46 protein-coding genes and 2 pseudogenes (1 of these 48 cut by a window edge) are annotated in these 57,080 nt (G+C 74.5%); 19 read left to right on the top strand and 29 right to left on the bottom strand.

The genetic code is table 11. From position 1 onward, the window contains the following. Positions 1-19: 19 nt before the first annotated feature. The 3 genes from SYYSPA8_RS15630 (at position 20) to SYYSPA8_RS15620 (ending at position 3,168) form a co-directional block, all read left to right on the top strand. The gene (locus tag SYYSPA8_RS15630; protein WP_323447763.1) at positions 20-1,597 is read left to right on the top strand and encodes an ABC transporter substrate-binding protein; all 1,578 of its coding nucleotides are present in this window, start codon (positions 20-22) and stop codon (positions 1,595-1,597) included. 110 nt (positions 1,598-1,707) lie between these two features. Beyond that, positions 1,708-2,403, top strand: a complete 696-nt coding sequence (locus SYYSPA8_RS15625) for a uracil-DNA glycosylase (RefSeq protein WP_323447762.1) — start codon at positions 1,708-1,710, stop codon at positions 2,401-2,403. Between the two features lie 273 nt (positions 2,404-2,676). Beyond that, a complete protein-coding gene (locus SYYSPA8_RS15620; protein WP_323447761.1) occupies positions 2,677-3,168 on the top strand; it encodes a hypothetical protein in 492 nt (163 codons plus the stop codon). A 54-nt stretch (positions 3,169-3,222) separates the two neighbouring features. Here SYYSPA8_RS15620 and SYYSPA8_RS15615 read toward each other — a convergent pair whose 3' ends face one another. Beyond that, positions 3,223-3,717: a hypothetical protein gene (locus SYYSPA8_RS15615; protein ID WP_323447760.1), complete on the bottom strand. Its 495-nt coding sequence runs from the start codon at positions 3,715-3,717 to the stop codon at positions 3,223-3,225. A 324-nt stretch (positions 3,718-4,041) separates the two neighbouring features. Between SYYSPA8_RS15615 and SYYSPA8_RS15610 the strand changes: the two genes are divergently transcribed. Next, positions 4,042-4,953, top strand: coding sequence for a Gfo/Idh/MocA family protein (locus SYYSPA8_RS15610; RefSeq protein ID WP_323447759.1), 912 nt, complete (start codon positions 4,042-4,044; stop codon positions 4,951-4,953). On the opposite strand, the gene lnt is transcribed toward SYYSPA8_RS15610, so the two are convergent. From lnt to SYYSPA8_RS15580, 6 genes are all read right to left on the bottom strand, one after another. Then, entirely contained in the window at positions 4,892-6,463 is a 1,572-nt protein-coding gene (lnt, locus tag SYYSPA8_RS15605) for an apolipoprotein N-acyltransferase (protein WP_323447758.1), read from the bottom strand. The genes SYYSPA8_RS15610 and lnt overlap by 62 nt on opposite strands. Before the next feature lie 317 nt (positions 6,464-6,780). Next, positions 6,781-7,221, bottom strand: a complete 441-nt coding sequence (locus SYYSPA8_RS15600; RefSeq protein ID WP_323447757.1) for a nuclear transport factor 2 family protein — start codon at positions 7,219-7,221, stop codon at positions 6,781-6,783. 70 nt (positions 7,222-7,291) lie between these two features. Continuing rightward, positions 7,292-8,497, bottom strand: a complete 1,206-nt coding sequence (locus SYYSPA8_RS15595; protein ID WP_323447756.1) for a methyltransferase — start codon at positions 8,495-8,497, stop codon at positions 7,292-7,294. Positions 8,498-8,652: 155 nt separating this feature from the next. Beyond that, on the bottom strand, positions 8,653-8,802 hold the full coding sequence (locus tag SYYSPA8_RS15590) for a hypothetical protein (RefSeq protein ID WP_407706009.1): 150 nt from the start codon (positions 8,800-8,802) through the stop codon (positions 8,653-8,655). A 383-nt stretch (positions 8,803-9,185) separates the two neighbouring features. Beyond that, positions 9,186-10,076 carry an undecaprenyl-diphosphate phosphatase gene (locus SYYSPA8_RS15585; RefSeq protein WP_323447815.1) on the bottom strand — a complete coding sequence of 297 codons (891 nt, stop codon included), beginning with the start codon at positions 10,074-10,076 and terminating at the stop codon, positions 9,186-9,188. A gap of 283 nt (positions 10,077-10,359) precedes the next feature. Beyond that, complete coding sequence (locus tag SYYSPA8_RS15580) at positions 10,360-11,067, bottom strand: TVP38/TMEM64 family protein (protein WP_323447754.1); 708 nt, start codon at positions 11,065-11,067, stop codon at positions 10,360-10,362. A 426-nt stretch (positions 11,068-11,493) separates the two neighbouring features. On the opposite strand from SYYSPA8_RS15580, the gene SYYSPA8_RS15575 reads away from it, so the two are divergent. Together SYYSPA8_RS15575 and SYYSPA8_RS15570 are read left to right on the top strand one after the other, a co-directional pair. Then, entirely contained in the window at positions 11,494-12,753 is a 1,260-nt protein-coding gene (locus tag SYYSPA8_RS15575) for an elongation factor Tu (protein ID WP_323447753.1), read from the top strand. A gap of 125 nt (positions 12,754-12,878) precedes the next feature. After that, a complete protein-coding gene (locus SYYSPA8_RS15570; RefSeq protein ID WP_323447752.1) occupies positions 12,879-13,724 on the top strand; it encodes a spermidine synthase in 846 nt (281 codons plus the stop codon). A 36-nt stretch (positions 13,725-13,760) separates the two neighbouring features. Here SYYSPA8_RS15570 and SYYSPA8_RS15565 read toward each other — a convergent pair whose 3' ends face one another. Further along, positions 13,761-14,891 (bottom strand): hypothetical protein, encoded by a 1,131-nt coding sequence (locus SYYSPA8_RS15565; RefSeq protein WP_323447751.1) that lies wholly within the window; start codon positions 14,889-14,891, stop codon positions 13,761-13,763. Between the two features lie 176 nt (positions 14,892-15,067). Here SYYSPA8_RS15565 and SYYSPA8_RS15560 point away from each other — a divergent pair, with 176 nt between their 5' ends. The 3 genes from SYYSPA8_RS15560 to SYYSPA8_RS15550 all read left to right on the top strand — a co-directional run bounded on the left by SYYSPA8_RS15560 (position 15,068) and on the right by SYYSPA8_RS15550 (position 17,585). Beyond that, on the top strand, positions 15,068-15,520 hold the full coding sequence (locus SYYSPA8_RS15560; RefSeq protein WP_323447750.1) for a DUF4442 domain-containing protein: 453 nt from the start codon (positions 15,068-15,070) through the stop codon (positions 15,518-15,520). A gap of 60 nt (positions 15,521-15,580) precedes the next feature. After that, entirely contained in the window at positions 15,581-16,114 is a 534-nt protein-coding gene (locus tag SYYSPA8_RS15555) for a gamma carbonic anhydrase family protein (RefSeq protein WP_323447749.1), read from the top strand. 244 nt (positions 16,115-16,358) lie between these two features. Continuing rightward, positions 16,359-17,585, top strand: coding sequence for a cytochrome P450 (locus SYYSPA8_RS15550; RefSeq protein ID WP_323447748.1), 1,227 nt, complete (start codon positions 16,359-16,361; stop codon positions 17,583-17,585). Positions 17,586-17,622: 37 nt separating this feature from the next. Here SYYSPA8_RS15550 and SYYSPA8_RS15545 read toward each other — a convergent pair whose 3' ends face one another. The 5 genes from SYYSPA8_RS15545 to SYYSPA8_RS15525 form a co-directional block, all read right to left on the bottom strand. Continuing rightward, positions 17,623-18,939: a cytochrome P450 gene (locus SYYSPA8_RS15545; protein WP_323447747.1), complete on the bottom strand. Its 1,317-nt coding sequence runs from the start codon at positions 18,937-18,939 to the stop codon at positions 17,623-17,625. Then, complete coding sequence (locus SYYSPA8_RS15540; protein ID WP_323447746.1) at positions 18,924-19,679, bottom strand: GTP-binding protein; 756 nt, start codon at positions 19,677-19,679, stop codon at positions 18,924-18,926. Before SYYSPA8_RS15540 ends, SYYSPA8_RS15545 begins: the two co-directional genes overlap by 16 nt. Further along, positions 19,660-20,019: a DUF742 domain-containing protein gene (locus SYYSPA8_RS15535; protein WP_323447745.1), complete on the bottom strand. Its 360-nt coding sequence runs from the start codon at positions 20,017-20,019 to the stop codon at positions 19,660-19,662. The genes SYYSPA8_RS15540 and SYYSPA8_RS15535 overlap by 20 nt, the downstream gene beginning before the upstream one ends. After that, positions 20,019-20,435 (bottom strand): roadblock/LC7 domain-containing protein, encoded by a 417-nt coding sequence (locus SYYSPA8_RS15530; protein ID WP_323447744.1) that lies wholly within the window; start codon positions 20,433-20,435, stop codon positions 20,019-20,021. The genes SYYSPA8_RS15535 and SYYSPA8_RS15530 overlap by 1 nt, the downstream gene beginning before the upstream one ends. 146 nt (positions 20,436-20,581) lie before the next feature. After that, positions 20,582-22,522 carry a sensor histidine kinase gene (locus SYYSPA8_RS15525; protein ID WP_323447743.1) on the bottom strand — a complete coding sequence of 647 codons (1,941 nt, stop codon included), beginning with the start codon at positions 22,520-22,522 and terminating at the stop codon, positions 20,582-20,584. 493 nt (positions 22,523-23,015) lie between these two features. Between SYYSPA8_RS15525 and SYYSPA8_RS15520 the strand changes: the two genes are divergently transcribed. Continuing rightward, positions 23,016-23,786, top strand: coding sequence for an acyltransferase (locus SYYSPA8_RS15520; protein ID WP_323447742.1), 771 nt, complete (start codon positions 23,016-23,018; stop codon positions 23,784-23,786). A gap of 89 nt (positions 23,787-23,875) precedes the next feature. Here SYYSPA8_RS15520 and SYYSPA8_RS15515 read toward each other — a convergent pair whose 3' ends face one another. Then, positions 23,876-24,787, bottom strand: coding sequence for an EamA family transporter (locus tag SYYSPA8_RS15515; protein ID WP_323447741.1), 912 nt, complete (start codon positions 24,785-24,787; stop codon positions 23,876-23,878). Between the two features lie 88 nt (positions 24,788-24,875). On the opposite strand from SYYSPA8_RS15515, the gene SYYSPA8_RS15510 reads away from it, so the two are divergent. Both SYYSPA8_RS15510 and SYYSPA8_RS15505 read left to right on the top strand, forming a co-directional pair. After that, complete coding sequence (locus SYYSPA8_RS15510; RefSeq protein WP_323447740.1) at positions 24,876-25,451, top strand: helix-turn-helix domain-containing protein; 576 nt, start codon at positions 24,876-24,878, stop codon at positions 25,449-25,451. Positions 25,452-25,581: 130 nt separating this feature from the next. Then, the gene (locus SYYSPA8_RS15505) at positions 25,582-26,136 is read left to right on the top strand and encodes a YbaK/EbsC family protein (protein ID WP_323447739.1); all 555 of its coding nucleotides are present in this window, start codon (positions 25,582-25,584) and stop codon (positions 26,134-26,136) included. A gap of 43 nt (positions 26,137-26,179) precedes the next feature. On the opposite strand, the gene SYYSPA8_RS15500 is transcribed toward SYYSPA8_RS15505, so the two are convergent. Continuing rightward, positions 26,180-26,686, bottom strand: a complete 507-nt coding sequence (locus tag SYYSPA8_RS15500) for a CoA-binding protein (RefSeq protein WP_323447738.1) — start codon at positions 26,684-26,686, stop codon at positions 26,180-26,182. Between the two features lie 62 nt (positions 26,687-26,748). Here SYYSPA8_RS15500 and SYYSPA8_RS15495 point away from each other — a divergent pair, with 62 nt between their 5' ends. Then, positions 26,749-27,375 carry a YigZ family protein gene (locus SYYSPA8_RS15495; RefSeq protein WP_323447737.1) on the top strand — a complete coding sequence of 209 codons (627 nt, stop codon included), beginning with the start codon at positions 26,749-26,751 and terminating at the stop codon, positions 27,373-27,375. A 48-nt stretch (positions 27,376-27,423) separates the two neighbouring features. Here SYYSPA8_RS15495 and SYYSPA8_RS15490 read toward each other — a convergent pair whose 3' ends face one another. Both SYYSPA8_RS15490 and SYYSPA8_RS15485 read right to left on the bottom strand, forming a co-directional pair. After that, the gene (locus SYYSPA8_RS15490) at positions 27,424-28,593 is read right to left on the bottom strand and encodes a YncE family protein (RefSeq protein WP_323447736.1); all 1,170 of its coding nucleotides are present in this window, start codon (positions 28,591-28,593) and stop codon (positions 27,424-27,426) included. Then, entirely contained in the window at positions 28,590-29,195 is a 606-nt protein-coding gene (locus SYYSPA8_RS15485) for an ankyrin repeat domain-containing protein (RefSeq protein WP_323447735.1), read from the bottom strand. The genes SYYSPA8_RS15490 and SYYSPA8_RS15485 overlap by 4 nt, the downstream gene beginning before the upstream one ends. Positions 29,196-29,848: 653 nt before the next feature. Between SYYSPA8_RS15485 and SYYSPA8_RS15480 the strand changes: the two genes are divergently transcribed. Together SYYSPA8_RS15480 and SYYSPA8_RS15475 are read left to right on the top strand one after the other, a co-directional pair. Next, a complete protein-coding gene (locus SYYSPA8_RS15480; RefSeq protein ID WP_323447734.1) occupies positions 29,849-31,024 on the top strand; it encodes an exonuclease SbcCD subunit D in 1,176 nt (391 codons plus the stop codon). A 99-nt stretch (positions 31,025-31,123) separates the two neighbouring features. Then, entirely contained in the window at positions 31,124-35,245 is a 4,122-nt protein-coding gene (locus tag SYYSPA8_RS15475; protein ID WP_323447733.1) for an AAA family ATPase, read from the top strand. Between the two features lie 200 nt (positions 35,246-35,445). Here the strand turns inward: SYYSPA8_RS15475 and SYYSPA8_RS15470 are convergent, their stop codons facing one another. Then, the gene (locus tag SYYSPA8_RS15470) at positions 35,446-36,270 is read right to left on the bottom strand and encodes an alpha/beta fold hydrolase (protein ID WP_323447732.1); all 825 of its coding nucleotides are present in this window, start codon (positions 36,268-36,270) and stop codon (positions 35,446-35,448) included. 70 nt (positions 36,271-36,340) lie between these two features. Next, positions 36,341-36,787 carry an Lrp/AsnC family transcriptional regulator gene (locus SYYSPA8_RS15465; RefSeq protein ID WP_323447731.1) on the bottom strand — a complete coding sequence of 149 codons (447 nt, stop codon included), beginning with the start codon at positions 36,785-36,787 and terminating at the stop codon, positions 36,341-36,343. 178 nt (positions 36,788-36,965) lie between these two features. Here SYYSPA8_RS15465 and SYYSPA8_RS15460 point away from each other — a divergent pair, with 178 nt between their 5' ends. Together SYYSPA8_RS15460 and SYYSPA8_RS15455 are read left to right on the top strand one after the other, a co-directional pair. Further along, positions 36,966-37,412 carry a rhodanese-like domain-containing protein gene (locus SYYSPA8_RS15460; RefSeq protein ID WP_323447814.1) on the top strand — a complete coding sequence of 149 codons (447 nt, stop codon included), beginning with the start codon at positions 36,966-36,968 and terminating at the stop codon, positions 37,410-37,412. Between the two features lie 170 nt (positions 37,413-37,582). Further along, complete coding sequence (locus SYYSPA8_RS15455) at positions 37,583-38,434, top strand: SDR family oxidoreductase (RefSeq protein WP_323447730.1); 852 nt, start codon at positions 37,583-37,585, stop codon at positions 38,432-38,434. 126 nt (positions 38,435-38,560) lie between these two features. Here the strand turns inward: SYYSPA8_RS15455 and SYYSPA8_RS15450 are convergent, their stop codons facing one another. The 6 genes from SYYSPA8_RS15450 to pdxR all read right to left on the bottom strand — a co-directional run bounded on the left by SYYSPA8_RS15450 (position 38,561) and on the right by pdxR (position 49,959). Further along, a complete protein-coding gene (locus SYYSPA8_RS15450) occupies positions 38,561-40,243 on the bottom strand; it encodes a DUF885 domain-containing protein (RefSeq protein ID WP_323447729.1) in 1,683 nt (560 codons plus the stop codon). Positions 40,244-40,495: 252 nt separating this feature from the next. Beyond that, the gene (locus tag SYYSPA8_RS15445) at positions 40,496-42,022 is read right to left on the bottom strand and encodes a GNAT family N-acetyltransferase (protein WP_323447728.1); all 1,527 of its coding nucleotides are present in this window, start codon (positions 42,020-42,022) and stop codon (positions 40,496-40,498) included. Between the two features lie 76 nt (positions 42,023-42,098). Continuing rightward, on the bottom strand, positions 42,099-45,017 hold the full coding sequence (locus tag SYYSPA8_RS15440; RefSeq protein WP_323447727.1) for a DUF7824 domain-containing protein: 2,919 nt from the start codon (positions 45,015-45,017) through the stop codon (positions 42,099-42,101). Further along, a complete protein-coding gene (locus SYYSPA8_RS15435; RefSeq protein ID WP_323447726.1) occupies positions 45,014-46,480 on the bottom strand; it encodes an SWIM zinc finger domain-containing protein in 1,467 nt (488 codons plus the stop codon). The genes SYYSPA8_RS15440 and SYYSPA8_RS15435 overlap by 4 nt, the downstream gene beginning before the upstream one ends. A 227-nt stretch (positions 46,481-46,707) precedes the next feature. Next, positions 46,708-48,306, bottom strand: a complete 1,599-nt coding sequence (locus SYYSPA8_RS15430; protein WP_323447725.1) for an alkaline phosphatase D family protein — start codon at positions 48,304-48,306, stop codon at positions 46,708-46,710. 171 nt (positions 48,307-48,477) lie between these two features. Next, positions 48,478-49,959 carry a MocR-like pyridoxine biosynthesis transcription factor PdxR gene (gene pdxR / locus SYYSPA8_RS15425; RefSeq protein WP_323447724.1) on the bottom strand — a complete coding sequence of 494 codons (1,482 nt, stop codon included), beginning with the start codon at positions 49,957-49,959 and terminating at the stop codon, positions 48,478-48,480. A gap of 47 nt (positions 49,960-50,006) precedes the next feature. On the opposite strand from pdxR, the gene SYYSPA8_RS15420 reads away from it, so the two are divergent. Beyond that, a complete protein-coding gene (locus tag SYYSPA8_RS15420; protein ID WP_323447723.1) occupies positions 50,007-51,116 on the top strand; it encodes a DMT family transporter in 1,110 nt (369 codons plus the stop codon). On the opposite strand, the pseudogene SYYSPA8_RS38385 reads toward SYYSPA8_RS15420, so the two are convergent. Continuing rightward, positions 51,006-51,884, bottom strand: a pseudogene (locus SYYSPA8_RS38385) (alpha/beta fold hydrolase); the annotation flags it as partial. The gene SYYSPA8_RS15420 and the pseudogene SYYSPA8_RS38385 overlap by 111 nt on opposite strands. A gap of 930 nt (positions 51,885-52,814) precedes the next feature. On the opposite strand from SYYSPA8_RS38385, the gene SYYSPA8_RS15410 reads away from it, so the two are divergent. Next, positions 52,815-53,579, top strand: coding sequence for a GntR family transcriptional regulator (locus SYYSPA8_RS15410; protein WP_323447721.1), 765 nt, complete (start codon positions 52,815-52,817; stop codon positions 53,577-53,579). A gap of 189 nt (positions 53,580-53,768) precedes the next feature. On the opposite strand, the gene SYYSPA8_RS15405 is transcribed toward SYYSPA8_RS15410, so the two are convergent. The 3 genes and pseudogenes from SYYSPA8_RS15405 to purB all read right to left on the bottom strand — a co-directional run. Next, complete coding sequence (locus SYYSPA8_RS15405) at positions 53,769-54,926, bottom strand: ROK family transcriptional regulator (protein WP_323447813.1); 1,158 nt, start codon at positions 54,924-54,926, stop codon at positions 53,769-53,771. Positions 54,927-55,279: 353 nt separating this feature from the next. Beyond that, positions 55,280-55,819, bottom strand: a pseudogene (gene mug, locus SYYSPA8_RS15400) (G/U mismatch-specific DNA glycosylase); the annotation flags it as partial. After that, positions 55,816-57,080, bottom strand: partial view of an adenylosuccinate lyase gene (purB, locus tag SYYSPA8_RS15395; RefSeq protein WP_323447720.1) — the 3' portion only. 178 nt of this gene lie beyond the right edge of the window; 1,265 of the gene's 1,443 nt are visible here — the last part of the coding sequence; the start codon falls outside the window, past its right edge; it ends in the stop codon at positions 55,816-55,818. The gene purB and the pseudogene mug, both read right to left, overlap by 4 nt.

Genomic DNA, 57,080 nt, shown 5'->3' with positions numbered 1-57,080 from the left:
CTGAACGAGGAGCGTGCACGTGTTCTACCGGACCTGTCTCCAGACCTCTGCCGCCCTGGCGTCCATATCCCTGCTGGCGGGGTGCGGACTGCTCTCCGATGACGCGTCGGGCGGGAAGAAGAAGATCGTTGTCGGCACCACGAGCGAGCCCACCACGCTCGACCCCGCCGCGGCCTGGGACGGTTCCTGGGAGCTGTACCGGAATGTCTTCCAGACGTTGCTGAGCTTCCCCACCGGGAGCACGACCCCCGAACCCGACGCGGCGAAGAGCTGCCGTTTCACCGACGCCGGGAACCGGGTCTACCAGTGCGAGCTGCGCGAGGGGCTGAAGTTCTCGAACGGGGAGAAACTGGACGCCGTCGCCGTCAAGCACTCCCTGGACCGCATCATCGCGATCAACGACCGGGGCGGCCCCCGGGGCCTGCTGAACTCCCTCCACCGGATCGAGGCCGACGGCGAGCGCACGGTCCGCTTCCTGCTGCGCTCCGCCGACGCGACCTTCCCGTTCGTCCTCGCCACCCCGGCCATGTCGCTCGTACCGCCCAAGAAGTACCCCGCCGACAAGCTGCGCACCGACGGCGGGCTGACCGGCTCCGGGCCGTACGTGCTCGACTCGTACACCAAGGGCCGGAAGGCCGAGCTGAAGAAGAACGGGACCTACCGGGGCTTCGCCGAGCGCAGGAACGACGCCGTCACCATTCGCTACTTCCCGGACTCCGGCTCCATGGTGAAGGCGCTCCACGACAAGCAGCTGGACGTCACCTACCGGGGTCTCGGCGCGGCGGACGTGGTGGAGCTGCGGCAGGGCACCCGGAACGACGGGCTGCGGCTGGTGGAGACCGTCGGCGCGGACATCCGCTACCTCGTCTTCAACTCCAAGGACCCGCAGGCGCGCAAGCCCGCCGTGCGACGGGCGATCGCCCAGCTCGTGGACCGGGGCAAGCTGGTCACCGCCGTCTACCGCAGCACGGCGGAGCCCCTGTACTCGATGATCCCCAAGGGCATCGCCGGGCACAGCACCGAGTTCTTCGACGTCTACGGCGAGCCGAGCGTCACCAAGGCGCGCAGGATCCTCCGGGACGCGGGCATCGACGAGCGGGTGGACCTGGACCTCTGGTACACGACCGACCGGTACGGTTCGGCGACCAAGGCGGAGTTCGCCGAGCTGGAGCGGCAGCTGGAGGCGTCCGGGCTGTTCGACGTCGTCGTGCGGGGCAAGCCGGAGCGGGAGTTCCAGCGCGGATTCCGGTCCGGCAGCTACCCCGTCTTCGGGCGGGGCTGGTTCCCCGACTTCCCGGACCCGGACAACTTCATCGCGCCCTTCGTCGGCGAGAACAATGTGATCGCCACCCCCTACGAAAGCCCGGAGATCACCGAGGAGCTGCTGCCCGCTTCCCGGCGGGAGAGCGACCGTGGGGCCGTGACCAGGGACTTCGAGCGGGCCCAGGAGATCATCGCGAAGGATGTGCGGCTGCTGCCGCTCTGGCAGGGCAAACTGTATCTCGCGGTGAAGGAGGAGATCGGCGGCGGCGAGCGGGCCCTCGATCCGCAGACGGTCATGCAGCTGTGGGAGCTGTACCGCAAGGCGAGCTGGTAGCCCACCGCGCCGCTCGGCGCCGGTCCACGGGACGGGCGGCGGGGGCCGTTGTCAGTGGCTCCGGGTAGGTTCTGTGATCAGTAACTGAACGCGTTCCGGAGGTTCTTGACGTGACCGACACCGACCTGCTGCCCGAGTCCTGGCGTGGCGTCCTCGGCGACGAGCTGGCGAAGCCCTATTTCAAGGAGCTGACCGAATTCGTCGAGGAGGAGCGGACCCGGGGGCCGGTCTACCCGCCGCGCGACGAGGTCTTCGCCGCCCTGGATGCCACGCCGTACGACCAGGTCAAGGTGCTCATCCTGGGCCAGGACCCCTATCACGGCGAGGGCCAGGGGCATGGTCTGTGCTTCTCGGTGCGGCCCGGCGTGAAGACCCCTCCGTCCCTGCGGAACATCTACAAGGAGATGCAGGCCGAGCTGGGCCACCCCGTCCCGGACAACGGCTATCTGCTCCCCTGGGCCCGCCAGGGCGTCCTGCTGCTGAACGCGGTGCTGACGGTCCGGGCCGGTGAGGCCAATTCCCACAAGGGCAAGGGCTGGGAGAAGGTGACCGACGCCGTGATCCGGGCGGTGGCCGAGCGGCCCGACCCGGCGGTCTTCGTCCTCTGGGGCAACTACGCGCAGAAGAAGCTGCCGCTGATCGACGAGAGCCGCCACGTCGTGGTGAAGGGGGCGCACCCCTCGCCGCTGTCCGCGAAGAAGTTCTTCGGCTCGAAGCCCTTCACGCAGATCAACGAGGCGGTCGCGGCCCAGGGCCACGAGCCCATCGACTGGCGCATCCCCGACCTGGGGGCGTCCGCCTCCTGACGCGGACCCCTCCCTTCGTTACCGAGGACCCGATCCCCTCGGCGCCGGGGACCCGGCCGGTCGCCACCGGGACCCGCCGCCCGGTCCGTCCGGCCCGGGGAGCCGGTCGGCCGTGGGGGCCGGCGTCCGGGCGCGTCCGGGGCGGGGAGCACGGGCCGGGGCCGGCCGCCCGCGCCCGTGCCGTTCGTCCCCGCTGCGGCCGGGGCCTGCTGCGGTTAGCGTCGTCTCGGGTGGATCGTCGTCGCCGTTCGCCGCAGGGACGTGGGAGGCCGCATGAGGGAGCAGGAGGCGTCGGACGACGCCGTGCCGACCCGGATCGGGCAGGCGGTCATGCTGTTGCACGGGGGCGACCGGGAGGAGGCACGGAACCGGTTCGGCGCGCTCTGGTCGGAGCTGGCGGCGTCGGGGGACGCCTTCCACCGCTGCACCCTGGCCCACTATCTGGCCGACACCCAGGACGATCCCGGCGACGAGCTGGCCTGGGACCTGCGCGCGCTCGCGGCGGCGGACCGGCTCAGCGCCGACCGGACCGGCGCGGACCAGGCCGGCGCGGACCGGGCCCCGGTCCGGCAGGCGGTCCTCGCCTTCTACCCGGCGCTCCACCTCAGCCTCGCCGCCGACTATGTGAAGCTCCAGCGGCCCACGTCGGCGCGGATCCATCTCGACCGGGCGCGGGAGGCGATGGCGGCCCTGGGGGACGGCGGCTGCGGCCCCGATCTCCATACCGCCACCGAACGGCTGGAACGGCTGCTCGGGGACGGCTGAGCCGGGCCGGCCCGGGGGCCCCGGGCCGGCCCCGGGGCACGGCTGCCGGTGGCGTCAGCGGCCGGTGATCCTTCCGTAGACCCGGCGGCAGATCTGGCTCTGGGTGCTCTCCGGCCGCCAGCCCCCGTAGACCTCGCTCAGCCCGCAGACGTCCGGCGGTACGCCGACACGCGGCGGCGTGGGTGCCCGGCGCGGCCGGGGCGCCGGCAGGGACGCCGTCGCGGGCGCGGGGGCGTCGGTGGTGACGGGTGCGGCGGGCCGGATCCGTTCGGCGGCGGCCGTCAGCGGCGGGCCCGGGGGCGGCGGCGGCCCGCCGGGGGGCGGGGGAGCGGGGGACGGCGTCCCGCCGCTCTCGTCCGGCGCCGCCCGCAGCGCCTCCCGCGCGGGGCCCTGCACGATCAGGGAGTCGGCGGTCGGCTCCGGACGGCTGCCGCCGGCCGGCGGCGCGGGCGGCGGCTCGACGGTGACGCAGCCGGACGCGGCGAGCCCGGCCAGAGCCCAGACGGTCAGGGAGAGCACGGCCCTCGCGGTGCTAGTCGTACGGTCCACAGCCGCCACTCTGGCCCCTCGGAGGCCCCGGGGGTGGCGTATGGGCGCACAAGGGCCCGCACGGGTGACCCCCGGTCAGCCGTGTGCGTCACCGGGCAGCCCTGCCGACGGGCCTTTCGGCCATCCGGTCCTCCGGCCCCTCGGTCTTTGGGTCTTTGGGTCTTCGCCGGGCCGGATGCGCATCTGCTGCTGCTCCCTGCCGCTCCCCGCCGCCCCCGCTGTCCGTCGCGTCGCCCGTGACGGGATCGCCGACCGGCGTCCTGCGGCCCGCCCGTATGCTGACCGGGCGCCGCAGGGGCGCGCGAGGTGAAGGGGAGACATCTGATGAAGGTCGGCTGCATCGGGCTCGGGGACATCGCGCAGAAGGCGTATCTGCCGGTGCTCGGGACGCTCCCCGGCGTCGAACTGCACCTCCAGACCCGGACGCCCGCCACCCTCGACAGGGTCGGGGAGACGTACCACGTACCCGCCGAACGGCGGCACACCACCCTGGAGTCCCTGCTCGCCCAGGGCCTCGACGCCGCCCTCGTGCACGCCCCGACCGCCGTCCACCCCGAGATCGTGGCTACGCTCCTCGAAGCCGGTGTCGCCACCTATGTCGACAAGCCGCTCGCCTACGAACTCGCCGAATCCGAGCGTCTTGTCCGCCTCGCCGAGGAGCACGGTGTCCCGCTCGCCGTGGGCTTCAACCGCCGCTTCGCGCCCGCCTACGCCCAGTGCGCCGAGCACCCGCGCGAACTGATCCTCATGCAGAAGAACCGGGTCGGTCTCGCCGAGGACGCGCGCTCCCTCGTCCTCGACGACTTCATCCATGTCGTGGACACGCTGCGCTTCCTCGTCCCCGGCACGGTCGACCACACCGATGTACGGGCCCGGGTGGTCGACGGACTCGTCCACCACGTGGTGCTCCAGCTCTCCGGCGACGGCTTCACCGCCCTCGGCGTGATGAACCGCAAGAGCGGTTCCACCGAGGAGATCCTCGAAGTCTCCGGCCAGGACACCAAGCGCGAGGTCCGCAACATCGCCGAGATCGTCGACCACAAGGGACAGCCCAGCGTCCGCCGGCGCGGCGACTGGGTCCCCGTCCCCCGCCAGCGCGGCATCGAGCAGGCGGTCCTCTCCTTCCTCGACGCCGTCCGCGCGGGCACCCCCCTCAGCGCCCGGGACGCCCTCCTCACCCACGAGCTGTGCGAGCGCGTCGTGCTGCGGATCCAGGAGCAGACGGGCCGCGCCTGACCCGGCCCGCGCGGCGGACGCCCGCCGCGCAGGCCAGCGCCGCCAGCACAGCGGCCGCCCCGGCCACCGGCCAGTCGCCGAAGCGGACGTAGGCCGTCGTGCCCCGCGTCAGCCCCACCTCGTACACCACAGCCGCGCTGGTCTCCGTGGACAGCGCCGGGCCGGTGCGGACGCCGTCGGCGCGGTGCACCACGCTCACCCCGGTGAGCGTGGCGTGCGCGACGGGCCGGCCGCTCTCGGCGGCCCGCAGCGCCGCGAGGGACGCGTGCTGCCCGGGCGCCCAGCTCCCCTGGAAGGTCGAGGTCGCGGACTGGACGACCAGCAGCTCCGCCCCGTCGCGCACCAGACGCCGGCTCATGTCGGGGAACGCGGACTCGAAGCAGACCAGCGGCCCGAGCCGGGGACCGCCGCCGGGCGGCGTCAGCACCACCGGCCCGGCGCCGCGCAGCCGGTCCTCGCCGGCCGCCCGGCCCACGGAGGTCGCCCAGCCGAGGAGCGACCGGGCCGGCACGTACTCGCCGAAGGGGACCAGCCGCATCTTGTCGTAGCGGTCCCCGGTCGGCCCGCCGGGGCCCACCAGCACCGCGCTCTTGAAGATCCCCCCGCCGTCGCCGGGGCGCCGGGCGTCCACGTTGACCAGCAGCTCCGCCCCGACGTGACGGGAGAGCGCGGCGAGCCGCCGGGCCAGGTCGGGGCGGCGGCCGAGATCCGCGCCCACACTGCTCTCGCCCCACACCACCAGGTCGGGAGCCCGCCCGGCGAGGGACCTGGTCAGCTCCTCGGCCCGGTCGAACCGCCGCTCGGCGCCGTCGGGGCCGCCGAGGACACCGGGCTGGACGAGGGCGATCCGGGCCCGGCCCGTCTCCCCGGGGCGCGGGGCCGCCGCCGCGAGGGTGCCGGTGAGAAGCGCGCAGCAGGCCGTCGCGGCGAGTACCGCCGTACGGGTCCGGGGCAGCGCGATCACCTCGGTGATGGCCGTGTTCACCGCCACCACCAGCAGGCTCACCAGCCACACCCCGCCGACCGAGGCGAGCCGCAGCGCCGGGGCGACCTGCCACTGGCTCGCGCCCAGCAGCCCCCAGGGGCCGCCCAGGCCCTCCCAGGAACGGAGCAGCTCGATCAGCAGCCACCCGGAGGGGACGGCGGCGAGGGCGGCGAGCGCCTGTCCGGTGCCGGGCCGCCGCAGCAGCGCGCGGACCAGCCACCCCCAGGGCGCCCAGGCCAGACCGAGGAGCGCCCCGAGGAGCACCGTGAAGACATGGAGGCTGGGTATCAGCCAGTGGTGCACGGCGACGACGAAGCCCAGGCCGCCGAGCCAGCCCTCGAAGGCGGCCCGGCGGGCGGTGGGAGCGGTCCGCAGCAGGAGCAGCCAGGGCACCAGGGCCACGTACGCCAGCCACCACAGGGACGGCTCGGGGAAGGCGAGCGCGGGCAGCGCGCCGGCGGCGAGCGCGGCGACGGCCCGCCCGCCGGACGCCTTTGCTTCCGCGCCGCCGCTCGCGAACCGCACGACCGGGCCTCCTCGTCCCCCTCCGGAACGGTTCCCTCCAGTGTGGCCGGGCCGGGGTGCCGCAACAACACGGCCACCGGGGTCTCGGGACCGGTCGCACTCGGGATGGGCCGCACTCGGGATCGGTCGTACCCCGGACCGGTCGGACCCCGCATCGGCCGGTCTCCGGGTCGGCCGGCCTTTGGATCGCCCGGACCGGCCCGGGTCCGCGCCGCCGCCGGGCTATCCGGCCGGTAATCCTTCGGCCAGGGATTCGGCCAGGGATTCGGCCAGGGATTCGGCCAGGGGTCTGGTCAGGGATCCGGTCTGGGCTTCGGTCAGGCCGCCCGGCGCCACTTCTCCGCCACCACCAGGGAGCCGAGCCGCCAGCCGGCGTCCGTGCGGACCGCCCCGAAGGTGTACCGCCCGCCGGTGACGACCATGGTGCCCTCTTCGACCTGCATCGGAATGATGTAGTCCGCCCGTACCTCGGCGGTGTCACCGGCATAGCCGCCCAGATCCTTCAGGCGCAACCGCCGATTGACAATCAGATGCTGCCGTACGGGAAAGTGGCTCAGGGCCAGCTCCACCCATTCGGCGGCCCGTTCCACGGTGTCGTCGATGCCGCCCGCACCGCTGTAGTCGAGCCGGGCGTCCGGCGTGAACAGGGCCCGGAACCCGGCCCAGTCCGCGTCGTCCACGGCGGCCGCGTACTCGGTGACCAGCTCATCGATGGCCACCCTGTCCATCATCGTCGCGAGATCCGTGCGCTGTGTCATCGGCTCAGTGTCGGTCAGAGCGGGCCCCTGGCCAAGAGCCGCGCACACCGCGCCGGAGCGCGGGCCCGGTTCAGCCCCGCTGCGCCCCGGCTCCGGCGCGGCCGGCGCGCCCGGGCGTGCCCGGTCCCTTGACGGCCCGCAGCACCACGAACTTGGGGTCGCTGGTCACGACCTCCGCGTTCCCGAAGAGCCGGCGCAGCCGTACGTGGTACCCCAGGTGGCGGTTGCCGACGACCCACAGCTCGCCCCCCGGCCGCAGCGCGCGGCGGGCCCCGGCGAACATCCGGCGGGCGGTGGTGTCCGTGGTCGCCCGGTGGGAGTGGAACGGCGGATTGCTGAGCACCAGGTCCACCGAGGCGTCCGGCACCGGGTCCATCCCGTCCCCGACCACGAAGTCGGCCGGGGCGCCGTCGGTGACGTTCGTCCGGTAGGTGGCCTCGGCCGAGGCCACCGCCGAGAACGACTCGTCGATGAACGTCACCGAGGCACGGGGGTCGGCCAGCGCGACGGCCGTGCCGACGACGCCGTTGCCGCAGCCCAGGTCCACCACCCGGCGGGCGTCCCCGCCACCCCGGGGCAGGCTGCCCAGGAAGATCCGGGTGCCGATGTCGAGGCGGTCGGCGCAGAAGATGCCGGCGTGGTTGGTCACCGTCCGCCCCGCGAGCACCCCGGTGTCGCCGGGCAGGTCGTACCGCAGCGGCCACGGGTTCGACCCCGGCCTGAGTCCCGGATCGGGGGTGCAGGAGATCAGCCGGGCCTTCCGTACCGCCAGCGACGTCCTGGTCGGGCCGATGATCCGCTCGAAGAGCCGCAGCGTGGAGGTGTGGATCTCGCTCACCATGCCGGTGCCGATGACCACCGTGCCCGCGTGGATCGCGGGTACGAGCCGGTGCAGCTGGTCCTCCAGGAGCGCCAGGCTCTTGGGCACCCGCACCAGCAGGACGTCGATCCGCTCCGGCGGGGCGTCCCGGACGGTCAGCAGCCGCTCCCCGTCGTCGGCGGCGGTCCGGCCGTTGCGGGCGAGATTGGCGAGGGTCGCCTCCCGGCCGAGGAAGGAGTCGGTGATCTGTACGGGGCGGTGCGGCGCGAGCGCCGTCGTCAGCGCCCCCCAGCGGTCACCGAGGACGACCAGGCTCCCGGAGAGGTCGACATCGGCCTCGGCGAGCTGTCGCAGCAGATACTCGTCGGCCGCGTCCCAGGCGCGCAGGGGGTCCTGGGGGTCCTCGGGGAAGCGGGCGAGTGCGAAGTTGCCGAAGGGCGTGCTCAAACGGTTCATCGTGCAGCCAGGCTAGCCCAGCGGGCGTGGCCGGCTCTCCCCGGAGAGCCCGGCGCGGTGCTGCCGGGCTCCCTGCTCTTCGCAGGTGCGACGGATCTCTTCGCGTGTGCGACGCACCGGACCGGCGGGCCGGGGGAGGGCGGCCGGGGCTCGGCTCAGGCGGCGGGTTCGACGCTCTCGACGCGCTCCAGCGCGGCCGCCGCCCACTTCAGGACGAGCGCCTCGTACTCACCACGCCGTTCCTCGGGCAGCTGGCCGTCGGCCCACAGCTCGCGGATACGAGCGTTCAGCTCGGCAGCTGACAAGGCGGACAAAGCAGTCTCTGACTCGCGGGGAAGGGGGGACATGCCGAACAGATTACGGCCTCGTGCCGTGCGCCGTCTCCCCCACAACCGAAGGCGACAGGCATCGGCCACGGCCGGTTTCCGCCCCTCCGGACCATTCCGACCAGCGGGAACAGGGCGAATTCCGGCCGGGTGCGCCGGACCGCGCCAGGTCGTGCGCCCGGCGTAGTGATGAACCTCATGGCATGGGCCCTGTGGCATCGCTCACCGGCCGGAAGGGAACCCTTCGGAGCTTTGCTGCATCGCGACCGTCACGTTCGCAACAGCCCTTCCGCAGGCCGCCCCCGCCCCCGCCCTCGCCCCCGTCCGGGTGGGGCCGGTCGGCCGCGCCGACCGCGGGGGGATCAGTCGGCCGCGCCGCCCGAATCCCCCGACTCGCCCGCGTGCGGGCTCAGTACATCCGTACCGACCAGCACGAACAGCAGAATCCCCAGCAGGATGCGGTAGATGACGAAGGGCATGAAGCTCTTGGTGGTGATGAACTTCATGAACCAGGCGATGACGGCGTATCCCACGACGAAGGCCACCACGGTGGCGAAGATCGTGGGCCCCCAGGAGACATGTCCCTCGCCCGCGTCCTTGAGTTCGTACACCCCCGACGCCAGGACCGCCGGGATGGCGAGCAGGAAGGAGTAACGCGCCGCCGCCTCCCGGGTGTAGCCCATCAGCAGACCGCCGCTGATCGTGGCGCCGGAGCGGGAGACCCCCGGGATGAGCGCCATCGCCTGGCAGCAGCCGTAGATGAGGCCGTCCCGTACGGTCAGCTCCCGCAGGGTCTTGCGCTGCTTCACCGCCCGGTGCCGGCCGCCCGATTCGTCGCGCGCCGCGAGCCGGTCGGCGATGCCGAGGACGACACCCATGACGATCAGGGTGGTCGCGATCAGCCGCAGATCGCGGAACGGGCCCTCGATCTGGTCCTTGAGGGTCACGCCGAGCACACCGATCGGGATCGAGCCGATGATGACCAGCCAGCCCATCTGGGCGTCGTGGTCATGACGCATCCGCCGGTCGGTGAGGGAGCGGAACCAGGCGGAGAGGATCCGGACGATGTCCTCGCGGAAATAGATGAGAACAGCCGTCTCGGTGCCGATCTGGGTGATCGCCGTGAAGGCCGCCCCGGGGTCCTCCCAGCCCGCGAAAGCGGCGGTGAGCCGCAGATGCGCGCTGGAGGAGATCGGCAGGAACTCGGTCAGCCCCTGGACGAGGCCCAGGATGAGGGATTCGAACCACGACATGGAGAAGCGCGCCACCCAGATGAGGTCATTTCCGAACGGCGCGTCCGTGGAGCCCGTGCTGTGCGCCGGTGCGGCCTGAGCGTAGCGTCCGGAAGTGAACGAAAAGTGGCGTAAAGGCGGCGCGTGCGCCGAGATGCGCTGTACGGGGCGGCTTCCGCGACCGCCCCGCTCCGGCGTGCCGTCGGGGGTCACCGGCGTGGTCGGATCCGCCGGCAGCCGTGAGGGGCGTGTGTCCGAGGCCGGCCCGGCGGGTCCTGCGCGTCCCGCGCGCCCTGCCGGGCCGTCAGCCCCGCGCCAGCGCCCGCCGCTTGCGCCAGGCGACGGCCGCCGCGATCAGGCCGGTCACCACGATGAACCCCATCGCCGCGAGGAACGCCGGGGACGTGGGCGAGCCGGCCCGGGCCCCCGCCACCACGTACGCCGCCGTGTTGGGGATCGTCCCCAGCGCCGTCGCCAGCAGAAAGGGCGTGTACCCCATACGGGAGACGGCGGCGCAGTAGTTGGCCGCGGCGAACGGGATCCCGGGGAAGAGCCGTACCGCGATCATGGAACGGAAACCGTGTTCGCTCAGCTGGGTGTCGACCGTCGTCAGCACCTTCCCGCGCAGCAGCGGGCGGAGCGCGTCCTGCCCCAGCACCCGCCCCAGGGTGAAGGCGAGACCCGCGCCCAGCACCGTCCCGGTCACCGCCGCGACCAGACCGGCCTGCGTGCCGAAGAGGGCCCCCGCCGCCAGATTGAGGATCGGCCGGGGGACGAACGCCGCGGTGCACGCCCCGTAGGCCACGGCGAACAGCACCACAGCCGCCGCGCCGCTCAGCCGCGCGGACGGCCAGCCGTCCGCGAGCAGCCGCTGTGGCTCGTACAGCAGCACCAGGGTGCTGGCGGCGGCCAGGAGCAGAAGCAGCAGCGACAGCCGCGACCACGGCGAGAGCAGCACCCGGCCGCAGCGGACGGCGAGTGCTGAGGACGGTCTGGGGGCGGGCTCGAACATCCGGGGAGATTAACCGACGACCGGATGTGATCGCCGTAATGGTCACCTCATCCGCCTGTCGCGACCGTTCGCGCGATCGTTCGTGCGGCGGCCCGGGAGGTGGCCCGGGAGGCGGTTCGCGGGGCGGTTCGCGGGGAGGCGAAAACCACTCGACGGGTACGGGGCGCCGGAGCCATGATCGGAGCATGTTCCGGCAGGCCCTTCCCGCAGTGCCCCGAACGGTGGCACCGGAGCCCTGGCCTGTCCTCCCCCTCTTCCCGCCCCCGGCCCGCGCCGTTCGCGCCGCCGTGGTGCCGCCCCTCGGCGGCGTCTCACGCTGACCCTTCCCGGATCGTCCGCCGGGCCCCCGATGGGGAGGGTCGGCCCGCCCTCGGGGGCCTCTCCCCGCGCGCCTCCCGTTGCGCGCCGAGCTTCCGAGGAACAGCCATGCCGACGACCCCGCACATCCCGCACACCCCCAACAGCCCGTACACCTCGCCCGCTGCGCGGACCCCGGTCAAGCCGCATCTCAATATCGGCACCCTGGGTCACACCGGCCACGGCAAGACCACTCTGACCGCCGCCATCACCAAGGTCCTCAACGCGCGGGCCGGTGGCGCCTTCGCCGCCGCCACGCCCTTCGTCCCCTTCGACCGCCTCGATCGCGCCCCCGAGGAGCTGGCGCGCGGAATCACCGTCCATCTCGGACACGTGGAGTACGAGACCGACACCCGCCACTACGCCCATGTCGACATGCCCGGCCACGTCGACCGCATCAGGACGACGGTCGCCGGCGCGGCGGGGCTCGACGGCGCGATCCTCGTCGTCTCCGCGCCCGACGGCGTGCTGGCGCAGACCGCCGAACACGTCCTGCTCGCCCGGCAAGTGGGCGTCGACCATCTCGTCGTCGCCCTCACCAAGGCCGAGACCTGCGACGACGAACGCGCCGACCAGGTCGACCAGGACGTCCGTACCCTCCTGACCGCACAGGGGTACGGGGGTGACAGCGCCCCCGTCGTCCGGGTCGGCGCCGTCGGGGCACTGGCGGGCCTGCCGCGCTGGACCGCGTCCGTCGAGGCGCTGCTCGACGCGGTGGAGACCTATGTGCCGGTACCCGTGCGCTCGCCCGGGGCGCCGCTGCTGCTGCCGGTGGCGCACGCCTTCACCGTCCCCGGCCGGGGCACCGTCGTCACCGGCACCGTCGAACGCGGCTCACTGCGGATCGGCGACAGCGTGGCCCTCGCCGGCGGTGGCCGGGGCCTCGGCTACGGTGACGGCCCGCAGGTCTGCGCCGTCGCCGGGGTGGAGAGTTTCGGCCGCCGTCTGGAACACGCCCGCGCCGGGGACCGCGTCGCCGTGCTGCTGGACAGCGTGCCCCGGGAGGCCGTCCGGCGCGGCCAGATCCTCGCCGCGCCCGACGGCCCCGCCGCACGGCACGCCTTCACCGCGCGCGTCCGGCTGCTGACCGCCGGGGAGGGTGGCCGCAGTACCCCGGTGGCCGGCGGTTACCGGCCGCAGTTCCATCTGCGGACCGCCGCCCTCACCGGCAGCGTCGACCTGGGCGGCCCGGAACCCGCGTGGCCCGGCACCACGGTCGCCATGACCGTACGGCTGGTCCGTCCCACCCTCCTCGAACCGGGGCTGGGGTTCGCCGTCCGCGAGGGCGGCCGCACCATCGGCGCGGGCACGGTGACCGAAGTGCTGTGACCGAGGTGCTGTGACCGAAACGCTGTGGCCGAAACGCTGTGGCCGAGATTCTGTGGCCGAGATGCTGTGGGAGACCCCCGGCCCCCGCCCCCGGTGCCCGGCGGCGGCCGTACGACAATGGAACGGTGGACGAACCCCTCCCCGTGACCCGCGCCGTGGACCTCGGCACCGCCCGGCTGCTGCCCGACGTCGACCGGGAACGGGCCTGGCTGCTGACGGTCGACGGCGCCCCCCAGTCGTACGTCGACCTGGACGACCCCGAGCACCTGGAGTTCGAGTACGCCCGGCGGCTGGCCCACGTGATCGACGTGCACGGGACCGCGGGGACCCCGCTGGACGTGGTCCACCTCGGCGCCGGAGCGCTGACCCTGCCGCGCTATGTCGCCGCCGTACGGCCCGGCTCCCGCCAGACCGCCGTCGAAGCCGACCGGGGGCTGATCGACCTGGTCGGGGAGGTCCTGCCGCTGCCCGCCGGATCCGGTGTCACGGTGTGCGCGGGGGACGCCCGCGCCTGGATCGACACGGCACCGGCCGACAGCGCCGACGTCGTCGTCGCCGATGTCTTCGGCGGCTCGCGGGTGCCCGCCGCGCTCACTTCGGTGGAGTACGCGCGGGCCGTGGCCCGCGTGCTGCGCCCCGGCGGCATCCACGCCGCCAACATCGCCGACGGCGCCCCCTTCGGCTTCCTCCGCTCCCAGCTCGCCACCTTCCGCGAGGTCTTCGCGGAGCTGGCCGTGGTCGCCGAACCGGCCGTGCTGCGCGGCCGCCGCTTCGGCAACGTGGTCGTCGTCGCCGCGCACACCCCGCCCGACCTCGCCGCGCTGGCCCGCCGGACCGCCGCCGACCCGTTCCCGGCGCGCGTGGTGGACGGCGCGGAGCTGGACCGGCTCACCGGGGACGCTGCACCCGTCACGGACGCCGGCGCCCGGCCGTCGCCCGAGCCGCCGCAGGGCTCCTTCGGCATCGGCTGACCCGGGCACGGGCCGCTGCCGGCGGGCGGACGCGGCTCAGCGCTGCTCCGTCCCCGTCAGCCGGAGCGTGCTCAGGATCTTCTCGACCGTCGCGTCCGGCACCTCGTCCGGGACGTTCCTGTCCGCGTAGAGCACCCAGGTACGGAACTCGCCCGCGGGATCCAGGAAGGTGAAGGCGGCCGCCTTGCCGTCGCTCGCGCAGGCCGAACCCTTGCGTACGCCGACCGCCGTCGCCGTCGCCAGGCTGCCCTTCAGCCCCGAAGCGGTGGTGTACGGCCGGGCCGGTGCCGTCCGTACCGTGCCCCTGGGCTCCGTCTGCGCGTACGCCCCCCACGCCCAGACACCCGCCTCGGCCGTCGCCGCGGACGAGGTGTCCTTGGCCCCCTTGCCGCCCTTCGTGCCGACGGTGGCCCGCCCCGAGGTCTCCGTGACACCGTCGCCGTTCGTGTCGCCGGTGCACGCCTTCGGTTTGAAGTGCGCGGGCCCGGACATCGTGACGAGCGGTGCGCCGCCGCCCTTGGCCCGGTCCTCCAGGAAGGTGCTGATCCCGGAGGAGACGACCTCCCACTCCGGGGGCACGTCGAACCGGGTGCCGTGCTTGGGGTTGGTGACGACCTTCCACCCCTGGACGGTGGGCCGGGCCTCGTCCGTCCCGCGCGGGTTCCGCGCCGGGTCCGCGGGCGTCTCCTCCGGTTCCCCGCCAGTTCCGGCCACCGGCGGGGCGGCCGGAACCGGTCCGGTGGACTTCCCGGCGGCCTCCGCGTCCCGGTCGCCCGCGTCACCGGTCCGCAGGACGACCACGCCGGTGACGACCGCCGTCGCGACGACCGCCGCGACGGCACCGATCGCCACCGCCCGCGTGCGCCTGCGGTCCCGGTCGTCGTCCGGTCCGCCGTCCGGGCCCTGCGGGCCGCCGTACCCGTGGCCGTGCCCGTACCCATGTCCGTGTCCCGGTCCGTACGGCTGCGGTGCGCCCGGATACCCCGGGGGCTGCTGGGCGTACGGGTTGTGCTGCTGGGGGCCGGACGGGGGGCACGGGCCGGACGGGGGATACCCGGGCTGCTGGTACGGATTCGGCGTCCCCTGCGGTCCGGGCCACTGCCCCGGCCGCTGATGGGGATCGGGCGGGGGGCTCGCGCCGCCGGGCTGCTGCTGTCCTGGCCACATGGCGAGTAACCATAGGTCCGCCGTGCCGCCTCGGTCATATCAGCCACTCATCAGACACCTATCGGCCACCCGTGGGCGACTCGTCGGCCCATCGCCGGCCACAGCGCGAGGAGCCCCGCCGGCCGCCGTGCCGAAGAGCATGGCCAAGATTGCTACTCATAGGTAACATCGCGGTCATGAGCGCTGATCAGAAGTCCGTCGGCGAACTCCTCGCCGCCACCGTCCCCATGGTCGGGACCCTGGGGCTGGAGTTCCTGGAGACCACAGCGGAGCGCGCCGTCCTGCGCCTCCCGGACCGGTCCGCCTTCCACAACCACATCGGCGGACCGCACGCCGGAGCGATGTTCACCCTCGCCGAGTCCGCGAGCGGCGCCGTCGTCATGGCCGCCTTCGGCCATCTGCTGAACCGGGCCGTCCCCCTCGCCGTCCGCGCGGACATCGCCTACCGCAAGCTGGCCATGGGCGAGGTGACCGCCACCGCCGTCCTCGGCCGCCCGGCCGCCGACATCGTCGCCGAACTCGACGCGGGCGGACGCCCCGAGTTCCCCGTCCAGGTCTCCATCCACCGGGCCGACGAGGCCGTCACCGGCGAGATGACCATCGTCTGGACCCTCCGCCCGAACGCCTGACCACCCCTGGATAGGCTGCCCCGGCGTGGGCCGAGGGGCACACGCCGGAAGGAGAGCGCGATGACCGAAGGACCCTGGATCGCCGCCGTGGGCGGCAAGGAGCCGGACATCGCGCCGGACGCCTTCACCGCGCCGACCTCCGTCGTCGTCGGCGAGGTCCGGCTCGCCCCCGGCTCCGGCGTCTGGTACCACGCCGTGCTGCGCGCCGACTGCGGCCCCATCGTCATCGGCGCCGACTCCAACATCCAGGACAACTGCACCGTCCATGTCGACCCGGGTTTTCCGGTCACCGTGGGCGAGCGGGTGTCCGTCGGCCACAATGCCGTGCTGCACGGCTGCACGGTCGAGGACGACGTCCTCATCGGCATGGGCGCGACGGTCCTCAACGGCGCCCGCATCGGGGCCGGTTCCCTCGTCGCCGCGCAGGCGCTCGTCCCGCAGGGGATGGTGGTCCCGCCCGGCTCGCTGGTCGCGGGCGTCCCCGCCAAGGTCCGGCGGGAGCTGACCGAGGAGGAGCGCGCGGGCATCGCCCTCAACGCCGCCGTCTACCGCGACCTGGCCGAGACGCACCGCGCCGCCGTGCCCCGCGACTGACCGCCCGGCCGCGCGACTGACCGCCCGGCCGCGTCCCCCGCGCGTCCCCACCGCATCACCACCACTTCCGGCCGGGCCGGCCGGCGGGCCCTCCCCGCCCTCTCCTCGCCCACCGTCCGCGGCTGCGCGGAATCTGCCATTCAGGGAGAAGCGGACATCTGGATTCGGCCAAGATCAGTCTGTCTTGGCCGAGTCGGCCGCCCCTAGCGTGAGGGCCGTCGTCCACCACGCAGAGGGAGCGCACATGGCAACCCCCCACCCGGTCCCCGACCTGCTGTCCCCGGAGTTCGCCGAGGACCCCTACCCGGCCTACCGGGCCCTGCGCGAGCACACGCCGCTGCTGTGGCACGAAGCCACCCGCAGCTATGTCGTCTCCCGCTACGAGGACGTCGAACGCGCCTTCAAGGACAAGGCGGGCCAGTACACCACCGAGAACTACGACTGGCAGGTCGAACCGGTGCACGGCCGGACCATCCTCCAGCTCAGCGGTCGGGAGCACGCGGTACGACGGGCCCTCGTCGCCCCCGCCTTCCGCGGCACCGACCTGCGCGAGAAGTTCCTCCCCGTCATCGAGCGCAACGCCCGCGAACTCATCGACTCCTTCCGGCACACCGGCACGACCGACCTCGTGGACTCCTTCGCCACCCGCTTCCCCGTCAACGTCATCGCCGACATGCTCGGCCTCGACAAGGCCGACCACGCCCGCTTCCACGGCTGGTACACCAGCGTCATCGCCTTCCTCGGCAACCTCTCCGGGGACCCGGAGGTCACCGCCGCCGGCGAACGCACCCGCGCCGAGTTCGCCGCGTACCTCATCCCCGTCATCCGCGAGCGCCGGGCGGCCCCGGGCGACGACCTGCTCTCCACCCTGTGCGCCGCCGAGGTCGACGGTGTGCGGATGAGCGACGAGGACATCAAGGCGTTCTGCAGCCTGCTGCTCGCCGCCGGCGGCGATACCACGGACAAGGCGATCGGCTCGCTGATCGCCAATCTGCTCGCCCACCCGGAGCAGCTGGCGGCGGTGCGCGCGGACCGCTCCCTGATCGACCGGGCCTTCGCGGAGACCCTGCGCTACTCCCCACCCGTACAGATGATCATGCGTCAGACGGCGGAGGAGGTCACCGTCAGCGGCGGCACCATCCCCGCCGGGGCCACCGTGACCTGCCTCATCGGCTCCGCCAACCGGGACGGCGAGCGCTACCGCGACCCCGACACCTTCGACATCCTCCGCGACGACCTCGGCGCGGACACCGCCTTCTCCGCCGCCGCCGGACATCTGGCCTTCGCCCTCGGCCGGCACTTCTGCGTCGGGGCGCTGCTCGCCCGCGCGGAGGTGGAGGCGGGCGTCAACCAGCTGCTGGACGCCATGCCGGACCTGCGGTTCGCCGACGGCTTCACGCCCCGGGAACGGGGGGTGTTCACCCGGGGGTACGAGGCGCTGCCGGTGCGGTTCACCCCCGTACCCGACTGAGCGCACCCGGCTGAGAACGCGCCCCGTACCTCCGGGGTCAGGCCGTGACGGGCGTGAACCGCACCGGCAGCGACGTCAGCCCCCGCATCCAGATCGACGGGCGCCAGGTCAGCTCCTCCGGCTCCGCGGCGAGCACCACGTCCGGCAGCCGCTCCAGCAGCGTCTCGATCGCCGTACGGGCCACCGAGTCCGCCAGCAGCGGCGCCGGATAGGGACAGCGGTGCTCGCCGTTGCCGAAGGAGAGATGGGCGGAGTTCTCCGCGCCCACATGGCCCTCGGGCCAGATCTGCGGATCGGTGTTGGCGGCCGCGAGCCCCAGCACCAGACAGTCCCCGGCCCGGATCCGCCGGCCGCCCAGCGTGGTGTCGCGGACCGCCCACCGGCCGATGAAGTTCTGCGTGGGCGTGTCCAGCCACAGCACCTCGTTGAGCGCCTGGCCGACGCTCAGCCGGCCGCCGGACACATTGAGCGCGAAGCGGTCGTCGGTGAGCATCAGCCGCAGCGCGTTGCCGATCCAGTTCCCCGTGGGCTGCTGCGCTGCCGCGATCACCGAGATCAGGTCCTGCACGATCTCGACGTCCGTCAGCCCCGCCGGATGGGTGAGCATCCGGGAGGTGACATCGGGGCCCGGCGCCGCCCGCTTCTCCCGCACCAGCCGCTGGATCCGCTCCTGGACCCGGACGTACGCGGCCACCGGGTCGTCGCCGTCCTGCGTGTCCAGCGAGATCCGCAGATCGGTCACCAGATCCTCGGTGTCGTCGCCGCCCGCCGGCATGCCGCACATGCGCACGGCGGCCCGCATGGGCAGGGCATGGGCGTACGAGGACATCAGCTCGGCCCGCCCGCCCCCGGCGAAGCCGTCGATCAGCTGGTCCGCGATCTCCCGGCACCACTGGGCCAGCTCGAACTGGTCGAGCCCCTCCAGCGCCTGCGTGATCACGCCCGCCCGCCGCTGGTGCTCGGCCCCCTCCGTGAAGAGCACGGAGGGCTGGTGCCCGACGAAGGGCAGCAGCGGCCAGTCCGCCGGGATCGCCGGCCACTGGTTCCAGCGGCGCGAGTCCCGGGCGAACAGCTCGTCGTGGGCGGTGACATGGGTGACCTCGGCATAGCCCAGTACCAGCCAGGCCGGAATGCCACCGTCGAGCAGTACCGGCGCCACCGGGCCGTGCTCCCGCCGCAGCGCCCGGTACAGCTCGGACGGGGTCTGCTGGTACTCCAGGCCGCTGAGGCGGACCGCCGCCGCTCCGCCCGCGTGCGCGGGGCAGCCCGGGGGCGGCTCCGCCGCCGGAGGGGTGCCACCGTGGCCCGTGCCGTGGCCCGTGCCGTGGTCCGTCGCGTTCACCGTGTGGTCCATGGTGTCGTCTCCCTGGCCGTGGCCAGCGCTCGCAGATGGTCGACAAGGTTGATCAGCACCTGTTTCCCGGAGGAGCGCACCCGGGCGTCACAGTCGATCATCGGTACCCGGGGGTCCAGCGACAGCGCCTGCCGGACCTCGTCCAGCGAGTGGACCGGGTGGTCGCCGTCGAAGCGGTTCACCGCCACCACGAAGGGCGTCCGGTGGTGTTCGAGGCGGTCGATCGCGTACCAGGAGTCGCTCACCCGCCGGGTGTCGACCAGGACGACCGCGCCGAGGGTGCCGGAGAACAGCCGGTCCCACAGGAACCAGAAGCGCTCCTGCCCCGGTGCGCCGAACAAGTACAGGACCAGCCGCTCGTTGAGGCTGATCCGGCCGAAGTCGAAGGCGACCGTCGTGGTGGTCTTGCCGGTGGGCCCGGCGGGCTCGTCCACGCCGATCCCGGCCTGGGTCATCACCTCCTCCGTGTTCAGCGGGCGGATCTCGCTGACGGACCGCACCAGCGTGGTCTTCCCGACGCCGAAACCGCCGACGACCACGATCTTCAGACCGGTCTCGGCGGAGTGGGCCAGCGGGGCCTGGTGGCGGGGCGGACGGGAGACACCGGGAGCATCCTGGGCACCGGAGAGGCCAGGGGTATCGGGGATGCCGGAGATGCCGGAGATCCCGGAGGCGCCGGAGACATCAGGGGCCGCGGAGACGGCGGAGGTTTCAGAGGTTTCAGAGGTTACGGAGTCCATGGAGCACCTCCTCCAAGAGGGCCGAGTCGGGCAGATCGATCAGGGAGCGCCCCGCCCGCGGGTGGCGGGCGGTGATACGCCCCGTCGACAGGAGGTCGCCGAGCAGGATCCGTACCACCGTGATCGGCAGCCGCAGTTCCGCGGAGATCTCCACGACCGCGATGGGATGCCGGCACAGTTCGAGGATCCGTGTGTGCTCCGACTGCATGCCGGGCGTCGGCCCGGACTCGCTCACCACCAGGGTGACCAGGTCGAACGCCTCGTCGTCGGGGCGGCTGCGCCCCTGGGTGACGGTGTAGAGCCGGTCGGGGTCCCCCATGTCGACGGGGCGCCGCGCCATCAGAGCCGGGTCTTTGGCGGTGTGCTGCGCGGCTCGGCCCGCAGGTGTTCACCGATCTGCTCGACCAGTTCGGTCATCTGGTGGCCCACGGCCCCCGGGTCCGCGCCGTCGGCGGCGACGACCGCGAGATGCGCGCCCGCACCCGCCTCCACGATGAAGAGCAGCCCTCCGTGGAACTCCGTCATGGAGTGCCGTACGCCGCCCTTGCCGTCACCGAACTCGACCGAGGCGCCCTGGGCCAGCGCCTGGATGCCGGAGCAGATCGCGGCGAGCTGGTCGGCCTGGTCGAGCGTCAGATGCGGGGTCCAGCAGAGCTTCAGCCCGTCCCGGGAGAGGACCAGGGCGTGCCGGGTGCCCGGTGTGCGGTCGAGCAGGTTTTCCAGTAGCCAGGTCAGGCTGTTGTCCGTCGTCTGCATGGTGCGTGGGGCGGGTGCGCCGGACGGTCCGGCCCTCCCGGTCCCTGCCTCCTGTCTTCCGTGGTGCGTTCGTCTTCGTCTTCGTCTCGGTACGGGGCCCGGGGTACGGGGGGACGCGCCCCCACGCGGTCATCGGGCTCCCGGGGTCACCGGTCGGCGGGACCCGGTGGGCCGCCGGCCGGGCGCGTGTCGGTGCGGTGGTCCGGGCGGTGGTCCGGTCGGTGGTCCGTGCGCGTGTCCGGGCCGCCTTCCGACGGCGGGAGAGCGGCCGGGGGGGCGTTGCGTTCCCTGCGGGCCCGGTGGAAGGCGCCGAACCGTTCCCCGACGTCCCGGGAGGGCGCGGCGGAGGACTGCCCGCCGCGCTCGGCGGCCTCCGAGCGGCCCCGGTCGGCGGCGGCCATGGTGCGGCCCGGGGGCCGCACCGGCAGCCCGCCCGGTGTCGCCAGCGGGGGTGCCGAGCGGGCCGGCAGCGACGGCCTGGCCGCGGGAGCGGGAGCAGGAGCGGTGGCGGGGGCCGGCGGCGGGGTGTCCGGCCGCGGACGCGGCCCCTGCGGGCCGGCCGGCGTCTGGGTCCGAGCCGCCGGTGTCCGCGTCGGTGCCGGTGTCCGTACGGGGCCGGCGGTCTGTGTCCACTGCTCCGGAACGTGGTCCGGGCCGGCTGATTCCCGCTCCTGCCCGGGCGCCCGCAGGTCGTGCTCAGGCGCCCGCGGATCCTGCTCACGCACCCGCAGGTCCTGCTCGGGCGGTGCGCTGCGGGTCTGGTGCAGCAGCTCCGGCGGGAAGAGCACGACCACTCCCGTACCGCCCCGGGAGGACGGCCGGAAACTGACGCTCATGCGGTACTTGACCGCCAGCAGCCCCACCACCACGAGCCCCAGCCGGGTGCTCCGCAGCAGGGCCAGGTCGTGGTCTCGGCCGGCGACCGCCGCCTCGGCCCGCCGCATGGCGGCGTCCGGCATCTTCAGCCCGCTGTCCTCGATGGTGACGACCAGGCCGGTCATCCGCTCCTCGACATAGACATGGACCTCGTCGATCGGCGGGGAGAAGTTGGCCGCGTTGTCCATGAGTTCGGCGAGCAGGTGCATCACGCCCTCGGCCGCGTAGCCGACGACCGACGCGTTGCTGGTCGAGTGGAGCCGTACCCGCCGATACGCCGCGATCCGGCCGACGGCGCCGCGCAGGATCGACTCCATCACGATCGGCTTGTTCCACGCCCGGCTCGCCCGGCCGCCCATCAGCAGCGACAGCCGGTCCGTCAGCAGACCGAGCTGCGAGGTGTTGTGGTCGAGACCGAGCAGGTCCCCGAACACCTCTTCGCTGTGACGATCCTGCATGTCCCGCAGATCGGCCAGCATGCTCACGGCCTTGGCCTGGACCCGGCTCAGCACCTTGACGCTGACCTGCCGTGCCGCCGCTCCGCGCCGCTCGCTGAAGGCCAGTTCGCGGACGACGGTCTCCAGCGCCGCGCGCAGCCGGGGGTCCTCCGGCCGCTCCAGCTCGGCGAGCGCGGTGTCGGCGGAAGCCCCGCCGCGCAGCCGTTCGACGGCGGCGGGCAGGGTGACGGCCGTCAGCCGCTCCAGCCCGGCGGCCGTCTCCGCGAGCCGCCGCTCGGCCGCGTCATGGGCGGCGCCGATCGTCCGCACGCGCTGCTCGCCCGCCGCGATCTCGGCGGTGAAGAGCTGGAGCACCCGCCGCAGCGAGGGCTCCGACGGCGGGATCGAGGGATCCGGGGCACCGCCCTGGCGCAGCCGCGCGGCCACGGCGGGGAGGGTGACATCCGCGAGCCGGGCGGCCTCCGCGGCCGTCCGCTCGCCGTGGGCGCGCAGCGTCCGCAGTTCGTCCCCGGCGGCGGCCGCCGCCGAGCGCAGCCGGCGGGCGGTACGGGCGGCGGCGAGTACGGCGACGGCCAGGCAGAGCCAGGCCACCGAGGCGGTCCCCACGACCCACGCCCGCGCGGCCGGGGGCGCCAGCGCGCCGACCGCACCGCAGGCCGCCGCGGCCACCAGGAGCGACGCCGCGGGGGCGGCCAGGGAGCGGGGCCGTGGCGAACGTATACGGCGCGGTGCGCGCGTGACGGGCACTGACATGGTGCGGTCCCTCGCTGCTGGAGTCCGGGGCGGGTACGGATCGATGGGGCTGCCGGGCCGCCGGGCCGGTGGCGGTGCCGAACACAAGAGCGGCCAACGCGAGTTGGTGGTGATCATCCGCACGTATGTGGCGCTCATGCTAGTCACGTGTCATGGCCACTGACCGCGTACAGGGCCTTGTGGGCCACGGAACGGTGCAGTTAGACCCGAAGTCGTCGTCCGGTGGCGGTGGTCGTGATAGATGCGGATTCCGCAGGATCCTTGGGAATGACGGCCCGGAGGCCGGTGCGAGGGGCCCGGCGGGCGGGTGCCGGAGCGCCCTGCGGGGTGCGGTGGCGGATCCGGGCGGCGCTTTTCGGTCATCCGGGGGTCGTGAACGGTGTCGCCGGGCCGCTCGAAGGGCCGTGCGTGGGCCGTGGGCGGGCCGTGCGTGGGGTGAAGATCACAGGTCATCGCCCCGAGCCGTCCGGTTCGGGGCGTTTACCGTGATCGGGTGCCCATCAACGGAAATCTGTTCGCCTCACCGTCCCGCTGGGGGCGCGCACTGCTGACCCGGGCGGTGCACCTGGGCTGGGAAGGGGTGCGGCGGGCGGGTTCCGTGACGGCCGCCCATCCCGGGCGGCTCCGGTTCCGCCGGCTGGGCGAGGGCACCCGGCTGGCCTTTCCCCAGGGCACGGTCTTCGGGGAGGGCTGGATCGAGCTGGGGGACCACTGCATCATCGGCGAGCAGGTCACCCTGACGGCGGGCATGATGCCCGGCCTGGACCTCGGCCCCGACCCGATCCTCACCCTGGGCAACGGTGTGGTGCTCGGCCGGGGGAGTCATGTCATCGCCGACACCCGGGTCACCATCGGCTCGGACACCTACTGCGGCCCCTACGTCTACATCACCTCCACCAACCACAGTTACGACGACCCCGACCAGCCCGTCGGCAAGCAGTGGCCGCGCACCGAACCGGTCGAGATCGGCCCCGGCTGCTGGCTGGGCACCGGCGCCGTGGTGCTGCCGGGCGCCCGGCTCGGCCGCAACGTCGTGGTCGCCGCCGGAGCGGTGGTGCGCGGCGAGGTGCCCGACCACTGCGTGGTGGCGGGCGCCCCGGCCCGGGTCGTCCGCAGCTGGGACGCGGCCGCCGGATGGCAGCCGCCGCTGCGCACCCCGGCACCGGTGCCGCTGCCCGAGGACATCACCCCGGAACAGCTCCTCGCCCTCGCGGCGGAAGCGGAACAGGAGCGGCGGGAACGGCGGCCGGAGCGGGGGGAGTAGGGGCGTCCCAGGTCTCCCGGAGGCGCCCCCGGAGGTCTTCCGCGCGGCCCGGGGGCCGGGTCCGGGCCGGGTCCGGCCGCGCGGCGCCGTCAGCCGGACGCGAGCAGGACCGTGCCCGTCAGCGCGAGCGCCGCGCCGGTGGTCTGCACCGGCCGCAGCCGTTCCCCGAGGAACAGCAGCGCCGCGAGGACGGTCACCACCGGATGGAGATGGGCGAGCACGGCGGCGACCGTGACCGGACCGTTCCGGGCGGCGAGCGCGTACGCGCCGTTGGCGGCGACGTCCGCCAGCCCCACGAACGCGAGCGCGGCCACCGCCGCGAGCACCGGGCCGCCGCTCCGGGAGCGGGCACCCGGCCCGCCCGGGGGCAGGATCCCCCGGAGGCCGCCGGCCGGCAGCGCGCGGCCGCCGCGCCGGACCGAGACGCAGAGCGCGGCCCCGCCCACGACGACGTTGGTGACGCGCTGGACGAAGAGGGCGAGGAACAGTCCGAGGAGGCCGGAGGACGCCTCCGTGATCAGCACCATCACCGTTCCGAATCCCAGGGCGGCCCCCAGCGCGAGCGCCACCGTCCGCCGTTGGGCGGGTGCGCCGCGCAGCTCGGGGCCGCCCGCCAGGACGACCCCCGCGACGGCGACGCCGATGCCGGTGAACTGGAGCGGCCCGGGGCGCTCACCGAGGAGCAGTCCCACCGTCACGGGCACCGCGACCCCGAGCGACCCCAGCGGGGAGACCACACCCATCGGCCCCAGGGCGAGCGCCCGGTAGAAGCAGAGCAGCGCCACCGGCCCGACGGCGCCCGCCCCCACCGCGTACCAGAGCTGGGGGCCGGCCTCCCGCCACGCCCCGGTGGTGAGGACGACCGCACCGAGGACGGCGGCGGCGAGCGTCTGGGAGACCACGACCACGGTGAGGGCCGGAGCGCGCCGGGCGAGAAGCCCGCCGCCGAGGTCGGCCAGCCCCCAGAGCAGGGCGGCGCCGAGGGCGAACAGTGCGGTCATGCGGACCTCGCAGTACAGTGCAGTGAACGTTTGCCCGGGACTGTAGTCCAATATTTTGAACTATTCCCTTCACTCGACTGGACGGAACGTGTCGGATCTCGACCAGCTCACGCAGTCCCTCGCCCGCAATCTCAAGCACTGGCGCGGCGAGCGGGGGCTCACCCTGGACGCGCTCGCGGCCCGCGCGGGCGTCAGCCGGGGCATGATCATCCAGATTGAACAGGCCCGGACCAATCCCAGCGTGGGGACGACGGTGAAGCTCGCCGACGCCCTCGGGGTCTCCCTCACCATGCTGTTGGACCCCGATGAGGGGGCCGAGGTCCGGATCGTTCCGCCGGAGCAGTCGGTACGGATGTGGTCCACGTCCACCGGAAGCCACAGCCGGCTGCTCGTGGGCGCGGAGAAGCCGGTGCCACTGGAGTTGTGGGAGTGGCGGCTGATGCCGGGCGACCGCAGCGAGTCCGACGCGCATGCCGTCGGCACGGTGGAACTGCTCCATGTCGCCGAGGGCGAGCTGACCCTCGTGGTCGACGGCGAGGCGCACCGGGTCCCCGCCGGGGCCTCGGCGGCGTTCGAGGCGGACCGGCCGCACGCCTACCGCAACGAGGGGAAGGCGGCGGTGGTGATGACGATGACGGTCTCGGTCCCGCCGGTGAAGCGCTGACGGCGCGGGCCGCCGGGGCGCGTGTCGGTGGCAGCCGTGCGGGCGGCCGCCGGGCCGGTGGTCAACGGGCCGGCGGTCGACGGCCGGGCGGTCATCGGGCCTGCGGGGAAAGGCTGTTAGCGTCAGCCCTATGCGTGCTCCCCTCGGTGACTTCGACCATGCCCGGCCCGCCCTCGACTGCGTGGACCTGCTCACGCCGCCCGTCGCCGATGCGGTACGCGGTGGCGCGGGCGACGTCCCGCCGGACGAACTGATCTTCGTCGACACCGACCCGGAGATCGCGGACACCGCCGCCTTCGTCGCGCACTACGGCGCCGGACTGATGGAGTCCTCGGCCAACTGCGTGGTGGTGGCCGCCAAGCGCGGCGGCGACACCACCCTCGTCGCGTGCGTGGTCCCCTCCGGCGCCCGGGTCGACGTCAACGGGGTGGTCCGCAAGCGGCTCGGCGCGCGCAAGGCGTCCTTCGCCTCCATGGAGACGGCGACCGGCCTGACCGGCATGGAGTACGGCGGCATCACCCCCGTCGGCCTGCCCGCCGACTGGCCGCTGCTGATCGACGCGGCGGTCGCCGGGACCCCCTGGGTGCTCGTCGGCAGCGGCCGCCGGCGCGGCAAGCTGATCCTGCCGGGCAAGGCGCTCGCCGCGCTGCCGGGCGCGGAGGTGGTCGACGGCCTCGGCGTCTGACCGGCTCCGGCCCCGGTCACAGCACTGGACCGGGGGCGTCCGCTCAGCGCGCGCCGCCGCCCAGCGCCGGTATCTCGATCGCGGGGCAGCGGTCCATCACCATGTCCAGACCGGCGGCGCGGGTCCTCGCGTACGCCCCGTCGTCCACCACCCCGAGCTGGAACCAGACCGCCTTCGCGCCGATCGCGACGGCCTCGTCGGCCACCTGCCCCGCGAGGTCCGCGTTGACGAAGACGTCGACGACATCGACGGGGAACGGGATCTGATCGAGGCTCGCGTAGCCGCGCTCCCCGTGCACCGTCTCCGCCTTGGGGTGCACGGGCACCACACGCTTGCCGAAGTCCTTCAGGACCCGGGCCACCCCGTAGGCGGCGCGCGAGGTGTTGTTGGAGAGCCCCACCACCGCCCAGGTGTCCCCGGTGGCGGTCAGGATCCGCTCCACCGCCGCGCCCGTGTCCCTGCCTGCCGTGTCCGTACCCGTTGTGTCCGTGCCCGTCGTGCCCGTACCCGCCGTGTCCTGCGCCCTGTCCTGCCCGTGGTCAGCGTTCATGCCCGGAACAACGGGCGACCCGCGCGGAGGATTCCCGTCCGGTGGCGGATTAGGGTGGAGCGATGCAGGAGCAGTACCGGACGGTGGCCCGCGAGGGCGTGTACGAGACAGAGATCAACAGGTCGCGCTTCCTCTGCGCGCTGGCACCCGCCGCGACGGAGGAGGAGGCCCAGGCGTTCGTCGCCCGTATCCGCAAGGAGCACCCGACCGCCACGCACAACTGCTTTGCGTACGTCATCGGCGCCGACGCCTCCGTGCAGAAGGCGAGTGACGACGGCGAACCCGGCGGGACCGCGGGGGTCCCGATGCTCCAGATGCTGATGCGGCGCGAGGTCCGTTACGCGGTGGCCGTCGTCACCCGCTACTACGGCGGGGTGAAGCTGGGCGCCGGCGGGCTGATCAGGGCGTACGGGGGAGTGGTCGGCGAGGCCCTGGACGCGCTCGGCACCCGTACCCGGCAGCGCTTCCGGATCGTCACCGTCACCGTGGACGTCCAGCGGGCGGGCAAGCTGGAGAACGAGCTGCGGTCCGCCGGGCGGACCGTGCGCGAGGTGCGGTACGGCGAGCGCGCCACCATCGAGGTCGGGCTGCCGGACGCCGACGTACCGGCCTTCCGCGCCTGGCTGGCGGATGTCACGGCGGGCACGGCCGGCTTCGAGGCGGGCGGCGAGGCGTACGGCGACGTCTGACGCCGGGACCCGCCGACTCCGCCGACCCGCCCCCCGGCCGTTTTCCCGTTACGGGAGCACGGCGATCCCCAGCGGCCGGCTGCCGCCCGGGAGCCGCCGGGTGGTGCCCCGGTCGAGATCGACGACGGTGATCCCGTCCCAGTGGCCGTCCCGGGTGAAGCCTCCGGTGACGTACGCGGTGCGCCCGTCGCGGGAGACCGCCACGTCCTCGTGCGGACCCTCCAGTGGTATGACGCGTTCCGTGCCGTCCGGGGCTCGGACGGTCAGGGAGGGCTCCTTGTCGGCGGAGCCGATGGGGCCGGTTCCGACGGCGAGCAGCGTGCCGTCGGGGGTGAGCGCGACCCCGTGCTGATGGGTGTCGGCGGTCATCCGCTCCACCGTCACCCGCCCGGTGCGCGGATCGAGCACCGCCAGCCGCTCCCCTTCGAACGGCAGCAGCAGCCGGCCGTCCGCGCCGACCACCGCGTAGTGCGGTTTGAGCCAGGACCCGAGCCCGCCCTCGGTGCCGTACGGGGCGACCTCGTGCCGGCGGGCGCGCAGATCGTCGGTGCGCACGGCGGTGACGTCGAAGGAGTCGTGGTTGGTGGCGTAGACCTCACGGCCGTCGCGGGAGACGTCGACGTCGAAAGGACGGCGGCCGACCGGCACGGTCGCGGTCACCTTCCGGGCGGCCGTGTCGATGACCTCCAGCACCCCCGGGCCGTCGGGCACGTTGACCCCGGCGTACACGCGCCTGCCGTCGGGGGAGAGCGCGATCCCCATGCCGCCGCCCCGGTACTCCCCGGTGGTGACCGGGCCCGTGTCGGTCCGGTACGGGATCCGGCCGAGGCTCTCGCGGGTACGGGTGTCGACGATCGCGACGCCCTCGGCGGTGGCGACCCACGCCCGGCCGTCGGCGCCCACGGCCAGCCCGTAGGGCGCGGTGCCGACCCGTACGGAGGCGAGGGGTCCGCGCACCGGGTCGAGGAAGGTCACGGTGTCGCCGCCGAAGTCCGCGACGAGCAGGGTGCCGGAAGGGGTGGGGCGGCCCGGGGAACGGTCCTGGGGGGCCGGCGCGCTCGCGGTCGCCCGTGGGCCGCTGCCTGCCTCCGGTCCTGGTGCTGTGCCTGTGCCCGTGTCCGTGCTCGCCGCCGTGTCCCGGGCCGTGTCCGTCGTGCACCCGGCGAGGAGGGCGGCCAGCACCGGGGCGACGACCAGCGCGAGGGCGCGGCGGTTCACCGGGCGCTCCGCAGCAGTTCGGCCAGCTCCGTGAAGCCGCGGCGCTCCGCGTGCGTCAGCGGAGTGACCCCGTCCTTGTCGGCGAGGCCGCGGTCCGCACCGGCGGCCAGCAGCAGCCGCACGACCTCCTGGTGGGCGGGTCCGCCGTCGCCGAGGATCACCGCCTCCAGCAGCGCCGTCCACCCCAGGTCGTTGACGTGGTCCACCTCGATGTCGGTCTCCGCCAGCACCGCCCGGACGTACGCGACATGGCCGCGCTCGCTCGCCGGGATGACGGAGACACCGCCGAAACGGTTCCGCAGCCGTACGTCCGGCCCGCCGGGCAGCAGCACCCGCATCATCGCCACACTGCCGGTCACGCCGGTGACCAGCCAGGCACTGTCGTGCCGGCGGTCCTGGGCGTTGGGGTCGGCGCCGGCGGCGACCAGGGTACGGGCGGCCTGGACATGGTCCCCCAGCGCCGCGAGCAGCAGCGGGGTGCGCAGCTCCGCATCGCGCGCCCCGACATCGGCACCGGCCGCCAGGGCGGCGCGCACCCCGGCGTCGTCACCGCGTTCGGCGGCTGCCAGCAGCTGGTGGTGGACGGTGTTCCCGGGGTTCACGGAGGGCTCCCAACGACGGCGGCGGATGTCCACCTATCCTCCGACAGCTTCCGGAGGTCCTCCCTCCGCCCTCCTGGGGTCCGTCGTGCGCCGGGCGGCCGACCCCGGTGTCGGCCGATCGGCCGATGCGGGGGCGCGGCGGATGCGCGGTTCGAGGGTGCGGCGGACATGCGGTCCGGGGCCCGGTGCGGCCGTACGCAGCGGGAGCGTGGCCGGGACCGGGGCACCGGGGCTGTGCCGAGCGCGGCCCGGCCCGGCGCGGCCCGGCGCGGCGCGGGCATGGCCGGAACCAGCAGGCCGAAAGTCTCGATGTCGTATCGCTCCTTCCGGCGGTCCCGGAACGCTCCGGGGCGTGATCCGTGGAGCGGTTCCGGCGGTTCCGGCAGAGGCGGCGGCCGCGCGGAGGGCTGTGAAGCCGGGGGTCCGGGTCCCCGCCCGGACCGATCGGGTCCGCTCCGGACCGGCGGGGGCCGGCCCCGGGAGCCGGTTCGGGTCCGGCCGGGGGCGGACTCCGGCACGGCGAAGGGCGAGGTCCGTGCGGGACCGGGGGCCCGGCGGCGTTAGCGTGGTGGGTGCCGATGGCGGGACCCCGCGCCGGGCGGAGACCGAAACCGGGGGCGGAGAAAGGCAGACATGCGGCTCGGGGCGGTGCTGTGAGGTTCCTGCACACATCGGACTGGCATCTGGGGCGGTCGCTGCACCGGGTCCCCCTGCTCGCCGCCCAGTCCGCGTTCCTCGACCACCTGATCGCGGCCGTCCGGGAGCACGAGGCCGACGCGGTCCTGGTCGCCGGGGACGTCTACGACCGCGCGGTGCCCCCGCTGGCGGCGGTGGAGCTGTTCGACCGCGCCCTGCACCGCCTCGCCGAGGCGGGCGTCCCCACCGTGATGATCTCCGGGAACCACGACTCGGCCCGCCGGCTGGGCGTGGGCGCCGGGCTGATCGACCGCGCCGGGATCCATCTGCGGACCGACCCGGCGGGCTGCGGCACCCCCGTCCTCCTCTCCGACGCCCACGGCGACATCGCCTGCTACGGCCTGCCCTACCTCGAACCCGCGCTGGTGAAGGACGAGCTGGGCGCCGCGAAGGCGCACCACGAGGCCGTCATCACCGCCGCCATGGACCGGGTCCGCGCGGACCTCGCGAACCGCCCCGGGACCACCCGTTCCGTCGTGCTCGCCCACGCCTTCGTCACCGGCGGCGAACCGAGCGACAGCGAACGCGACATCAGCGTCGGCGGAGTCGGCTCCGTCCCCGCGGGGATCTTCCACGGCGTCGACTATGTCGCCCTCGGTCATCTGCACGGCTGCCAGACGATCACCGAGCGGGTGCGCTACTCCGGCTCCCCGCTCGCGTACTCGTTCTCCGAGGCCGGCCACCGCAAGACCATGTGGCTCGTGGACCTCGGGCCCGACGGCTCGATCACCGCCGGACGCGTCGACTGCCCCGTGCCCCGGCCGCTCGCCCGGATCCGCGGCACCCTGCGGGAACTGCTGGACGACCCCGCCCTCGACCGGCACCGGGACTCCTTCGTGGAGGCGACCCTCACCGACGCCACCCGCCCCGCCGAACCCATGGCGCGGCTCACCGAACGCTTCCCGCACACCCTGAGCCTGGTCTTCGAACCCGAGCGCGCGGACGGCGGGCCCGTCCTCTCGTACGCCCAGCGGCTGCGCGGCCGGGGCGACCAGGAGATCGCCGAGGACTTCGTCGCCCACGTCCGCGGGGGCAGCGGCCCGGACGAACGGGAACGCGCCGTGCTGCGCGAGGCGTTCGACGGGGTGCGCGTGGACGAGACCGTACGGGAAGGGGCGGGCCGGCATGGCTGAGACCGCGGCACACGGCGGCGGGCCGGGGCGACCCGGTGCGCACACCGGCGGCGGGCCGGGGAAACCCCGTGCGCACACCGGCGGCGGGAGGGACACGCGATGAGGCTGCACCGGCTGACCGTCACCGCCTTCGGGCCCTTCGCCGCCACCCAGGAGATCGACTTCGACGGGCTCTCCGGCGCGGGGATCTTCCTGCTGCACGGACCGACCGGCGCGGGCAAGACCTCCGTGCTCGACGCGGTGTGCTTTGCACTGTACGGGGCCGTACCGGGCGCGCGGCAGGGCCCCGGCACCTCGCTGCGCAGCGACCACGCCCCGGCCGACACCCCCACCGAGGTGCTGCTCGACCTGACCGTCGGCGGCCGGCGGCTGGAGATCCGCCGCAGGCCCGCCCAGCCGCGCCCCAAGAGCCGCGGCAGGGGTACGACCACGGAACGGGCCCAGAGCCGGCTGCGCGAGTACGACACGGAGGGCGCCGCCTGGCGGCCGCTCAGCCTTTCCCACCAGGAGATCGGCGAGGAGATCACCCAGCTCGTCGGGATGAGCCGGGACCAGTTCTGCCAGGTGGTGCTGTTGCCGCAGGGCGACTTCGCCCGGTTCCTCCGTGCCGACGCGGAGGCCCGCGCACGGCTGCTCGGGCGGCTCTTCGACACCGGCAGGTTCGCCGCGGTCGAGGACCGTCTCGCCGACCGGCGGCGGGCCGCCGAGGGCCGGGTGCGGACCGGTGACGAACGGCTCCTCGCCGTCGCCCACCGGATGGAACAGGCGGCCGGGGCCGCCGCCGACGGATGGCCGGCGCCCCGGCAGCAGCCCGGGGACCCCGGGCTGGCCGACGCCGTCCTGGAGTGGGCCGCCGTCGCCCGCGCGGGAGCCGTGGAACGCGCCGACATCGCCGCCCTGACCCTGGAGGTCGCGGAGCGGCGGCAGCGGGAGGCCCGGCGGGCCCTGGACACCGCCACGGAGGAGGAACGGCTCCAGCGGCGCCACGAGGACACCCTCCGCCGCCGGGACGCCCTGGAGGCGCGACGGCCCGAACACGACGAACTGGCCACGCGGCTGGATCGCGCCGAACGGGCCGAACGGGTCGCGCCCGCGCTGCGGCTGCGGAAGGACGCCGCCCGGGAGCAGGCGACGACCGCCGGGGCCCAGGACCGGATCCGCGCCGAGCTGCCCCCCGGACTGCGGGACGCGGGCACGGAGACCCTCGCCGAACGGGAGCGCGGCCTGCGGCAGGACCTCGGCGGCCTCGACGCCGCCCGCCGGGCCGAGCGGCGCAGCGAGGCGATCACCCGCGAGCGGGCCGCGCTCGACCGGCAGGCCCGCGCGGACGACGAGATCCTTGCCGAGGCCGAGGGCTGGCTCACGGGGTGGGACGCCCTCCGCCACGGCCACCGCGAACGGATCGCCGCCGCACAGGACGCGGCCACCCGCGCCGAACACCTCGCGGCGCGGCACGACGACGCCCGCCGCCGGCTGGGCGCGGCCCGGGAGCGCGACCGGCTGGCCGCGCTGGGCACCGACGCCGACGACCGGCTCCGGACCGCCCGGGACCGCGCGGGCCGGGCCCGCGAGACCTGGCTCGACCTCAAGGAACGCCGACTCCTGGGCATCGCCGCGGAACTGGCGGCCGCCCTCGCCCCGGGCCGCCCCTGCGCGGTCTGCGGCTCCGAGGCCCACCCGGACCCGGCCCGCCCGGACGGCGGGTCCGTCACGGCGGCCCAGGAGGACTCGGCGTACGCGTACTACACCCGCGCGGACGCGGCCCGCACCACGGCCGAACGCGAACTCGCCGTCCTCACGGAGTCCCTGACCACGGCCCGCGCCCAGGCCCGTGCCACACCCCCGCGGCCGGCCGATGCGCCTGTGCCGGTGACGGAGGCGACCGCCTCCCCAGACGCCCACACCGCTGCGGCCGGCCGGCCGGCCGGGGGAGGGCCGCCCCTCGGACACGACGGACCGGACGACCGTACGGGTGCGGAGGGCAGCGGCCTCCGTTCCGGTACGGCCGCCGGAGCCTCGGGTACGGTACCCGGCGCCACGGTGCCCGCCACCGTGCTGCCGGACGGGCCCCTCGCGGGGGGACTCTCCGCCGGGCGGAGCACGTACGACGGCGACTGGCTGGCGGAAGACGCCGCCCCGGGCGACCGGGCGCCGGCGCCGCCGGCGTCCGGGGACGCGGAGTCATCCGGGTCGGTGTCCTGCGTCGACGGTCCTTCGGCCGGGCATGACGCTCCAGTTCGTGGGGGAGCCGAGGGGTGCGCCGGGCTGTCCGGTGGTGGTGACGGGGCGGAAGACCGTCCGGGCGCAACGGATGACGGCCGGCGTCCGGGCGTGGTGGGTGGCGGTTCCCGTACGGCCGTGACGGTGGCGGGTGCCACTGCTGTGTCGGAGGGGGCCGTGGGCCGCGCGGGGGCGTCCGTCGGTGACGTGGTGGTGCCGTGCGGGGCGTCAGCCGGGCCGTGTGCCCGGGATGGTGACGGTGGCGGGTCCGAGGGGCGTCCGGGCGTGGTGGATGACGGTCGGCGTACGGCCGTGACGGTGGCGGGTGCCACCGCTGTGCCCGAGGGGGCCGAGCACCGTGCCGAGGCGTCAGCCGGTGGTGTCGCCGGGCCGGGCGGGCCGTCGGCCGGGCATGGGCCCCACGACCCCGGCGGCCCGGAGGGCGACGCGGGTCGGGGCTTCGCGGAGCCCCGTGGCAACGGGCGGGCCGACGACGGACGGGCCGCGGACCGCGCCGGTGTCGCGGACGCGGGCGCCGACGGGACGCGTTACGACGCCGGGCACGACCGGGCCTCCGTCCCTTCCGGTCACGGCGGGACTGTCGGCCCCGTCGTACCGGGGGCCCGGGGCGCCGGTGGTCCCGGACACCCGGCGGCAGCGGACGGCGGCGCACCCCTGAACGGCGGCGCCGCCGTGCCCAGGGCGCGGGGCGGCGCAGAGGAGCACGATCCCACCGTCGCCGAACTGGAAGAACTGGTCGCGCGGCTGGCGGAGGAGCTTCGCCGGGCGCAGCGGCTCGCCTCCGGGGCGCACGCCGCCCGGGAGGCGCTGGACCGCGCCGAGCGGGAGCACCGGGAGCGGCTGGAGGCCCGGCAGGAGGCCGAGCGGCGTGCGGCGGCCCGGACCTCGTTGCGGGAGGCGCTCGACCAGGAGCAGGCCCTGCTCCTCGCCGAACTCGCCCCGTTCGCCGGTGACGCGGGCGGTGTCGCCGCCCGCGCCGGGGTCCTGGAACGGCGGGTGCGTCTGCTCGCCGGGGCCGTCGCCGCCGTGCGTGAAGCGGACACTGCGGCGCACCGGTTGAAGGAGGCGGACGACCGGCTCGCCGACGCCGCGTTCCGGGCCGGTTTCGACACCCCGGAGGCCGCCGCGGGCGCGCTGCTCCCCGACGCCGTACTCCGGGACCTCCGGGTGCGTGCCGACGCCTGGCGCACCGAGGCCGCCGCCGTGGCGGACCGGCTCGCCGAGCCGGAGACCCGCGCTGCCGCGCTGCGGCCGCCCGCCGACACGGAGGCCGCCCTGGTCGCCCACGACACGGCCGAACGCGCCCTGCGCGGGGCCGTGTCCGCCCTGGGCGCCGCGCGCGAGCGCCGTGCCGAGCTGGTGCGGCTCTCCGCGCTGGCGGTGGCCGAGGTGCGGGACCTCGGTCCGCTGCGCGAGGAGTACGACCGGGTCGCCCGGCTCGCCGGACTCGCCGCCGGCACCTCCGCCGACAACGAGCGCCGGATGCGTCTGGAGTCGTACGTGCTGGCGGCCCGGCTGGAACAGGTCGCTGCCGCCGCCTCCGTACGGCTCCAGCGGATGTCCTCGGGCCGCTACACCCTGGTCCACTCCGACGCCCGCGCCGGAGGCAAGCGTTCCGGCCTGGGGCTCCATGTGGTGGACTCCTGGACCGGCGGCGAGCGCGACACGGCCACCCTCTCCGGCGGCGAGACGTTCTTCGCGTCGCTGGCGCTGGCGCTGGGTCTCGCGGACGTGGTCGCCGAGGAGGCCGGCGGTGTCCGGCTCGACACCCTCTTCGTCGACGAGGGCTTCGGCAGCCTGGACGAACAGACCCTGGACGAGGTCATCGACGTCCTCGACGCGCTCCGGGAGCGCGACCGCTGCGTCGGGATCGTCAGCCATGTCGCCGACCTCCGCCGCCGGATCCCCACCCGGCTGGAAGTGGTCAAGGAACGGCACGGGTCCGCCGTCCGGCTGCACACCGCCCCGCTCGGCGGCTGACCCCGCCCGCCCGGGTCCGCCGCGAGACGAGGGCCCCTCGGCTCTCGGGGCCGTCGCACCCGGGACCCGGCGCGGGCGTCGGCGGCGGACGCGGGACCGCCCCGTACCGGCACCTCGGGGTCGGCCACGGCCTCAGGGAACTCCGGTACGGCGGTTTGCGCCAAGTCGGCCACCCTGCCCGGCAGGTTGGGATGCCCGGTTCAGGCCTGTGCGTCGAGTCGTGGCCGGAATTCGCCGACAGGGGTTCGTGCGCCGACCGGACGGGGACGTGCCGAGGCGGCCGGCTGTCGTACCCCGGCGGAGGTGCGCGGGCGTCCGCCGGGGCCGCACGGCGTCCGGTGGTCAGGGCCGTCCGGGGCGGGATGCGCGGCGACCTCGTCGAGGAACTCCAGCCGCAGCTGCCGCAGGACGTCGGGGCGCTCCAGAGGTACGTCGTGGCCTGTGCCGGGGACGCTCACCGCAGCTGTTCCCGGGTGCCGTCGGAGCATGGCCCCGGAATCCTGTGGCCGAATGATGCCGGACTGGCCCAGGGCGGCCAGGACCGGACACGTGACGCCCGCCCACGCGTCCCAGAAGGAGTGCCGGGCGTTCTCGGCCGGCGAGCCGACGATGGCGTCCCGGTCGGAGCGGGGGCCACCCGCCGCTGCCGCGCTCCTCCAGTCCGGCGGCCGGCCCAGCGCTCGCCGACCGCATTCGCCGCCGAGGAACGCGACGACGGCCTCCCGTGACGGGAACGGTGCCGGCCATGAGCCGAGCCATGAGCCGATCTCGGCCTGCACGTTCGGGTCCGGTCCGCCGGGGTCGGTCCCGACCAGGACGGGCGCGCGCACGAGGTGGGGGTGTGCGGCGGCGGTGGGCATGGCGCCGTGGCCGCGCCGGCCGGCGGCGACGACCCGGCGAGGGCTCAGGGCCCGGGCGACGGCGTCCCGTTCGCCCGCGTGGCCGGCCGGTCCGTGCAGGAGGACGACGGGCGTCCCGGACCCGCCCCGGTCGCGACAGGACAGGCCGACGCCGTCGCCCTCCACCGTGCGCTCGTACCAGGTCGCACAGACCTTCTTCCGGTGTCAGCCGGGGAGGGCGCTGTCGCTCGGCCGGTCAGCCGCTCAGCGAACGCCGTTCCAGCGGCGAGGAGTACACGACGCTGGTGGTGACCGGGCCGAGTCCGCTGATCCGGCCGGTCACCTCCTCCAGATGCCGCATCGACCGCGCGGTGACCTTCAGGACGAAGCAGTCGTCACCGGTCACATGGTGCGCCTCCAGGATCTCCGGCGTCGTCTCCAGCAGATCGTGGAACGGTTTGTAGTTCCCGTGCGGATACCGCAGCCGGACGAACGCCAGCACCGGCAGGCCCAGCCGTTCCCGGTCGACGACGGCCGTGTACCCGGTGATCACACCGGCCTCCTCCAGCCGCCGCACCCGCTCCGTCACCGCGCTCGCGGACATCGACACGGCCCGCGCCAGCTCCGCGAAACTGGCCCGTCCGTCCCGCTGGAGGGCCGTCAGAATCCGCCAGTCCGTGGCGTCCGGTGAATACGTGGTCATGGGACCCAGACAACCGGGGTTTCCCCGGCCGATCAAGCCCTTCTCCGGGGAAACCGCCTTCAGTCCACCGGATCCCGGCCATAGATTTCTGGCCATGAACCACACCGCATCCGCACCCGCATCCACCGCATCCGCATCCCTCGCCCCCACCGCCCCCGCGCCCGTCGCCCGGTCCCTCATGGTTCCGCCCGCCGCCCCCGGGGCCGCCGCCGCCCACTTCCGGGCCCGCCTCGCCTTCCATGCGGATGTCGCCGACGTCGCCGCCGATCTCGCGGCGGGCGGCGACCCCGGGTTCGTCCTCGTGGACTCCCGTTCCACGGCCGCCTGGGACCAGGGGCACATCCCCGGCGCGCTCCATCTGCCGACCGCGCTCATCCCCGGGCAGGCGCCCCGGCTGCTCGACCCGGCCGTACCCGTGATCACGTACTGCTGGGGTCCCGGCTGCGACGGAGCCACCCGCGCCGCCCTCGCCCTCGCCGAACTCGGCTACCGCGTCAAGGAACTGCTGGGCGGATTCGAGTACTGGGTACGGGAGGGACTCGCCCACGAGACCCGGGAAGGCACCCGGCAGCTGCCGGCCGACCCGCTCACCGCGCCCCCGGCGCTCGCGGACTGCGGCTGCTGAACAGCGTCCGCCCGCGCACGAAACCGTTGCGCCCCGGGCAAGGACACCGGCACGGGAAGCCGGCGTGGAAAGCGGACGCGGGACACCGGTGCGGTGGCGCTCGGCAACGGGGCGCTGAACAGCGGAAAAGGAAGCGACAGCCGTGCTGTTCCCCGCCATCATGGGCTGCCATGCCGAAACTTCCCCACCCCGAGCCCGCGGCCCTGCGCCGTGACCCCCTGCCGCTCCTGGGCCGTACCGCCCTCGTCACCGGCGCCAGCCGGCGCGGCGGGATCGGGTACGCGGTCGCCCGGCGGCTCGCCGCCCAGGGGGCGAGCGTCTACCTCCACCACCATGTGCCCCATGACGCCGGTCAGCCCTGGGGCGCCGACCCGCAGGGTCCCGACGGCGTGGCCGCCGGAGTGCTCGCCGCGGCGGGGGACCCCGGGGTGCGGGTCCTCCACGGCCCCGGTGACCTCTCCGACGCCGCCGCGCCCGCCGAGCTGATCTCCACCGCGACCGCCGCACTCGGCGGCCGGCTCGACATCCTGGTCGCCAACCACGCCCTCAGCGGCTCGGACGGCCGCCTGCTGGAGATCGACGCGGCGATGCTCGACGCGCACTGGGCCGTCGACACGCGCGCGGTGATCCTGCTGGTCCAGGCGTTCGCCCGGCAGCGCGCCGCACTGCCGGCGCGTACCCCCGGCGGCCGGGTCGTCATGATGACCTCGGGCCAGGACATCGCGGGCGGGATGCCGAACGAGCTGGCGTACGCGCTGGCCAAGGGCGCTCTCGCCTCCGTCACCCGGTCGCTGGCCACCTCCCTCGCGGAGCTGGCCGTCACCGTCAACACCGTCAACCCGGGCCCGGTGGACACGGACTACCTGGACGGCGACGCGTACCGGAGTGTCGCGGACCTCTTCCCCGCCGGACGCTGGGGCATGCCCGACGATCCCGCGCGGCTGATCGCCTGGCTGGTGACGGACGACGCGGAGTGGATCACCGGTCAGGTCGTCGACTCCGAGGGCGGTTTCCGCCGCTGACGCAGCCCCCGAACCCCGGCCCCTGTCTCTGGCCGGGGCCGGGGCCGGGTAACGGGGCGGCTCATCGGCGGACCCCCGGAGCCCGAGGAGGCTCCGGACCACGGCGGACCGCCCCGTTCCGGGTCCTCACAGCCGGGACAACTCGTCCACCAGGTCGTCAAGCCCCAGCGACCCCTGGGAGAGCGCCGCCATGTGCCACGCCTTCGCGTCGAACGCGTCACCGTGCGCCGCGCGCGCGTTCTCCCGGCCCGTCAGCCAGGCCCGCTCGCCCAGCTTGTAGCCGATCGCCTGCGCCGGCATCGACAGATAGCGGGTCATCTCGCTCGCCACGTACTCCGCCGGATGGCCGCTGTGCCGGCCGAAGAACTCCTCGACCAGCTCCAGGGTCCAGCGCTCGCCCGGACGGAACGGCGAGTCCGCCGGGATCTCCATGCCGACGTGCATCCCGATGTCGACGATCACCCGGCACGCGCGCATCATCTGGGCGTCCAGATAGCCGAGCCGGCGCTCGGGGTCGGGCAGGAAGCCCAGCTCGTCCATGAGCCGCTCGGCGTAGAGGGCCCAGCCCTCCACATTCGCGCTGACCATGCCGAGGGTGGCCTGGTAGCGGGAGAGCCGGTCGGCGACGTGCACCCACTGCGCCAGCTGGAGATGGTGTCCCGGTACGCCCTCGTGGTACCAGGTCGACACCAGGTCGTAGACGGGGAAGCGGGTGGCCCCCATCGTCGGCAGCCAGGTCAGCCCGGGGCGGGAGAAGTCCTCCGACGGAGCGGTGTAGTACGGCGCGGCGGCCGTGCCGGGCGGGGCGATGCGCGACTCCACCCGCCGTACGGGCGCGGCGAGTTCGAAGTGGGTGCCGTCCAGCGCCGTGATGGCCTCGTCCATCAGGCCCTGGAGCCAGGTGCGCACCTCCTCGACGCCTTCGATGTGGCGCCCGTGCACGCCGAGATGGGCCAGCGCCTCCCACGGGCTCGCGCCGGGGAGGATCCGGCCGGCCTCGGAACGCATCTCCGCGAGCAGCCGGTGGTACTCGGCCCAGCCGTACGCGTACGCCTCGTCCAGGTCGAGGTCGGTGCCGTTGAAGTACCGCACCCAGCGGGCGTACCGCTCGCGGCCCACGGTGTCCGGGGCGTCCGCCACGGCGGGCAGATACACGTCCCGCATCCAGTCGCGCAGCGCGCGCAGGGCGCCGGTGGCGATACCGGCCGCCTCGCCGAGGGCGGCCCCGAGGCCCGTGGGCGCCTCCGCCACGAACCCGTCGAACCAGCTGCCGTCCGTGCCGATCCACTCCGTCAGCTGGTCGATATTGGTCCGGGTGGCCCGGGGGCCGCCCGGAAGCCCGCGCTCCAGCCCCAGTTCCAGCGAACTCCGGTAGCCCGCCAGCGCGGCGGGCACCGCGCGCAGCCGCTGCCCCACCGCGGCCCACTCCTCCTCGGTCCCGGTGGCCATCACCGTGAACGCTTCCCGCACCCAGTGCAGCGGTGAGCGGACATTGCTCACCATGCGCAGGTCCTCGCCCGCCTCGTGGATGGCGAGTTCGGCCGTCAGCCGTTCCCGCAGCAGCCGGCCGCAGCGGCGTTCGATGTCGCTGTCGGCGCCCGGTTGCTTCTCCGCATCGTCGAGCCTGGCGAGGGTCTCCCGGGCGAGCGCGGCGCGGGCCGCGTGGCCCTCGGGGGAGTAGTCGGGGAGGAAGGGGGCGCTCTCCTTGAGGCCCAGGTAGGTGCCGAATGTGGGGTCGAGTTCGATGAGGGCGTCGACATGGGCGTCGGCGACCTGGCGCGGCAGCGAACTGCTGGGGATGACTGACATGGACACATCCTCAAACACGGGGGGTGGTCGTGTCACCATCGTCCGGTCGGCCCGCCGTTCACCGCCCGACCTGCCGTGAAGTGGCCGGATATCGGCCGGTGGGGCGATGCCCGACTGGCCGGACGGTCAGCGCGCAGCCGCCGGCCGTGTGCTGCGGGCCGATGGCCGACCGCTGTGGGTCGGCCGCCGTCGGCCGCCGGTCGACCACCGCGTGCCCGGGGCCCGGCACGCCCCGGGGCGCGCCGGTCGGGCTCAGCGCTCCACCCGGCCCCGCGCGGGACCGGCCCGGCCGGCGTCACTGGTCAGGGTGGCCGTCAGCACCACGGTGCCCTCCTCCACCTGGTAGTCCAGCGGCAGACCGAGGCCGCGCATCGCCGCGACCATGCCGGTGTTGGCGGCCTGGGTCACCGCGTACACGCTCCGGCTCCCCGCCTCCCGGGCCAGCACGACCAGCCGGGCCAGCAGCTCGGAGCCGATGCCCCGGCGCTGCCAGGCGTCCTCCACCAGCAGGGCGATCTCGGTCTCGTCCCCGTCCCAGAGGAGGTGGCCGAGGGCCACCAGCCGTCCCGAGGCCGTCCGGACGGCGAGCGTCCGGCCGAACCGGGGGCTCAGGAGATGGTCGAGATAGCGGTCGGCGTCACCGACAGGGCCGTGGTAGCGCCGCCGCAGGGTCTCCTCGGAGCAGCGCTGGTGCAGTTCCCGCGCGGCCGCCAGATCCCGCTGGTCGGCATGGCCGATGGTGATCGCGTTGCCCTCGGGCAGGGTGAGCACGTCCTGTCCGGTCGGGACCCGGGGGCCGAGCCGGGCGTCCAGCTCCAGCAGCGCGCGGGCCCGCGCGAACTCCGCCGGGGTGAAGGGGAGATGGTGCCGCTCCACCTCGATGGATCCGCCCCGGGGGTCGCGGAACCGCATCACGGTCCCCTCCAGCGACCCCTCCACGGGCGGCAGGTCCCCCGCGGGCCGACCGGTGGGGGAGACCGCGGGGCGGGAGTGGACGGTGCAGCGGCCCAGCAGCTGCCGCAGGGCGAGCGGCAGTTCGGCGGCGTCCAGCGCGGTGCGGGCGGCGAGCCGCAGCACCCGGGTCGGGGTGTCCACCAGGTCGTGGGCGTCGGCCCGCTCGATCCAGGTGCCGCTGCCGCCCGCAGCCGCGACCTTCCCGGTCAGCCGCCGGGGCGGGAGCGCGGCCGGGGCGCGCAGCAGGAACTCGTCCACCGTGCCGTCGGCGAGCGGATGGGTCTGGAGCGCCAGGATGTCCACGTCGAGCGCGGCGAGCGCGGTGCAGAGCGCGGCGAGAGAGCCGGGCTCGTCCCGCACGGTGGTCCGCATCCGCCAGAGCGTGGTGTCGCCCGCGGGGCCGTGCCGCTGTGCCGGGTCCCGTGGCTCCGGCCCCGGCGCGGGCTCCCCGGCGCCCGGTTCGGGAGGCGCGTCGGCGTCGGCGGTGCTGTCGGTGCTGTCGGTGCTGTCGGTGGGGATGGTGGGGATGGTGCTGTCGGTGGTGCGGGGGGTACGGGTGCTGTCGATGGTCGGCGCCGTATCGCTTGGAGGGGCATGGCTGTGGCGGTGTGCCCACCAGGTGTGGAAGGCCGCGGTCGCGACGAGCGCCAGGGCCGAGAGCACGAGCAGCGCGGGTCCGTCGGGCCCCCGCGCGACCAGTTTCGCGATCGCGTCCGCTGCCGCCACGGCGGTGAACACGGCGGCCAGTTCGACGAGGTCCCGCCGCCAGGGGTGGCGGCGGCGGGCGCTGGGCGCCGCGGGAGCGGCGGATGTCACTTGGGTCATGACATCACTCTCACCGAACCGTGTTGCACGATCACCAACGCATTGTGACCGATGGGTTAAACGGACTTCTGGGATGCTATGCGCTATTTCTCGCCGTTTCTGGCGCGGAATGATCGCTGTGCCGCCGCACGGCCGTGAGCAGCCGCTTCGCCTGGGTCACCCGCGCCGACGTCCCGCCCCGCGCGACCAGCTCCGCCAGCCCGGATATGAGCCCCCCGGCCCCCTCCGCGCCCCCGTCGCCGCTGCCCGCGCCCCCGTCGCTCAGGCCCGTGCCCGCGCCCGTGCCCGTGCCACCGGTCACTCCACCCGTCACTCCAACGGCCGCCTCCCCGGCATCGTCCGCCCTCCCGCCGGCCCCGGCCGGGAAAGCACCCGGCGCTCCGGGCCTGTGGCGCTCCGCGCACTCGGCCGCCACCCCCAGCACCTCGCCCAGGCTGTGCGGCACGGGCCGCATCGCCAGCAGCGCGGGCAGGGCCGCCGCCAGTACCGCCCAGGTCGTCGTGTACGCGCCCGTCGCGGCGGCGGTACGGGTGGCGTCCGCCAGACGGTTGGGCTTGAGGCCGTCGTGCTGCACCATCGCGCCCAGCAGGCGGCCGAGCAGCGCCGGATCCAGCTGCTCCCGGGCGGCCAGCACCAGCAGCGCGTCCACCGCGCCCAGCCGGGGCCCGGAGCCCGCGGCGCCCAGCCCCAGCGCCACGGCCCGGTGCAGCTCCGGACCGGCGACGCCGTCCGCCTCGCCCTCGGCGAGCCGGACCAGCGCTCCCGTCATGGCCCGCCACTCCGCGTCGTCGGTGTACTGGCCCGTCGGATTCCCCAGGGAGGTCCGCAGCCACGCCGCGACCGCCTCCCGGTGGTGCGGCAGGGTCCTGATCCACCAGGAGGCCAGCCGCTCCGGCGCGATGTACCCGTCGGAGCAGCGGTATCCGTGACGGTGCCCGGACCGGGGCACCTGCCCCAGCCAGCGGAACGCCGGGGGAAGCTCCTTCTGGACATCGGTCAGCTGCCGGGCGTGCCCGGCCAGTGCGCGGGCCGCGCGCGCGGTCACACCCCGCAGCCCGCCGGGCGCCGGCCCGTCGGCTGCGCCCACCGGGTTCAGCAGCGCGGGCAGCTCGGGGCCCGTCCCCTCCAACCAGGCGGCCAGCCGGTCGCCCTCCTCCGTCCCCAGCAGGGCCGCCTCCTTCGCGGCGGGGCCGCCCGTGCCCGCCGCGACCCGCAGCAGCGCCTGCGTGAAGTCCACCGGAGAGGGCTTCACCCCGAGCCGCACGTACTCCCGCAACCGCTCCACCAGGGTCTCCGGGTCCAGTGCCCCCGTGTCCCACGTCGGCGTCGCCAGCAACAGTGGCAGGGTTTCGGTCCGGATCCGCCAGGCGACCTCCCCCAGCCGGGCCGCGGCTGCCGCGCAGATGCCCTCGACCACGCAGATTCCGGGCCCCGCGGTCCGGTTGGCGACCTTCCGCAGCACCTCCGCCGGCACCGCCCCGGCCGCCGCGGCGATGATCAGTTCGATGCCGGCCGAGCCTTGCGCCAGCCGGCCGGCGAGATTGCGGTTGTGGAAGTGCGACGGCTGGAACCACCACCGCTCCCCGAAGGTCTCCCGCAGGCCCTCGGTCAGCTCCTCCCGCTCCGTGTACGCCAGCCGGACCAGCCCGTCCACCACCCGCTCGGCGGCGGTCGGCTCCGGCTCCCCGTCCACCACGGTCACCAGGTCGGAGAGCAGTTCGGCGACCGAGTCCGGTGGCGGGGGAAGCCTGCGGCGGCCCGGCACGGCCGGCAGTATCTCGCCGCCCGCGTCCGCGGTGTCCTCGGGGAGCAGGTCGCCGAAGACGGCGGTCGCCGTCTCCCGGTGCGCCGGGCCCAGCAGGGCGGCCGTGTCCGCCAGCTCCCGGCGCACCTCGTCGGGCACGTCCGCCAGGTGACGGGCCACCAGCTTCAGGGCCCGCTCCTGCACCCCCGTGTCCGCGTGGCCGAAGGCGTCCCCGGCGGCGCGCAGCAGCACGGCGACGGCGTCGGGGTTCTTGGCCTTCGCCCGGACCCGGACCGCCTTGCCCAGCACCGTCAGCTGCGCCCGTACCAGCTTCTTCTCGGTACGGAAGAACACCGCGCCCGAGGTCTCCGCCAGCTCGTGCGCCGACAGCGCGCCGCTCTCGGCCAGCGCCCCCAGCACCCCCTGGGCGTGGGCGGCCACCGGGCCCGCTCCGTCCGCCGCCATTCCCATCCAGTCGGGGATCCGGGCGCCCTGCTCCTGGGGTGTGAGGGCCAGCGCCCGCAGTACGGCCAGGAAGACCTTCAGATCCTGGGGTTTGCCACCGCGCAGCAGCCGGGAGACACAGCCGTCCACGACCACCGGCCGCTCGACCGCGCCTGCGTCCGCCAGCCCCGCCAGGACCTGCGGCCAGTGCCGCGGATTGTCCGGCTCCGCCGACCACTGCACCTCCGGGGGCAGCTCCGGCAGCTCGAACAGCCGCGTCACCAGGACGGACAGCTCCGGCTCCAGCGTCAGCCCTCGGTGCAGCGCGTGGTGCCGCGTCAGATGGACCGCCCAGCCGCGGACATAGCCGTCGCTCGTGGGCACCGGACACCGGGTCGTGTCGACCAGCTTCCGGATCAGGACGTAGTCCTCCTCGCCGGTCGACGCGCGGGCGGCGAGCCGGTGCGCGAGATCGCTGAGCCAGACCGTGTCCCGGCCCGCCAGCGCCTCCAGCACGGCGGGCACCACCGGCGGATCCCCAGGACCCCGGGAGATCCGCAGATCCCGGGCGCCGATCCAGGTCGCGGCCGCCGCCGCGCCCGGGTGGCACCCCGCGCCGGCGACCATCAGCGCGGTGGCGACCCGCCCGCGCTTCTGCCACTCCTGCCAGTCCCAGCCCCGCAGCTCGGCCCGGAGCGCCTTCAGCTCGGGCAGCAGCTCCTTCCGCTCGGCCGGGGTCAGCGGGGCCAGCGCCTTCGGAACCTCCCGGAAGGAGCCGCTCCGGACGAGGTGGAGAACCGTGCTCATCGTGCGACCCCCGCCGTACCGTTGTTGCCGTTGCCGTTGCCGTTGCCGTTGCCGTTGCCGCTGCCGCTGCCGCTGCCACTGCCGGCGGCCGGGGCGGCGGCCGTCGCCCCGCGCCGGACCATGTGGACCGCCAGGGCGTGCTTGCACGGGCCGCGCCCGCCCTGGTGCTCCGCCCACCAGACGCAGGTGCACCACAGCCGCCCGCCCCGCTCGCCCACCCGGTAGACCTGCGGACCCGAGACCACCGTCGCCGCGTCCCCGTCGCCGCCCAGGGTCACCGCCCCCGCCGCCACCAGCTCCCGGGCGCTCAGCAGCCGCGGATTGTGCTTCTCCGCGCGCCGCGCGTCATAGGGCAGCTCCCGGTGGAAATAGGCCGCGTCCGCCACGTCGTACCCCACACGGCCCGCCGTGCCCAGGCGCACCAGCGCCGCCCGCACCCGGGCCACCGGCAGACCCGACCGGTCCGCCAGCTCCGACGGGTCGATCTCCGGCTCCCACGCGAGCAGGACCGAGATCAGCTCCGCGTCCTGCTCCGCCTCCTCGGTGGCCAGCGCCTCCAGGACACCGCCCTCGCCGGAGAACCCGCGCGTGGTGTCCGGCGACAGCGTCAGCGTGAGCCGCATCCCCGGCAGCACCACCTCCCACGCCCCCGGCGCCGGGGCGGCACCGGTGCCCGCGGGCCCGTACACCCGCAGGGCGGTGGCGTGCCGCAGCACCCGGTGCAGAGCCGTCAGCCGCTCCGGGCCCGGCAGACAGACCGCGCCGGGCACCGGCCGGGTGGTCGGCCGCAGCGTCCCGCCCGCCGGGACCACCCAGGTCGCGCCCCGCGACGCGCGGCCGAAGGAGCGCGGCAGCGACCGCAGGAACCGCACCGCCTCCGGGCCCGGCAGCTCGGCGCGCAGATCGAAGTCGGCCGTCGCGACCTGCGCCTCCGCGAAACCGCGCAGCCAGCGGTCCGGCAGCGGCACCTTCTTCTCCACGACCGGCCCTTCGAGGGTGGTCACCTCCATCTCCCCGGGCCCCACCCGCAGATGGAGCGGGCTGTCGCCGGTCATCCGGGAGAGCGCCTCACGCAGCGGATTGTTCACATCCACATTGGTGGTGCCATGACCGGTCTCCCGGCCCTCCAGACCGTCCCGCAGCACGTCCAGCCGGGCGTAGACCCCGCAGCAGCCCGAGAAGGACTCGAAACGCAGCCGGTCCCCGTTCCCCGTGACCACCGGGTCCAGGAGCGGGCGCGGCGTCGGATCCGTGTAACGGGCGGCGGCCACATCGGCGACCGCGAGGAGGGCGCGGGCCGCGGCCTGGGGCGAGGAGAGGAATCCCGAGAAGAAGGCCGGGTGGGCCTGGGCCCCGGCCGGGGTGAGCCCGCCCGAGGTCTCCAGGCCGAGAAGTGCGCCGTCGGCCCCGGACTCCAGGGCGGACGGCCGGGTGTAGGCCAGCGCCTGCATCGTTCGCGTCATGAAAACGACGGTAGGACCCACCACTGACAACGGCCCGGCCCGACCTCGTCAACCCCGCCTGCGTACAGGGGTTTTCGCAGGTGGGCGCGGGTAGGGCGCGGGTAGAGCGAGGGGCGGCCCGGCGGACTCCCGCCCGGCCGCCCCACCTCTCGGCCCGCCCCCGGACCGCGCCCCTGCCGCCCGGCCCGCTCCCGGACGACGCCCCTGCCGGCCCGGCCCCAACCCTCCTACTGGCCCACCCGTCCCGGCTGGAGCGTCTTCGTGAACAGCACCGTCCCGCCCTCCGCGCGCAGTCGCACCGTCAGTTCCCCGCTGCCCCCGTCGACGGCCACCTCGCCGAAGTACTGCGGGGACTCCATCGGCGACACGTTCGCCCGCTCCGGCGCCCGGACGAACACCCGCTCGGGCCCGAAGGTGGCGTCCAGCGCGTTCGCCGGGAAACCGCCCGCCGCCAGCGGCCCCGAGACGAACTCCCAGAACGGGGCGAAGTCCCGGAACGCGGCCCGCTCCGGCGCGTAGTGCTGCGCCGCCGTGTAGTGCACGTCCGCCGTCACCCAGAGCGTCCCTGTGATCCGGCGGTCCCTGATGAACCGCAGCAACCCGGCGATCTGCGACTCCCGCCCCAGAGGCGCCCCCGGATCGCCCTGCGCCACCGCCTCGATGTCCGCCGCGCCGTCCGGCACCACCAGCCCGATCGGCATGTCGGCGGCGAGCACCTTCCACACCGCCCGCGACCGCTCCAGCTCCCTTTTCAGCCAGGTCAGCTGCGCCGCCCCCAGAATGCCTTGCTGATCGCGCGCCTGGAGCCCCGGCGAGTTGGCGTTCCGGTACGAGCGCATGTCCAGCACGAACACATCCAGCAGCGGCCCGTACCGCACCACCCGGTGCATCCGCCCGCCCCGCCCCGGCGGCCGTGCCGCGTCCATGGGGAAGTACTCGCCGAACGCCCGCAGCGCCCGCGCCGCCAGCACGTCCACCCTCTTCTCGGAGTAGCGCGGATCGTCGAGGATCTGCCCCGGGTACCAGTTGTTCCGCACCTCGTGGTCGTCCCACTGGGCCACCGTCGGCACCCGCGCGTTGAAACGGCGGACGTTCTCGTCGAGCAGGTTGTAGCGGAAGTTTCCCCGGAAGTCGCCCAGCGACTGCGCCACCCGGGACTTCTCCTCGGTGGTGACATTCCGCCACACCCGGCCGTCCGGCAGCGTCACCCGGGGCTGGATCACCCCGTCGGCGTAGATCGTGTCCCCGCTGCACAGGAAGAAGTCCGGATCGAGCCGGCGCATCTCCTCGTACACCCGGAAACCGCCGATGTCCGGATTGATGCCCCAGCCCTGGCCGGCGATGTCCCCCGACCACAGGAAGCGCACCCCCCGGCCGCGCCCCGCCGGAGCGGTGCGGAACGACCCGTGCACCGGTTCACCGGTACGGCGCGGATCCCCCGGGTCGGCGAGAATCACCCGGTAGTGGATCCGCTCCCCGGACGGAAGCCCGTGCAGCGCCGTCGTGCCGGTGAAGTCGGTCTCTGGCCCCAGCAGCGGCCCGCGCACCCGGCTCACCTTCCGGAACGAGTCCGTCGCCGACACCTCCACGGTCATCCGGGCCGGACGGTCCGAACGCACCCACACCAGGCCCGACGAGGCCGTCACCGCCCCGGACTGCACCCCCCAGGCCGCCCGGGGCCGGCCCCCGAGCGCCAGCGCGGGAGCGGCGAGCGGCACCGGCAGCACCAGCGCGGCGGAGCCGGCCGCCGCACCCCGCAGCAGGGAACGGCGGCCGGGGCCGTCAAAGCCGTGCGCACCGGCGCGGCGCGGCAGGCTGAACGTCATGGTGGACCTCCAGAACGGGTCGGGCACGGAGCGGCCCGGGGAGCCCCGGCGGACCGGTACGCGCCACGGCACGCACCGGCCCCGGCCGGGCGGCCACCGGGGACGCTGTCCAGCCATGCGTACCGCCCGCTCCCGAAGCCCCGCGGAACTCCATCTGAACACCGCGCCACATCACCGCGCCGTCTCCCGCGCCAGCAGCCCGACCCCCCGCACGATGTCCGACGGCGCCAGATGGGCGTACCCCAGAACCAGCCGCACCCCCGGCTCCCGCACCGGCACCAACGCGTGCGCCGACAACCACCCCACCGTGACACCCGCCCGTGCCGCACCCGCCGCGAACCGCTCCTGCGGGCCGTACCGCTCCGGCAGCCCCACGATGACATGAAGCCCCGCCGCGATCCCGCTGACCCGCGCCCCCGGGAACTCCGCCGCGAGCGCCCCCACCAGCGTGTCCCGCCGCTCCCGGTACGCACGCTGACAGCGGCGCAGATGCCGGTCGTAACCACCCCCGCCGATGAAATCGGCCAGCAGCGCCTGATCGAGCGCAGGATTCCCCATGTCCAGCGTCCGCTTGCGCTCCACCACCTCCTCCATCAGCCCGCCGGGCACCAGCAGCCAGCCCAGCCGCAGCCCCGGCGCCAGCGACTTGCTCACCGACCCCGTGTACGCCACCCGCTCCGGATCCAGCCCCTGGAGCGCGCCCACCGGAGCCCGGTCGTAACGGAACTCCCCGTCGTAGTCGTCCTCCACGACCAGACCGTCCACGGAGCGCGCCCACTCCAGCAGCTCACCCCTCCGCCGCGCCGAATACGCGATCCCGGTCGGGAACTGGTGCGCCGGACTCGTGGACACCGTCCGCACCCCCGAACGGCGCAGCGGCCCCATCGCCAGCCCCTCGCCGTCGAGCGGCAGCGGCACCATGTCCAGACCGGCGGCCCGGAACAGCGGGCCGTGCCCCGGACTCCCCGGATCCTCCACCCCCAGCACCGACTGTCCCCGCCCGGCCAGCACGAACGCCAGCAGCGTCATCGCCTGCGCCACCCCCGAGCACACCACCAACCGCTCCGGATCGGCCACCACCCCCCGCCGCCGCGTCAACAGCGCCGCCAGCGCGGTCCGCAACTCCGGCAGCCCCCGCGGATCCGGATAGCCGAGCGCCCGGTGCGGCAACCGCGCCAGCACCGAACGCTGCGCCGCCGCCCACGCGGCCCGGGGGAACAGCGACAGATCCGGCGTCCCTGGCCGGAAATCGACCCGCGCGCCCGGCCCCGCACCCCTTGGTGCCAGATCCCGGGCCGTCCCCGCACCCGCCCGCGCCGCGTCCCCCACCCAGGTGCCCGCACCGCGCTCGCTGCGCAGATAGCCCTCGGCGGTCAACTGCTCGTACGCCTCCGTGACCAGCCCCCGCGACACCCCCAGGTCCACCGCCAGCTCACGACTGGACGGCAACCGGGTACCCGCCGCCAGCCGCCCCGAACGGACCGCGTCCCGCAGCGCCGACTGGAGCGCCCGGCCCCGCTGCCGCGCGGGCGCCCCCGCGGCGGGCAACAGCAGCTCCCAGGGGGTGGCGGAGGGCAGGGGCGCCGCTGCGTCCCCCCGGCCCGCGCGGCCCTTTGGTGCACCGGCCGGCGAAGTGGTCCCCGATGACGTCATGGAAGTGGACCTTAAAGGGGACCGCCCCGCTCCCTAGCGTCGGCACCATGAACCATCCGCCACAGACCCGGAGCACCGCCCGCACCACTCTTCAGGGAGTGCTCCTCGTCTCCTTCGCCTACTGCCTCGTCGGGGCCTCGTTCACCGCCAACAGCGTCCTCGGTGACTACCCCTACGCCGGCGGGCAGGCCGTCCGCTACGCCCTCGCCTTCCTCCTGCTGCTCCCGCTGCTCGGCGGCCGGGCGGCCCTCGGGCCCGTCCGGGCCCTCACCCCGCGCCAGTGGGGACGGATCGCCCTGCTCGCCGCCGTCGGCATGGTCGGCTTCAACCTCGCCGTGCTCGCCGCCGAACGCACCTCGGAGCCGGCTGTTCCGGGAGTGTTCGTCGGCTGCGCCCCCGTCATCGTCGCCGTCCTCGTCCCCCTGATGGAGGGCCGCCGCCCCACCCGGCCGGTCCTGTACGGGGCCCTGCTCGTCGCGGCCGGCGCCTTCACCGTCCAGGGCTGGGGCCGCACCGACACCCTCGGCGTCGTCTGGTCGGTCGCCGCGCTCCTCGGCGAGGTCGGGTTCGCCGTGCTGGCCGCCCCCGTGCTGCGGCCCCTCGGCCCCCGGCTGCTCACCGCCGTCGTCTGCGCCGTCGCGGCGGTGGAGTCGGCCGTCATCGGCGTCGCCGTCGACGGGGATGCCTGGGTACGGATGCCCGACCAGGGCGAGGCACTGGCGCTGCTGTGGCAGGCGGCGGTGGTCACGGTGATCGGTTTCGTCGCCTGGTACATGGGTATTCAGCGCATCGGCGCGGAACGGGCGACCCTCTTCACCGGGCTGATCCCCGTGGCGGCCGCGCTCACCGCGCCCGTGGTGGGCACCGGGACGTTCGGCGCCGCCCAGGCCGCGGGCGGGGTGCTCGTGGGCGCGGGCGCGGTCCTCGGCTCCGGCATGCTCCGCCCCGGCCGCCGCCGCCCCGCAGAGACCGGCTCCCGTCCCGCAGGCCCGGGCCGCCGCGATCCCGGGCGGGGCCCCCGCCGCCCCGCCGTCTCGGCGCCCGCCGCCGTCCAGCAGCCCCCGGGCGACGAGAGCGGGGTCGTCGCTCATCGGGACGGGCCCGCACCCGGGCAGCCGCACCGGCCGCGCACCGGGGACGGCCCGCCTGGTCCGTAACCCCTGACGCCGCCGCAGCAGCCGGTCCCGGGTGCCCCGGCCGATGGCGACGGGGCAGCCCGGGACGTCCCCGTCCGGACCCGACCTCCCGCCCCGCCGCGAGCGCTCGTTCACCACCGGACGCCTCGCGCAGGGCGAGAGTTTCGGCCACGGCTGAGTTCGCCGACCGATGGCTACCAGCCGATGTCCGATGTCCGATGCCCGATGCCCGATGTCCGCCGACCGCAGTCCCGGCCGCGCGTGAACGGCACCCGTCGGCGCCGTCCGCCCGGCCACCGATCAGGACAGCCCCTCGATGACCGGAACCGGCATTGCCCGCGCCCCCGCCCGCGGCGCCTTGAGCGCGGCGAAGGCGAAGACCCGCTCGCTCTCGCTCCCGAAGCCGGCGGGGGACAGCGCCGTCACAGACCGCGCGCGACCGGTCCGTCCCGGCTCCAGCGCCGGCAGCCCGCCGAGCGAGTCTCCCGCCGTGCGCGGGCGTTCCACCCCGAGGGCCGCACAGAGCGAGCCAAGTACGGTCCCGGCGCTGGAGAGACGGTAGGGCACCCCGTCGGGCGGCGGCTGGGAGGCACCGGACCCCGGCAGATCCACGGCTGTGACAGCACGCCCGCCCGCGATGATGTCCATCGCCGGCTCCCGCGCCTGCCCCTGGTGCCCTCTGCCGCGCAGGAGCGGCAAGGGCTCTCCCGCGCCATTCCTCTCGTACGCGACGGACACGGTCCGCTTGCCCCGGGGTGACGCGATGGAGAGGGAAATGTCCGCGACCACGTGTGTTGCTCCCTCGTGTCGCCCCTGCTCGGAGCTTGTAGACGGCCTGTCAGCAACAATTACCTGCGGGTAGCATCCGCTTCGGGGGGTCGACATCCGGGCGTGCGCTGTCGACCCGACGAATCCGGCCGAGAGACATATGACGCACCCGAGTCGCCTGGACACGGGGGGTGTGCGTCGGTTGGGATGGAGGGGTGGCGAACCGGACCCCGACCGATGTCCCCGACGATCACCGTCCCCTCTTCGTGTCGACGGCGGCGGCCTTCCGCATGCCCGCGCGCACGGCGGGGCGGGGTGTCGTGGACAGGGTCCCGGGTGTGACCCCGGCCCGATGTCGTGGGGTCGTCCGGCGTTCTCCGGCCGCCGTCACCGGCGGAATCCGGCAGCTGCCACCCGGCACTTCGACCCTCGCGGGGCGCCCGATCGGCGATGGCGGGGACGGAGCGGGTCCGGAGCGACGGATAATGGTGGGCACGGAGCCCGCCGGACGGTGCGTGGTCGCCGTCGGAGGGTTGGTTCCGGACATGGGGAACCGGTCGGCCGGGAGCGACGACGCCCCGGTCTCGGCCGTACGTTCCGCTGCACAGCCGGACAATGTCGTCCAGCCGGGTCGTACGGGTGAATGCGCGTACGGTGCCGACATGGTGCGCAAACCCGACGAGAGCGCCGGGGTGACGTTCATGTGAGCCCGTTCGCGCACGTCAGAGCCCTGTCCAAAAAGACGTGGGTCTCGGGCGGTGCGCGTTTGACTGGGTGCTAACAGCCTGTGAACGCTTCCCCCGTCGAGTCGACTTACCCGGGTGACAAACGCAGGATTGGTCTTGACCAAGGTGCCGCGCCACCCTATGGTCGGCAGTGATAGTGCAGGAACCTTTAATAAACAAGGGCGCGAAAAAGCCGCCGCTGACACGGCGAATGCGGAGGATCAGGGTGGGGACCACGCAGCTGGAATCAGTGCCGGAACCAAAGTACTGGCACCTCAAGACCGTGATCGGGGAGGCGCTCGACTCCGATTTCTCGGTGGGCGAGATCCTTCCGAACGAACGGGACCTCGCAGCGCGGTTCGGGGTCGCCCGCGCGACACTGCGCCAGGCCCTCGAACAGCTCGAACTGGAAGGACGACTGCAACGACGCCGCGGTGTGGGCACGACCGTCGCGCCACCGCGCATGGGGGTGGATGTCTCCACCACCCAGCAGGCGTGGCCGGGTTCCGCCCAGGACGCCTGGCAGTCGTTCGACTGCGTCAAGGCCGTGCCGCCCGCCTCGGTGGCCCGGCTCCTCGGCACGGACGCGGAGGAGGAGACGTACACCCTCCGCCGACTGCGTGTCACCCACGGACAGCCGGTCGCGGCCGAACAGCTCTACGTACCGGCGGCGTCGGTGCCCGAGCTGTCGGCCATAGACGTGCCGTCCGGGCCGGCCCGCGCCCGCGTGGTCCTGCGCGAACTCCAGCGGCTCGACCTGGAGGGACAGGACCGGGCGGTGGAGCTGGGCTCCGCCCGCGCCGACGACGCCAAGGAGCTGGACAGGCTCCCGGGTGCGCCGGTTCTGGTGGTCACCACCCGGTACTTCTCCGGCGGCCGGACCGCCGCGGTGACGGTGGCGACTTACCGGGCCGACACCTGCCGGCTGACCTTCGGGGCCTCCGGTGACGTGGAGATAAGCCATCACGAAGAGGCGCGCCGCGCCTCCTGAGCACCGTTCCGCGCGTCCTGACGGCCCGTCGCACTCCGCCGGGCCGTCAGGGTGGCGCCGGGACACGGCTGTACGCGCAGGCCCGCCGTGACGACCCCCTGTGGGTCCGTCACGGCGGGCCTGCGGCGTCCGCGGCATCCCGGGACGCCGTGGGGGCCGCGTGCCGTGCACGGGCCCCGTGGCGCGTTCTCAGCGGCTGGTGGCCGCCCTGCCCTCCACCGCGAACAGCTCCTCCTCGACATGGTCGAGCGCCAGCCGCAGCGCGCCCGTCGCCACCGCCGCCTCCCGCAGCAGCGACAGCGTCACCCTCGGCGGCCGCAGACAGTAACGCGCCAGCTCCTCCCGGAGGGGATCCAGCACCCCGTCGAGCCCCGCCGCCCAGCCGCCGATCACCACCAGCTCCGGGTCGAGCGCCAGCACCAGCGCCGCCACGTCGTGCACCAGCCGCTGGATGAACCGCTCCACCGCCGCCCGCGCCCGGGGGTCGCCCTGCTTGGCCAGGGTGAACACCTGCGCCACCGCGGGCTCGTCCAGCGGGTGCAGCGGCTCGTCCGTGGTCGACAGCAGCGTCTCCGGGGTCACCTCGCGCCCCAGCAGATGCAGCGCCCCGATCTCCCCGGCGGCGCCGCCGAAGCCCCGGTGCAGCCGTCCGCCGATCAGCGAACCGGCGCCCGGGCTCAGCCCCGCCAGGACGAAGACGACGTCGTCCGAGTCCTTCGCCGAGCCCTTCCAGTGCTCCGCCACCGCCGCCGCGTTGGCGTCGTTCTCCACCAGCACCGGGCAGCGGAACGAGCGCTGGAGCCGCTGCCCCAGCGCGAGACCGGTCCAGCCCGGCAGCGCCGTGCCCAGGCGTATCGTTCCGTCGGCCTCCACGATGCCCGGCGTCCCGACGCCGACCGCGCGCAGATTGGTCCGGGCCACCCCGGCCCGGCGCAGCACGTCCGCGATCACCTGGCGGACCCGTTCCAGCCGCTCGTCGGCCGACGCCGCCTCCGAGACCTCCCGGGACCCCGCGCCGATGATCCGCCCGTCCAGCCCCGAGACCAGCGCCGCGACCCGGTGCGGGCCGATCTCCACGCCCAGCAGATGACCCGCCTCGACGCGGAACCGGAAGCGCCGCGCGGGCCGGCCCTGGCGCCGTGTCCCGCCCTCCTCGGGCTCCGACTCGCTGACGAGTTCCGCCTCGATCAGCCCTTCGATCACGCCTTCCACCGTGGGGCGTGACAGCCCCGTCAGCCGGGTCAGATCCGTGAGCGTCGGGGAACCGGCGTCCCGCAGCGCATGGAGTACCACCGCGGAGTTGATCCGCCGCAGCAGAGACGGATCCCCGCCGGTCAGCCGCCCCACCATGTGTCCTTCCAGCCCTCACTCGCGCAGTTCGGGCGTGTGTGTCTGCCGGATCGTACTCGGTCGCCCGTCCGACGTGCACGAATCGATGCAAGGGATGCAACGGGCACCGCTTGCCGTTTGCCGCTCCCCGGGCGGGTGGCGCCTTCTCTTCTGAGGCGTCGTCCGGCCCGTCACCGCTATGGGGACGCCGGGGATTCAGGGGCCTGTGGTGCCTGTGGGGACTGTGTGCCAACTGGGTCCCCGACCGAACCGGAACCGGAACCGAAAGCAGGACCAGGACGGGAATCGGAACGCGAACCGGAAGGAGAATCGGAACGCGAAGGGGATCGGGGTACGGGTCCGGGCCCGGCGTCCGGCGCGAACGCCTCCGCCCGCAGCCGCCCGAACTCCCCGGCCATCGCCTCGGCGCTCCAGTGGGCGTTCAGTCCGCTCGGATTGGGCAGCACCCAGATCCTCGTCCCGCCGATGGTCCGCTCCTGCGGCCCGATCCGCGCCTTCGGCTCCCCGAACGCCGTCCGGTACGCGGTGATCCCGACGACCGCAAGCCACCGGGGCCGCAGCCGTTCGACCTTCGCCCGCAGCAGCCGCCCGCCCGTCCGGAACTCCTCGGCGGCCAGCTCGTCGGCGCGCGCGGTGGCCCGCGCGACCACATTGGTGATGCCGAGCCCGTACCGCAGCAGCTCCCGCTCCTCCGCCGGCAGCAGCTGCCGGGGCGTGAACCCCGAGCGGTGCAGCACTGGCCAGAAACGGTTGCCCGGCCTGGCGAAATGATGTCCTGTGGCCGCCGACATCAGCCCGGGGTTGATACCGCAGAAGAGCACGGCGAGTCCGTCCGCGACCACGTCGTCGACGAGGCGGCCGCGGGCGGCCTCCAGCTCCTCGGGTCTCAGAGGATCGCCCCGGGGGCGTACTCCGCGGCCTTCGGGTGTTCCGCCACGATCCCCTCGATCCGCGCGACCACGGCCGCGACCTGGTCGGCGGCGGCGCCCGTGAACGACAGCTTGTCCGCCATCAGCGCGTCCAGCGCCGCCCGGTCCAGCGGAATGCGCTCGTCCGCGGCGAGCCGGTCCAGCAGCTCGTTGCGCTCCGTGCCCTGCTCGCGCATCGCGAGCGCCGAGGCCACCGCGTTCTCCTTGATCGCCTCATGGGCCTCCTCGCGGCCCACCCCGGCCCGTACGGCGCCCATCAGGACCTTGGTGGTGGCCAGGAACGGCAGATAGCGGTCCAGCTCACGGGCGATCACGGCGGGGAAGGCGCCGAACTCGTCCAGCACCGTCAGGAAGGTCTCCAGGAGCCCATCGAGGGCGAAGAACGCGTCCGGCAGCGCGACCCGGCGCACCACCGAGCAGGAGACGTCGCCCTCGTTCCACTGGTCGCCCGCCAGCTCGCCCGTCATCGAGGCGTAGCCGCGCAGGATGACCATCAGGCCGTTCACGCGCTCACAGGAGCGGGTGTTCATCTTGTGGGGCATCGCCGACGAGCCGACCTGGCCCGGCTTGAAGCCCTCGGTGACCAGCTCGTGCCCGGCCATCAGCCGGACCGTCTTGGCCACCGAGGAGGGCGCGGCGGCCAGCTGCACCAGCGCGGAGACCACGTCGTAGTCGAGCGAGCGGGGGTAGACCTGGCCCACCGAGGTGAAGGCCCGCGCGAAGCCCAGGTGCCCGGCGACCCGGCGCTCCAGCTCGGCGAGGTTCGCGGCGTCCCCGCCCAGCAGGTCCAGCATGTCCTGCGCGGTGCCCACCGGGCCCTTGATCCCGCGCAGCGGGTAGCGGGCCAGCAGCTCCTCCAGCCGGCCGTACGCCACCAGCAGCTCGTCCGCCGCCGTCGCGAACCGCTTGCCCAGCGTCGTGGCCTGCGCGGCGACATTGTGCGAACGTCCCGCGACCACCAGCTCCGCGTACTCGGCGGAGAGCCGGCCCAGCCGGGCCAGCACCGCGACCGTGCGGTCCCGCACCAGCTCCAGCGACAGCCGGATCTGGAGCTGCTCGACGTTCTCGGTGAGATCCCGGGAGGTCATGCCCTTGTGGATCTGCTCATGGCCGGCGAGTGCGTTGAACTCCTCGATCCGCGCCTTCACATCGTGGCGCGTGACCTTCTCCCGCTCGGCGATCGACGCCAGGTCCACCTGGTCGAGCACCCGCTCGTAGTCGG

It is taken from the genome of Streptomyces yaizuensis, from assembly GCF_034961445.1.
Classification (GTDB): Bacteria; Actinomycetota; Actinomycetes; order Streptomycetales; family Streptomycetaceae; genus Streptomyces; species Streptomyces yaizuensis.
The sequence above is the reverse complement of the archived record's forward strand: the minus strand, read 5'-3'. Positions and strand labels throughout refer to the sequence as shown.

Bases quoted from the DNA above. Each gene is read 5' to 3' on its own strand.
- SYYSPA8_RS15620 (WP_323447761.1), top strand. From the start codon at position 2,677: ATGAGGGAGCAGGAGGCGTCGGACGACGCCGTGCCGACCCGGATCGGG.
- SYYSPA8_RS15610 (WP_323447759.1), top strand. From the start codon at position 4,042: ATGAAGGTCGGCTGCATCGGGCTCGGGGACATCGCGCAGAAGGCGTAT.
- SYYSPA8_RS15600 (WP_323447757.1), bottom strand. From the start codon at position 7,221: ATGACACAGCGCACGGATCTCGCGACGATGATGGACAGGGTGGCCATC.
- SYYSPA8_RS15595 (WP_323447756.1), bottom strand. From the start codon at position 8,497: ATGAACCGTTTGAGCACGCCCTTCGGCAACTTCGCACTCGCCCGCTTC.
- SYYSPA8_RS15585 (WP_323447815.1), bottom strand. From the start codon at position 10,076: ATGTCGTGGTTCGAATCCCTCATCCTGGGCCTCGTCCAGGGGCTGACC.
- SYYSPA8_RS15580 (WP_323447754.1), bottom strand. From the start codon at position 11,067: ATGTTCGAGCCCGCCCCCAGACCGTCCTCAGCACTCGCCGTCCGCTGC.
- SYYSPA8_RS15575 (WP_323447753.1), top strand. From the start codon at position 11,494: ATGCCGACGACCCCGCACATCCCGCACACCCCCAACAGCCCGTACACC.
- SYYSPA8_RS15565 (WP_323447751.1), bottom strand. From the start codon at position 14,891: ATGTGGCCAGGACAGCAGCAGCCCGGCGGCGCGAGCCCCCCGCCCGAT.
- SYYSPA8_RS15560 (WP_323447750.1), top strand. From the start codon at position 15,068: ATGAGCGCTGATCAGAAGTCCGTCGGCGAACTCCTCGCCGCCACCGTC.
- SYYSPA8_RS15555 (WP_323447749.1), top strand. From the start codon at position 15,581: ATGACCGAAGGACCCTGGATCGCCGCCGTGGGCGGCAAGGAGCCGGAC.
- SYYSPA8_RS15550 (WP_323447748.1), top strand. From the start codon at position 16,359: ATGGCAACCCCCCACCCGGTCCCCGACCTGCTGTCCCCGGAGTTCGCC.
- SYYSPA8_RS15545 (WP_323447747.1), bottom strand. From the start codon at position 18,939: ATGGACCACACGGTGAACGCGACGGACCACGGCACGGGCCACGGCACG.
- SYYSPA8_RS15540 (WP_323447746.1), bottom strand. From the start codon at position 19,679: ATGGACTCCGTAACCTCTGAAACCTCTGAAACCTCCGCCGTCTCCGCG.
- SYYSPA8_RS15535 (WP_323447745.1), bottom strand. From the start codon at position 20,019: ATGGCGCGGCGCCCCGTCGACATGGGGGACCCCGACCGGCTCTACACC.
- SYYSPA8_RS15530 (WP_323447744.1), bottom strand. From the start codon at position 20,435: ATGCAGACGACGGACAACAGCCTGACCTGGCTACTGGAAAACCTGCTC.
- SYYSPA8_RS15525 (WP_323447743.1), bottom strand. From the start codon at position 22,522: ATGTCAGTGCCCGTCACGCGCGCACCGCGCCGTATACGTTCGCCACGG.
- SYYSPA8_RS15515 (WP_323447741.1), bottom strand. From the start codon at position 24,787: ATGACCGCACTGTTCGCCCTCGGCGCCGCCCTGCTCTGGGGGCTGGCC.
- SYYSPA8_RS15505 (WP_323447739.1), top strand. From the start codon at position 25,582: ATGCGTGCTCCCCTCGGTGACTTCGACCATGCCCGGCCCGCCCTCGAC.
- SYYSPA8_RS15500 (WP_323447738.1), bottom strand. From the start codon at position 26,686: ATGAACGCTGACCACGGGCAGGACAGGGCGCAGGACACGGCGGGTACG.
- SYYSPA8_RS15495 (WP_323447737.1), top strand. From the start codon at position 26,749: ATGCAGGAGCAGTACCGGACGGTGGCCCGCGAGGGCGTGTACGAGACA.
- SYYSPA8_RS15475 (WP_323447733.1), top strand. From the start codon at position 31,124: ATGAGGCTGCACCGGCTGACCGTCACCGCCTTCGGGCCCTTCGCCGCC.
- SYYSPA8_RS15465 (WP_323447731.1), bottom strand. From the start codon at position 36,787: ATGACCACGTATTCACCGGACGCCACGGACTGGCGGATTCTGACGGCC.
- SYYSPA8_RS15460 (WP_323447814.1), top strand. From the start codon at position 36,966: ATGGTTCCGCCCGCCGCCCCCGGGGCCGCCGCCGCCCACTTCCGGGCC.
- SYYSPA8_RS15455 (WP_323447730.1), top strand. From the start codon at position 37,583: ATGCCGAAACTTCCCCACCCCGAGCCCGCGGCCCTGCGCCGTGACCCC.
- SYYSPA8_RS15450 (WP_323447729.1), bottom strand. From the start codon at position 40,243: ATGTCAGTCATCCCCAGCAGTTCGCTGCCGCGCCAGGTCGCCGACGCC.
- SYYSPA8_RS15445 (WP_323447728.1), bottom strand. From the start codon at position 42,022: ATGACCCAAGTGACATCCGCCGCTCCCGCGGCGCCCAGCGCCCGCCGC.
- SYYSPA8_RS15440 (WP_323447727.1), bottom strand. From the start codon at position 45,017: ATGAGCACGGTTCTCCACCTCGTCCGGAGCGGCTCCTTCCGGGAGGTT.
- SYYSPA8_RS15435 (WP_323447726.1), bottom strand. From the start codon at position 46,480: ATGACGCGAACGATGCAGGCGCTGGCCTACACCCGGCCGTCCGCCCTG.
- SYYSPA8_RS15430 (WP_323447725.1), bottom strand. From the start codon at position 48,306: ATGACGTTCAGCCTGCCGCGCCGCGCCGGTGCGCACGGCTTTGACGGC.
- pdxR (WP_323447724.1), bottom strand. From the start codon at position 49,959: ATGACGTCATCGGGGACCACTTCGCCGGCCGGTGCACCAAAGGGCCGC.
- SYYSPA8_RS15420 (WP_323447723.1), top strand. From the start codon at position 50,007: ATGAACCATCCGCCACAGACCCGGAGCACCGCCCGCACCACTCTTCAG.